Consider the following 56,440-nt stretch of genomic DNA (forward strand, 5'->3'; position numbering starts at 1 on the left):
GGTACGCCAGCAGATGGCCGACGTCCGCACCCGTCACCAGGCCTGGATCCGGGAGCACGGCACCGACCTGCCCGAGGTCGCCGACTGGACCTGGAACGCCTGAGCACCACCAACCCCGTAAGGAGTTCACCGCCATGACCGTACGTGTCGGCATCAACGGCTTCGGCCGCATCGGCCGTACCTACCTGCGCGCAGCCCTGGACCGTGCCGAGGCGGGCACGCAGGACGTCGAGGTGGTCGCGATCAACGACGTCACCTCCCCCGCCACCCTCGCCCATCTGCTGGAGTACGACTCGACGTTCGGGCACATCGGACGCGACGTCCTGCACGACGACAGCTCCATCACGGTGGACGGCCGGCGCATCGCCGTCAGCGCGGAGCGGGACCCGGCCGCCCTGTACTGGTCGGACTACGGAGCCGGGATCATCGTCGAGTCCACCGGCCGCTTCCGCGACCGGGACTCCGCAGCCCTGCACCTGAAGGCGGGCGCCCACACCGTGCTGCTGTCGGCGCCGGGGAAGGACGTCGACGCCACCATCGTGATGGGCGTCAACGACGCCTCCTACGACCGGCATCAGCACCGGATCGTCTCCGCCGCGTCCTGCACCACCAACTGTGTCGCCCCGATGGTGAAGGTCCTCGACGACGCCTTCGGTATCGAGCGCGGCGTGATGACCACGATCCACGGCTACACCAACGACCAGTCCCTGCTCGACGGCCCGCACAAGGACCTGCGGCGGGCTCGCTCGGCGGCCCTGAGCATCATCCCGACCAGCACGGGTGCCGCCCGCGCGGTGGGGCTGGTGGTGCCGGAGCTGGCCGGGGCGCTGGACGGGATCGCGGTGCGGGTACCGGTGGAGGACGGTTCGCTCACCGACCTGGCGGTGGTGCTCGGCCGGGAGGCGAGCGTGGACGAGATCAACGCCGTGTTCGAAGCGGCCGCCGAGGGACCGCTCAACGGCATCCTGCGGGTGTCCAAGGCCCCGATCGTCTCCCGGGACGTCATCGGCGACCCCTCCTCCTGCGTCTTCGACCCGGCCCTCACCCAGGCCAACGGCACCCTGGCCAAGGTCTTCGGCTGGTACGACAACGAGTGGGGCTACACCAACCGGCTCCTGGACCTCACGGCCCTGGTGGCGGACGACTGACCCGCGCGGCGGGGGAGGGGCCGGTCGGCTCAGGCGTGGGAGCCGACCGGCCCCGGTCCGCCCCGCCGCGACGGCTCCGCCGAGGACGTCGCCGGCGCAACGCGCAAGGACGGCCTGACCGTCGAGTCGCTGCCGGCCTCGTGACCGGGGCCCGAGCGGCTCCCGGGCGCCGGTGCCGTGGCGCACAGGTAGCAGGAGGACCGGGGGACGGTGCTCCATCGACACTGAACGGCCCTGGCACACGCCGTGTGCCAGGGCCGTTCGGCATGGGGTGCCAGGCGGGTCAGCTCGATGCCGCCTCGGCACCCAGGAACCCCGACTCGACCGCGGCCTCCGTGGCGCCCGTCGGCGCGAGGCGAGCCGGCCCTGGCTGTCCTGCCAGACCGTGACCTCGGCGCCGGCCTTGAGCCCCGTGCTCACAGGCGTCCGGTCCGTACGGGTCGAACCGTCGGGTGACGGAACAGGCCCGCAGCACCCCATGGACGGGCGGGCGGCGCGAGCTGTGGGTGCGCATCGATCCGTCCGCCGTCACGGGACGCCGGGGACCGGTCGTCCCCGGCCGCAGGCTTCCGCGCGTTCAGGACTGACGAGTGCAGGAGTGGTTCAAGCGGAACTCGGCCTCGAACATCCCTCCCGCCGCGCATGGTGCAACCGGCGTCCGGCGTGCGGTCCACGTCCAGGCTGCCGCAGAGGGGCCGTTGTCCCACGAAGAGGCGGGTGTCGGATCCCTTGAGGCCTCCGTCGCGGACCAGCAATGCGGCCGCGCCCGGCGCCGGGATACCGATGCCCACCAACTGGGCCTTCGCCCTCACACAACTCCGCGTCAGCGCCGACAGATAGGGAACCGCATGTCCCGGGCCTTGCCGCGGTCCGGGGACGGGTCTGTGGGTCGTCGGTCATGCGGTGGGGCCGTTCGGTCCTGGTAGCGGGCCGCGTCGGTGTCCGCGCCGGGCGCCGGCCCGGAGGCGGCCCGGTCGGCGCGTCGTCGCCGACCGGGTCTGTGCGCACCGCGGATTCAGGCCGTCCGGGAGCCCTCCCCCGCGCCGCCGGGGTCGGCTTCGCGGCGGGACCGCCGGGTTCCGCCGCGCCACGGCGGGGTCGCCTTCCGGTCGCCGTCGTCCCAGGAGTGGGCGGCCTTGTCGATCTGGCCGCGCAGCCGGTCCTGGAGCCGGTCGACGGCCTCGGTGCCCGTGGCCTCCTCGGCCTGGGCGGTCACCTGGCGACCGCCGACGTGCAGGTCGGCCGTGGCCAGCCACGGGTGGTCGGCGTGGCGGGCGCCCGCCCGCACGATGCGCACGACTCCCGTGACGGCCGGCAGTCCCGGCCTGCTCACGACGGCATCGATCTTCGTACGGGCGTAGGCCAGAGTCGCTTCGTCCACGGGGCCGTCGGAACGCAGCCGCACGGTGGGCGTCGCCTGGGCGTGGTCGCTGGTCATGGGTGTTCCTCCGTCGGACATCGGAATGCTGGGGGACTCGAACGCTCGGCGTGATTCAGGCCGCGGTGCCGGGGAGCCACAGGTCGGGGCCGAAGACCTCGTAGTGGATGCGCCGTGCGGGCACCCCCGCGGCGAGCAGCTGTCCGCGCAGCGCGCGCATGAAGGGGAGCGGACCGCACAGGAACACCGTTGATCCGTCAGGGAGGTGGATGCCGTCCAGGTTCATCAGACCGGTGCGGGCGCCGGGTTCCTCCGCTCCGGGGCGTTCGTACCAGAAGACGGCGCGGGCACCCGGAAGCCGTCCGACGAGGTCGTGTGCCTCGGCGCGCAGTGCGTGGTCGCCGGGGGAACGGTCGGCGTGCAGGACCAGCACCGGACGGGTCGAGGCGAGGGCGGCCAGGTGGGCCAGGATGCCGGTCATGGGCGTGCAGCCGATGCCTGCCGAGACCAGCACGAGCGGGCTCGTGGCGTCGGCCGGGCCGTCGAGGAAGATGTCCCCGAACGGCGCGGACAGCGTCAGCTCGTCCCCCTCGCGGACGCGGTCGTGGAGCAGGGCGGAGACCTCGCCGTCCGGGCCGGCGGCCTCGCCTGCCGGCCGCTTCACGGTGATCCGCCGCAGATCTCCGCCCGGGTCCGAGGGCAGGCTGTACTGGCGCAGTTGGCGGACCCCGTCGGCCATGCGCAGACGGACGCTCACGTACTGGCCCGCGCGGGCCCGCGGCGCCGGTCCGCCGTCCGCCGGGCGGAGCAGGAAGGACACCACGTCGGGGGTCTCGGTGCGACGCTCGACGACCGTCCAGGGACGCCAGATCTCGCCCGGCCGGACGCCCGCGTCCTGGTGGAGGCGGGCCTCCTGGGCGATCAGGGCGCCGGCCATCAGCCAGTAGACCTCGTCCCAGGCGGCCGCCACCTCCGGCGTGACCGCCTCGCCGAGAACCTCGGCCATCGCACCGAACAGGTACTTGTGCACGATCGTGTACTGGTCGTCCGTGACGCCGACCGCGGCGTGCTTGTGGGCGATCCGGGCCAGGACCGTGTCCGGGCGGGCGTCCGGGTCGTCGAGCAGCGCGGTCGCGAAGGCGGCGATCGATCCGGCCAGGGCCTGGCGCTGTGCGCCGCTGGCCTGGTTGCCGCGGTTGAACAGGCCGTCGAGCAGTTCCGGACGGTCGTGGAACATCGTGGCGTAGAAGCGGGTGGTGATCTCGTCGAGTGCTCCGGCCACGACGGGGAGGATGGCCCGGACGAGGGCGGCGGATTCTGCGGACAGCATGGAAGACCTCCCGCAAAGGGCGACTTGAAAGGGAAGAGGGAGCCGCATCGATGTGGGCGGCGATCTCTGTGCAGCAGGCGCCTGACCCTGTTTCGGCGTCGTACGAGGGCGGTGGTCGAAGAGGGGCCGAAGGGCCCGTCACCCGGGGAGGACCGGCCCCGCCGGGCTCTTCCCACCAGGGCGGGACGGCTCTGCGGTATCGGCCCGTCGGCCCCTGTCACGACGGCGCCCTGAACGGACGCCGGCGCGACGGCGGCGCCGATGCGCGCTACGGCCGTGCCGCCTGCTCATGGGCGGGACGGTCCTGCGTACGGCCGTAGTAGGCGAGGCGCATGAGCTCCTGCATGTCGTCGAGCATGGGCATCCGCGGGTTGGCGGGCGCGCACTGGTCCTCGTAGGCGTTGAGGGCCTGCTGGGGCAGGGCGTCGAGGAACGCGCGCTCGTCGACGCCGAGCGCCTGGAACGTCGGCTCGATGCCCACCGCGTCGCGGAGCCGCTCCACCGCCGAGGCCAGCGACTCGACGCCCTCGGCGGGCGTGGTGGCGGGCAGGCCGAGGGTGCGGGCGATGTCCTGGAAGCGTTCCGGAGCACGGTAGTTCTCGTACTTGGGCCAGCCGGTGAGCTTCGTGGGGACGGTGCCGTTGTGGCGGATGACGTGCGGCAGCAGAACGGCGTTGGTGCGGCCGTGCGCGATGTGGAAGGTGGCGCCGAGGGTGTGGGACATCGCGTGGACGATGCCGAGGAAGGCGTTGCCGAAGGCCATGCCCGCGATGGTGCCGGCGTTGTGCATCTTCTCCCGGGCCCTGGGCTGTGCCGCGCGGTCGTTCACCGCGGCCTCGATGTTGTCGAAGACCAGCCGGATCGCGTGCAGGGCCGGGCCGTCGGTGAAGTCGTTGGCGTAGACCGACACATACGCCTCGATGGCGTGGGTGAGGGCGTCGAAGCCGCTGTCGGCGGCCAGCGCCCGGGGCAGCCCGGTCGTGAGCAGCGGGTCGACGATGGCCACGCTGGGGGTGAGCGCGTAGTCGGCCAGCGGGTACTTCTTGCCGGTGGCGGGATCCGAGATGACGGCGAACGGGGTCACCTCGGCACCGGTGCCGGAGGTGGTGGGGATGCACACCAGGCGGGCCAGCCCGCCCAGTGTCGGGAAGCGGAAGGCGCGCTTGCGGATGTCGGAGAACTTGTGCCGCATGTCGGCGAAGTCGATGTCCCTGCCCTTGGCCTGCTGCTCGTACAGCAGCCACATCACCTTGGCCGCGTCCATGGGGGAGCCGCCGCCCAGCGCGATGATGGTGTCGGGGCGGAAATCGCCCATCAGCCGGGCGCCGCGCCGCACGGAGTCGATGCTGGGCTCGGGTTCGACGTTGTCGATGACCTGGATGGTGACCGGCTCCCGGCGCCGTCGCAGCACGCGCTCGACCCGGTCGACGAGGCCGAGGCGGGTCATCGTCGCGTCGGTGACGACGGTGACGCGGTGGACGTCCGGCATGGAGGTCAGGTAGCGGATGGACTGCGGCTCGAAGTAGATCTTCGGCGGGACCTTGAACCACTGGAGGTTGTTGTGGCGCACCGAGACGCGCTTGACGTTCAGGAGCTGGGCCGCGGAGACGTTGTTGGAGACCGAGGTGCTGCCCCAGGAGCCGCATCCCAGTGTCAGTGACGGGAGCAGGCTGTTGTAGATCCCGCCGATCGCGCCCTGCGACGAGGGTGAGTTGACGATGATCCGTACGGTCTTCATGCGTCGGCCGTACGCCTCGGCCAGGGCGCTGTCCTCGGTGTGGATGACGGCGCTGTGGCCCTGCCCGTGAAAGTCGACCATGTCGGCGGCGAGGTCGAAGCCCCGCTGCTCGGAGTCGGCGCGCAGGACTGCGAGGACCGGGCAGAGTTTCTCCCGGGTGAGCGGTTCCTGCGGGCCGACCTCAGCGGCCTCGACCAGGATGAGGGACGTGTCGGCCGGTACGGTGAACCCGGCCTGCTCGGCGATCCACGCCGGGCTCTGGCCGACGGCCGCGGAGTTGACCTTGGGCTCGCAGCCGGCCACCGTGGCCTTGTCGGCCGACCGGGAGGCCGGGAACAGGAACGCCTCCAGCTTCGCCTTCTCCTCGGCGGTCGCCACGTGGGCGTGCAGCGTACGGAATTCGGCCAGGGCGGCGTCGTAGATCTCCTCGTCCAGGATGACGGCCTGTTCGGAGGCGCAGATCATGCCGTTGTCGAACGACTTGGACAGCACCAGGTCGTTGACGGCCCGGCGCAGCTCGGCGCTCTTGTGCACGTACGCGGGGACGTTGCCGGCGCCCACGCCCAGGGCGGGCTTCCCGGCCGAGTAGGCGGCCTTGACCATGGCGTTGCCGCCGGTGGCGAGGATGAGCGAGACACCCGGGTGCCGCATCAGGGCGCCGGTCGCCTCGACGGAGGGGGTTTCGATCCACTGCACGCAGTGCTCGGGCGCACCCGCCGCGACCGCCGCGTCGCGCACGACACGGGCCGCCTGTGCGCTGCAGCGCTGGGCGGAGGGGTGGAAGGCGAACACGACGGGGTTGCGGGTCTTCAGCGCCATCAGCGCCTTGAAGATCGTGGTGGAGGTCGGGTTGGTGACCGGGGTGACCGCGCACACGACGCCGACGGGCTCGGCGACCTCGATCATGTCGTCGATGTCGTCGCGGGCGATGACCCCGACCGTCCTCATCGGGCCCATGCTGTGCGTGACGTGTTCACAGGCGAACATGTTCTTGGCGGCCTTGTCCTCGAAGACTCCGCGTCCGGTCTCGTCCACGGCGAGTCGCGCGAGCGCGGTGTGCTGGTCGAGGGCGGCGACCGAGGCCTTCCTCACGATGTGGTCGACCTGTTCCTGGTCGAGCTCCTCGTAGTCTGCGAGCGCCTTGAGTCCGTTCGCCACAAGCCGGTCCACCGCGATGGCGCTGTCGGACGGCGCCTCGGCGGGTTCGGTGGTCGCGCTGCGGTCGTCGTGGCGGGTCATGGTGGGCGAGCCTCCGTCGTCGAGAGACCGCCGCCGCGGTGGCGGCGGCGCGGGGTGAGAGCACGGGGTGAGAGCACGGGGTGGGAGCGGCACTGCGGGGGATCGGTACCGCTCCCACCAGCAGCGTCTCTCTTCAGCGGGGCCCGCCCCCAGGTCCCGCCGGTCCCTTCGGAGGGCTGACCGGTCCCGAATCGATGCGGACGTTCAGCCCGTTGACAACGCCGACCACTCCGTCCACCCGATACGTCAGCCGGATCGCGAGCGGGATGTCGTCCCGTTGGCTGACGGCCCCGGCCAGCGTGACCATGCCGTCCCGGACCGACACGGTCATCCTGTCGGCCTGCAGGCCCAGGGCACGGGTCACCACCTCGTCGGACACCTCCTGGCGGATCTCGTCGTCGGTGCGCAGGAAGACACGCAGCAGATCCCGGCGGGTGGCGATGCCGATCAGCCGGTCCTCCTCGTCGACGACCGGGAGGCGTTCGACGCCGTGACGTTCCATCACGCGCGCGGCGTCCGCGATCCGCTGTTCCGGATGCACGGTGACCGCGGGCGTCGTCATCAGTTCCTGTGCGGTGCCGGCCCCGGCGCGGGTGACCGCGGCCGCCCGACGGGCCCCGCGCCTCAGCGGAGGGATGCGGAGCCTTCCCGTCCGGCCGGATGCGGACCTGGTTGCCTGGTGCCGGATCAGGTCCGTCTCGGAGACCACGCCCACGACCTTGTCGTCGCCGTCCACGACGGGCAGTCCGCTGATCCGATGCCGGTCCAGCAACCGCACCAGATCCTTGAACGACGTGTCCCGGTGCGCCTCGACGACGTCGCCTGTCATCACCTCACCGACGATGCGGGCCATGGCACCCACTTCCTTCCTCATCCGGTGTCCAGGTCGGGTCGTCCACCGGATCTGCGTGCGGGGCGGGCCGTCGCCGGCCGGATCCGATACCTGGTTCAAGGCTCCCTCCCGCGCCTCGTGCCGAGCAGGGCCGAGGGTCCTGTGCGGAGGGTCCGACCCGCCCACGGCTCGGTGGGCGGGTCTCCGGGACCCGGGAGCAGAAGGTCCCGCTGCCGTCGGTGCGGGGCCGTTCCGCCACCGAGCCCGGCCCTTGTCACCTGCTGTCGCTCGTCCCCGTCCCGGGGAGCGCGGCCCGTCCTGCCTCCAGGCGGGCGACCGGGACGCGGAACGGTGAGCAGGAGACGTAGTCGAGGCCCGCCGCATGGAAGAAGTGGACCGAGTCCGGATCCCCGCCGTGTTCACCGCAGACGCCGATCTTCAGGTCAGGTCGCTGCGCGCGCCCCTCGTCGACGGCGATCCGCACCAGCCGACCCACGCCCGTGACGTCCAGCGTCTCGAACGGTGAGGCGGCGAAGATGCCCTTGTCGAGGTAGGCGGAGAAGAACGCGGCCTCGACGTCGTCGCGGGAGAAGCCCCAGGTGGTCTGGGTGAGGTCGTTGGTCCCGAAGGAGAAGAACTCCGCTTCCTCGGCGATCCGGCCGGCCGTGAGCGCGGCCCGGGGCAGCTCGATCATGGTGCCGACCGGGCAGTGCAGCGGGACGCCGGACTCCTCGGCGACCCCGGCAAGGACGCGTTCCACCTCTTCGCGTTCGATCCGCAGCTCCTCGACCGCGCCGACGAGCGGCACCATGATCTCTGCCTCGGGAGAGCCCCCTGCCCTCGTGCGCGCCACGACCGCCTCGGCGATCGCCCGCACCTGCATGGCGACCAGCCCCGGCACGACCAGGCCCAGGCGGACACCGCGCAGGCCGAGCATCGGGTTCTCCTCGTGCATGCGGTTGACGGCGTCGAGCAGCTCGGTGTCGTGCGGCTCGGGCACCGCGCCCCGCGCCTCGGCGGTGGCGATGCGCACGGCGAGGTCGGTCCGGTCGGGCAGGAACTCGTGCAGGGGCGGGTCGATGAGCCGGATGGTGACCGGCAGACCGTCCATCGCCTCCAGGATGCCGATGAAGTCCTGGCGCTGGAGCGGCAGCAGCGCGCCCAGAGCCGCCTCGCGCTCGGTCTCGTCGCGGGCCAGGATCATCGCCTCGACCAGCTTGCGGCGCTCGCCGAGGAACATGTGCTCGGTGCGGCACAACCCGACGCCCTGCGCGCCGAACCGCCGGGCCCGGGCGGCGTCCTCGGGCGTGTCGGCGTTCGCCCGCACCTCAAGACGGCGCACCCGGTCGGCCCGCTCCATGGCCAGGGCCACGGCGTCGACCAGTCCCGCCGACCGCTCACCGGTCTCGAAGTACCGCATCACCTCGGAGTCGACCAGCGGCGCGGCACCCAGGTACACGGCGCCCCCGGAGCCGTCGACGGAGACGACGGTGCCCTCCTCGACGACGGTGTCTCCCACGGTGAAGCGCCGCGCCGCTGTGTCCACGGAGAGCTCCTCGGCGCCGCACACGCACACCCTGCCCATGCCGCGGGCGACCACGGCGGCGTGGCTGGTCTTGCCGCCCCGGCTGGTCAGCACCGCCTGTGCGGCGATCATGCCGGGGAGGTCGTCGGGGGTGGTCTCCTGGCGTACGAGGACGACCTTCTCGCCCGCGGCGGCGCGGCGGACGGCTTCGGCCGAGTCGAACACGGCGGCGCCCACGGCCGCACCCGGCGAGGCCGGCAGACCGTGCGCCAGCGCCTCGCCGACGGCCGCGGTGTCGAACCGGGGGAACATCAGCCGGGCGAGGCCGTCCCCGCTCACGCGGGACAGACCCTCATCGGCGGTGATCAGGCCCTCGTCGACCAGCTCGGCGCCGATGGCGAACGCGGCTTCGGCGGTGCGCTTGCCCACCCGGGTCTGCAGCATCCACAGCCGGCCGCGCTCGATGGTGAACTCGATGTCGCACAGGTCGCGGTAGTGGGTCTCCAACGTCCGGAGGTGGCGGAGCAGTTGGGTGTACGAGGCCGGGTCCAGTTCCTCCAGACCGGCCAGCGGGACGGTGTTGCGGATGCCGGCGACGACGTCCTCGCCCTGCGCGTTCGCCAGATAGTCCCCGTAGAGGCCGGGCAGTCCCGTGGCCGGGTCGCGGGTGAAGGCGACGCCGCTGCCGGAGTCGGGGCCGAGGTTGCCGAAGACCATGGTCTGCACGTTGACCGCGGTGCCCAGGTCGTCGGCGATGTGCTCGCGGCGGCGGTAGACGCGGGCGCGTTCGCCCTGCCAGGACTCGAAGACGGCGAGGACGGCCCGGCGCAGCTGCTCGTCCGGGGACTGCGGGAAGTCCTCTCCGGTCTCCTTACGGATGATGTCCTTGTACGTCCCGACGAGCCCCGCCAGGTCCGCCGCGTCCAGGCCCAGGTCGTTCGCCGCGCCACGGTCCCGTTTGAGGTCGGCCATGGCGCGCTCGAAGAGAGCGCCGTCGACCCCCATGACGGTGCTACCGAACATCTGTACGAGGCGACGGTAGGAGTCCCAGGCGAAGCGTTCGTTCCCGGACACCTTCGCCAGGCCGAGGACGGACTCGTCGTCGAGTCCGATGTCGAGGATCGTCTCCATCATGCCGGGCATCGAGAACCGCGCCCCGGAGCGGACGGACAGCAGCAGCGGGTCGTCGGACCGGCCCAGCCGCCGTCCGGCCGCCCGCTCCAGGGTCGTCAGGTGCTCGGTGATCTCGCCCGCCAGGCCGTCCGGCTCGGCGCCGGTGGCGAGAAACGCCCGGCAGGCCTCGGTGGTGACGGTGAAACCCGGCGGGACGGGCAGCCCCAGCCGGGTCATCTCGGCCAGGTTGGCTCCCTTGCCGCCGAGCAGGTCGGCCTTGTCACGGCCGCCCTCTGTGAAGTCGTACACGTAACGGATCATGACGCCGGTCTCCTCCGTCGGTCTGAGGGCGGGGTACAGCTCCAGCGTCGGGCCGCCGGGATCGCGGGGGCAGGTGCTGTCGGTCCCCGCCATTGGGCCGACCGGCCCAGGTCGGAGCTGGAGAACTCGGCATGGTTCGTCACCGTGTCCTACTGCCGACGGTCACTGTGGTCGCCGTGGTTGTCGTGACAGTGGGAGGCCCTCCCGGTACCGACGGCCCCAGGGTCCGTGCGGCCCCGCGCGCAAGGGCCCCGTCGGACCTCCGCCCGACCCCCTCGGCTCATGCGCGCCGGCCTGAGCCGGAGTTGGCTGGAAGCAGGGAGAACGACACAGATCAGGGAGGGCGAGGACATTGGGTACCAGTCTCACACCGGAGTTCTGGGAGAGGTTCGCGGTGTTGCTCGTGCTGGCGTTGGGACTCACGTGCGTCCTCGCCGCGTTCTTCGACGACCTCGTTGTCCGGCTGCAGAGCCGTCGGGCGCACCGGAGGCCTCCGGCCCACCAGCCGATCCGGCACCGGGCGGTCCGGGAGGACCACCGCACGGCGGTGCACTCCTGACGCGCGCGGCAGACAAGGTTCCGAGTGGGCCGGGGACGTGGTCCCCGGCCCACTGCGGTCGATGCACCGACGACACGGCGACCATGCTGGGCGGTCACCTCGCGGTGATGCCGCACGTCTCCCTCGGCCCAGAGGGCCGATCGGGCCCCTGGGAGGGACCTCGGGCCCCTCCTGTCACGTGCGCGTGCCTCGGAGACTGAGCGTGCATCCCCCAAGGAGGTCCGCACATGTCCGCCATCACCGTCGGTCTCGACGGCTCGCCCGAAAGCCTCGCCGCCGCAGACTGGGCCGCTCGCGAAGCGGCACGACGCGATGTCCCCCTGTGCCTCGTACATGCCGATGAACCACCGCGCCCCATGTACGTCCCGTACGCGGGATTTCCGGCACTGGACGTGCTCGACGTGCAGCGCGCATGGGCCGCCGACCTGTTGCGCGAGGCTGAGACCCGGCTCGTCGAGCGCCACCCCGGGCTCCGGATCACGAGCCGGCAGGTCCAGGAGCAGGCCGTCCCCGCCCTGTTGACAGCCGCCGAGGACGGGGAACTGCTGGTCCTCGGGTCCCGGGGCCTCGGCACCGTGCCCGGATTCATCGTCGGCTCGGTCGCTCTCGCCCTCGTGGCGCGCGCCGAGCGGCCCGTCGTCCTCGTACGGGCCGGTGAGCGCGTCGAGGACGAGCATCTGCCGGACGCCGCGGGCGCCGGGTCGATCACCACCCCCTGCCGCGACATCGTCCTGGGCCTGGACGTCGAGAATCCGAACGACGCCGTCATCGAGTTCGCGTTCGAGACCGCCCGTCGTCGAGTGGCCCGTCTGCGGGTGGTCCACGGCTGGACGCAGGCGGCCTCCTACGGCTATGGCGCCGCCCTGGACGCGGGGCTGAACCTCGAACTGGCGGAGGAGATACGGCAGGGGCTGGGCGATGTCCTGCGGCCCTGGCAGGACAAGTTCCCTGGCGTGGAGGTCAGCGCACAGGCCGTGGTCGGCGGCGCCGGCCGCCACCTCGTACACGCGTCTCGGGACGCCGCGCTGGTCGTCGTGGGACGAAAACGGCGCCAGGCCCCGGTCGGCGGCCGCATCGGCCCCGTGACCCATGGGGTGCTGCAACACGCCGCCGCGCCGGTCGCGGTGGTGCCGCACGACTGACCGGGGCCGACGCCGTAACGGCGGCGGAGGCGAGGGCCGTCCGGGTCCAGCAGGGGCCCGGACGGCCCACGCATCGCTTGCCGACATCGCGGGACGCTGGAAGCGACCAGGAAGGAGAGGAGGCAGAGCATGAACGGCGTGATGGAGCGCCTGCCCGGTTTCCCGGCACTGCCCGAGCTGTTCGGCCGGGTCGAGGGAGGGATCCCCGGGACACATTCGCCTGCGGGACTCCACGGCATCCGCGTCGAGGAACACCTGAAGGACGGGATCTACGTCCTCCGCGCCGAACTCCCCGGCATCGACCCCCACAAGGACGTCGAGATCACGGTGGAGGAGAACGTGCTGACCCTGCGCGCCGAACGCAGCGAGGGGAAGACGGAGAAGCACCGCACCGAGTTCCGTTACGGCACCTTCGCCCGTTCGGTCCGCCTGCCCTCCGGTGCGAAGGGCGACGAGGCGACCGCGCAGTCCAAGGACGGTGTGCTGACCATCATGGTCCCGGTCCCTGAGGAGAAGGCGGGAACCAGGACCATCCCGGTGCGGCGCGGCTGAGACAGGGCACGCCGTAGTCGCACCAGGTGTGCGCGACCGGTCGCTCGCCGGCCGCGCACACCGTCGAAACGGGGTGCTGCCGCTCCCGTAGGACCACGTGCGTCGGGCGGGAGCATGGATTTGCTTGCCCTGTCCGGCAGGGGTCCTTGCCGGAGGGGATGGCCTGTGGCGCCGGAGCCCGGGCGCGCGCACGCTGGTTTCATCAGCACAGGAAGGGCAGCCGGTGGGATGACTCCGGCCATGGACGCGGCTCGTGACCGGTGCACCGCGGACGGCTCGTGCCTCTCGCCCGTGAGGTCTCCTTCGCGGCTGCCCGGCCGTCGTCGAGACACGCGGAGGCTGACATGACCACCCGGCATCCTGAGGCGAGGACCATGCACGGCAGCCCGCACCGGGTCGGTGACGTGATGACACGCGCCGTCGTGGCCGTGGGTCGAGAGACCCTGTTCAAGGACGTCGTCGAGCGCATGGAGCAGTTCAAGGTCAGCGCTCTGCCCGTACTGGAGGGCGACGGGCGGGTGATCGGGGTGGTCTCCGAGGCCGACCTGCTGCCCAAGGAGGAATTCCGGGACAGTGATCCGGACCGGTTCACCCAGCTGCGCCGGCTGCCCGACCTGGCCAAGGCCGGGGCGGTACGCGCCGAGGAGCTGATGAGCACACCGGCGGTCACCGTCCACAGCGACGCCGCGCTGGCCGAGGCGGCACGGATCATGGCTCTGCGGCACGTCAAGCGGCTCCCCGTGGTGAATGCCGAGGGCGCACTCGAAGGCGTGGTCAGCCGTGGCGACCTGCTGAAGGTCTTTCTGCGCCCGGACAACGATCTCGCCGACGAGATCCGCCGCGACGTCGTCGACGTCCTCTTCCCGGCCCCGATCGAGCCCGTGCATGTGGTGGTCACCGAGGGCGTCGTGACCCTGACCGGACGTGTCGGGGATGCCGCCCGGATTCCGCTGGCCGCACGTCTGGTCCGGGGCGTCGAAGGCGTGATCGGCGTCAACTGCCGGCTCACCGCCCCCGACGCCGCGTGAACCCCGATCCGGCGAGGGACTCGCAGGGAGCCGAGGTCAGGCGGGGGCCGCCCGCTGTGGGTTGGGCACGTCCGGACGGCGGTGCGGGCCCGACAGTTCGCAGCACACGTCCACCACGCCGGGCACGGCTCGCGCGAGGAGGACGGCGAGCGGGATCAGAGCGGTTTCCCGGACCTGTCCGGTAACGATCACGGCGCCGTCGCGCACCTTGACCCGCACCCCGTCGGAGTGTGTGCCGAAGAGCCGTACGACGACTTCGCGCCTGACTTCCTCGGCGATGTCCGCGTCGTCCCGCAGGAAGACCTTCAGCAGGTCCGACCGGCTGACGACGCCCTTCAGGGTTCCGTCGCGGCCGACGACCGGCAGCCGCTTGACCCTGGTGCGGGCCATGACGCGCGCCGCGTGGGCGAGAGTGCGGTGCGGTCCCACGGTCACGGCGGGCGTGGTCATGAGCTCGCCGGCGGTCACCGCTTCCGCCTTGCGGACCTCGGTGGGATCCCGTACCTGTCCGTAGTGGCCCGGGTCGCCTTCGCTGTACTCCTCCTTGGGGAGCAGATCCGCTTCGGAGACCACGCCCACGACACGTCCGCCGTCGTCCAGGACGGGGAGGGCGCTGATCCGCCACTCGCGCATCGTTTTCACGATGTCTTTGAAGGCCGCCCCGGTGCGCAAGGCGACGACCCGGTGGGTCATCACGTCGTCGACGACGACGGGGGTGCCGTTCATGGCGTCCTCCAGGAGCTGGGTGCCGTTCCGCGACATCTTCAGGCTGCGCCGCGAGCTGTCCCCGGGCATGGGCCGAGCGGCCCGTATCGGAGACCGTTCGGCCCGGACGGTTGGCCGACGCAGCCCGACCGGCCCAGGCCAGGCCCGCGAGGGCCGACACCTGTGGGACGGCCGTCAGCGCGACCTGTGCACTGCCGGCAACGGCCGCAGCCGTCATCTCGACACCGGCGGCATTGGGGAGGCTCACGGCTCACCGAAGGCGTACCACCGGTTCGCCCGTGGCGTGCCCTCCGCTGCGTGGCAGGTCAGCCGTGTGCGACAACCGCGACGGGGATCGCGATGTGGTGCAGAGCGGCATGGGTGACATGGCCGATGTGCGTACCGAACGATCCGGTACGAATACGTCGGCCGACCACCACCAGCGACGCGTCACGGGCGTCGTCGACGACGACCTGCGACGCGCTGCCGCACTGGCTCGCCTCGATCACCGCGACGTCCGGGAACTTCTGCCGCCAGGGACGTAGAGACTTGCTCAGGAGAGCGGCCTGTCCGCGCTCAAGTGAGTCGTGGAGTTCAGCCGTGCCGTGGCGAACGCGGGAGGCCGGCGGCTCGGGCCAGGCATGGACGACCCGCAGGGTGGCCTTCCGGCGTGCGGCCGCGTCGAAGGCGAACTCCAACAGGGTGTCGTCCGCGTGACCGATGTCGAGGCCGAGTACCACCGGCCGGAACGGCGCCTCGGCGGACGGCACGGCGGCCGGGGCCGTCCGGTGTTCGTCGGCGGCCTGCTCTGCCGCGCGAACCAGCACCACCGGGCGTTCGGCGCGCGCCACGACGGCCAGACTCACCGAGCCGACCACGAACCCGCCCAACCCACCGAGTCCCTGGGAGCCGAGCACCAGTAGCTCGGCGAAGCCCGCCGCCTCGTTCAGGACGTCGGCCACGGTCCCCGTCGGTTGCTCGGTGATCACCGTGATGCCCGGGTGACGAAGCCGGATGCCCTCTGCGGTCTCGTGCGCCAGTCGCTCGACCCACTGCTCATAGGCCTCGGGGTCGAACAACAGGGGTTGGGCGACAAACCGGGGTGCCGGCTCCCGGACACACACGATCTTCAGCGGCAGTGCCCGAAGCAGCGCCTCCCGCGCCGCCCACTCGGCTGCGGCCCGGCTCTCCGGCGACCCGTCGAGACCTACGGTGACGGTAGCGGACATGGTCTCCACCTCCCGAGGCAGGGCTGGGACAACCAGCGTGACGCCGAGACGGTGGCCGGGGTCAAGGGCCACAAGACCCCAGTGCGGCGCGAGCGGCCCATGCGGCACGGAAGCCGAACGGCCGGTGGGCCGGCCAGGCAGCCCTTGGCTCGTTCTGTCCCACCGGCGCACCCTGGAAAGAGCCGATACGTCCCCCGAGTCCGACGGAGTCACCATGTCCGGCACCCCACACCACGTCAGCGATGTCATGACCCGCACGGTCGCTGCCGTCGGCCGCCGCGCCCCCTTCAAAGAGATCGTGCGACTCATGCGGGACCGGCAGGTCAGCGCCCTGCCGGTGATCGAGGGTGCGGGCCGGGTGGTCGGCGTGGTGTCCGAGGCCGACCTGCTGGCCAACGAGGAACTCCGGGACGACCCCGACGCGGCCTACCTCCAGCTGCGTCAGCCGGTCGACGTGGCGAAGGCGGACGCCCTCACGGCGGGAGACCTCATGTCGCTCCCTGCCGTCACGGTCAGGCCCGACGACACCCTCTCCGAGGCCGCGGGCACCATGGCACGAGAAGGAGTCAAGAGGCTGCCCGTGGTGGACGAAGCCGGTCTGCTCACGGGGATCGTCAGCCGCGGCGATCTGCTCAAGGTCTTCCTGCGGGACGACGCGGAGATCGCCGACGAGGTGCGGCGCGAAATCGGGTCGTACCTTGCCCCGGCGTCGGCCGTCCGGGTGGAGGTGAGCGACGGTGTGGTTACGCTCGCGGGCCGCATCCATGACACGGCCCTGGTCCCCGTGGCAGCGCGTCTGGTCAGGACCGTCGAAGGGGTGGTGGACGTGGAGTTCGACATCCCGCGCGAGGGCACGGCACCGTAGTGGTGGCAATTCCGTCGGCATCCATGTCCAAGGACAAGGGCTGGCCCCATGTTCCCCTTCACTGCACGGGCTACCGGTGGTGCATGGTCTCCAGGGCCGCGGCCAGGACATGCGGATCGTGGTGGCCCTTGTGGACCGCCGGCGGCCGCGTGTCGAGGTGCAGCAGCCGGGACACGGCCGTCCAGGCCGTTCGTACCGAGTACTCGACGGTGAAGACGACGTCGTCGGGCACCTCTGCGAACTGCCCGATGAAAGCGAGGTTCACCGACCCCTCCGGGACCACCTGCGGCCGGTCGTCGCGGCGGCGGGCCAGGAACTGGCTGGTGATGTAGGGCATCACACAGGGGATGACGACGGAGGTCTCCAGGACGCGGGCGCTGGTGCGGTCGTCGAAGTGCAGGTGGTGCAGGACCTCTTCGAGGATCTCCCGGCCCGAGCACATGGTCATCGGCTTGGGCGTGCTGTTCCCGGCCCGGCCGGGGAAGAGTCCGTAGCCCCACCAGACCGAGACGCCCTCGGGCTGGTCGCGGTAGACGGGCTGGCGGTTGGCGACGATGGTGAGCAGCCAGTTGGATTCGGTGAAGGTCATCAGGCCGCCCCGGCCGGTCTCCCGGCCGCTGAACGCGGCGAGCGCGTCGAGGAAGGCGGGGTCCTTGGCGGTGACGGTGAACGACTCCCAGCGGGACTCCTTCACGTGCTTGTCGAAGACATCGGGGTTCCCGAGGTTCTGGTGTCCCCGGGCCAGCCGGTGCCAGAGCAGCCAGGCGTCCGAGCGGGAGGCGGGCGGAGGCGGGGGTGAGGTGTGGGTGCCCCGGCTGGAGGCGTCGGTCATGGAGCCGTTGGTGACCAGGACCAGGTCCTCGGGGGCCACGGCGATCCTGTCCTCGCGGCCCGCCCGGATCATCCTGAGGGCCTCCACGGTGACGTTGCCGATTCCGGGGGCGAAGTCGAGATCGGTGACCTTGCACCCGGGGTGGATGGTCACGCCCTGTCCGCGCAGCCAGTCGGCCAGGGGCCGCACGATGGAGTCGTACTGGTTGTAGCGGGTGCGGTGGATGCCGGACATGGAGGCGAACTCGGGGAAGAGGTGGACGAAGCGCCGCAGGTAGCGGCGGAACTCGATCGCGCTGTGCCAGGGCTGGAAGGCGAACGTGGTGCACCACATGAACCAGAAGTTCGTGGTGAAGAAGTGCTCGCCGAAGCAGTCGGTGATCCGTTTGTCGTCCAGGTGCCCTTCGGGGGCCGCCAGGCACCGGACCAGGTCCAGCCGGTCGCGCTCGGAGAACCCCATCGAGCGGGTGTCGACGATCTTTCCGTTCCCGTCGACCAGCCGGGCGATGTCGTCCCAGGCGAACTCCTCGTGCCCGGCCAGGATCTCCTCGGTCACCGACACCGAGGGGTCGTCCAACGAGGGGATGCCGGACAGCAGGTCGTACGTGCACCGGAACTCGGCCTCGAACATCCGGCCGCCGCGCATGGTGTAGCCGGCCTCCGCCGTGCCGCCCGCGTCCAGGCTGCCCCCGATGCCCAGCTGCTCCTCGAAGAGATGGATGTCCGCACCGTCGAACCCGCCGTCGCGGATGAGGAAAGCAGCCGCGGCCAGCGACGCGATCCCGCTGCCCACCAGATATGCCTTCGCCATGACACCACTCCTCGTCGCTTGCGTCCGTCGATGGGAACCAGCACCTCCCACGCTTCCCCGGCGGGGGCGACGCCGTCATGGGGCCGTTGGTCACCGGCCGGGTCCGGGCGGCCCTCCGGCGCGGTTGTCGATCCAGCGGTTGGTCGAGCGTCTCCGACCAGAGCGAGGACGACGACGCGCGGACGCGGCGTGGGTCCCGGTCAGGGCCGGTCGGCCCCCACCTCGCCCCGGACAGCCCATGGGACCCGGCCCCGCCACGCCTGATGCTCGCAGTGCCAACCGGTTTTGGAGGAGAGCGATGACGGACGACCTGCTTGTGCGACCCCCGGCCCACGCGCTGCTCGCGGACGGAACCACCGTGTGCATCCGGCCCGTGACGTCCGGCGATCACGGGCGGCTGGGGGACTTCTACGACGCGATGTCCCCGGAGAACCTCCGGATGAGGTTCTTCGGGGCGAGCCGGCGCTCCGCCGTCATGGCGGCCGACCGCGCCTGCGCCCCGGCCCGCCCGGGTTACCGGGCTCTGCTGGCCGAGGCACAGGGCCGGGTGCTGGGCCTGGCTGAGTACGAGACGGTCGGGGAGCAGCACACCGCGGAGATCTCCGTCGCGGTTGCCGACGGGGTGCACCACCGGGGGGTGGGGACCCTGCTCGTCGAGCACCTGGTCTCCGCCGCCCGCGCGGACGGCATCACCGTCTTCGAGGCCGACGCGCTGAGCGAGAACCGCGAGATACTGCGGCTCTTCGCCGACCTCGGCCTGCGGACCGCCCGTCACTTCGAGGGCCCCGAGATGCGCTGCACCATCCAACTGGACGAGGACGACTCCTACCTCTCGGCCGTGGAGGAGCGGGGCCGGGCGGCCGATGTGGCCAGCCTCCGGCCGCTGTTGTGCCCGGAGTCGGTGGCTGTTGTCGGCGCCGGCCGCAAGGCGGGCTCGGTGGGCCGGGCGATCCTGCATCATCTGCACTCCGGCGGCTACACCCGGCGCCTGTTCGCCGTGAACCCCGCCGCGGACTTGATCCTCGGTGTGCCGTCGTACCCCTCGGTGGCGGCCCTGCCCGTCACCCCGGACCTGGTCGTCGTCGCCGTACCCGCCGCCGCCGTCCCGGAGGCCGCCGAGAAGTGCGGCAGGGCGGGCGTACGCGCCCTCCTCGTCGTCACCGCGGGCCTTGACGCCGCGCAGGCACAGGCGCTGCTGGCCGCATGCCGTACCCACGGCATGCGGCTGGTCGGCCCCAACTGCCTCGGTATCTCCCACACGGACCCGGCGCTCCGCCTGGACGCCACCTTCGCCGCCGACCACCCCCGCCCAGGCACCGCGGGCGTCGCCGTGCAGTCCGGGGGCGTGGGCATCGCCCTGCTCGACGGGCTGTCCAGGCTCGGTATCGGCATCTCCTCGTTCGTCTCGCTCGGCGACAAGTTCGACGTCAGCGGCAACGACATGCTCCAGTGGTGGGAGAGCGACGGCCGTACCGAACTGGCCCTGCTGCACCTGGAGTCGTTCGGGAACCCACGGGCCTTCTCCCGTACCGCCCGGCGGGTGAGCCGCCGTATGCCGGTGCTCACCGTGGACGCCGGACGCACCGACGCGGGCCGGCGGGCGGCTGCCTCGCACACCGCGGCGGCCGCCACCCGGACCATGACCCGCGGTGCGCTGTTCACCCAGGCAGGCATCACCGCGACCCGCTCGGTCGGCGAACTCCTCGAAGCGGCGGCGTTGTTGCACTCCCAGCCGCTGCCGACAGGCGGTCGCGTCGTGATCGTGACCAATGCCGGCGGTGCCGGAGTACTCGCCGCCGATGCCTGCGCCGAGGCCGGGCTGAGCCTGCCGACGCCGGCCCCGCAGCTGATCGACGACCTGCTCGCCGTACTCCCCGAGGGCGCCGCCGTCGGGAACCCCGTCGACGCCACCGCCGCCGTGAGCGAGGCACAGCTCACGGACTGCGTCGACCGGCTCATGCGGTACGACGGCGTCGACGCGATCGTCGTCGCCCTGGTCCCGACCGCCGTCGCCACCGCCACCGGAGACGACCTGGTACGTGCCCTCACCTCGGCGCCCGGCCGGCGTGCGAAGCCGGTCCTCGCTGTCCGCCTGGAACAGGATCTGCCGGTCAGGCTGTTGCCCTCCGCCGACGACGGCACCGTCCCCGCCTACGCCGAACCGCAGGCGGCGGCAAGGGCGTTGGCCCACGCGGCCGATCGTGCGGCCTGGCTGGCCCGGCCTGCCGGAACCGTGCCGGAACTCGACGGCATCGACACCGACCGGGCCCACGCCATCGCCGACACCTACCTTGCCGCACACCCGGACGGCGGCTGGCTCGACCCGCGCGCCTGCGCCGACCTGCTCGCCTGCTATGGCATCCCGCAGATCCCGTGGGCCTGGGCCGAGACCGAGGAGGAGGCCGTTCACGCCGCCGAGTGGCTGCGCGGCGCCGACGGCCGGGTCGTCCTCAAGGCCCACTGGCCGGGACTCGTCCACAAGAGCGAGGAGCACGCGGTCCGTCTCGACCTGCGCGGCGAGGCTCAAGTGCGGGAGGCGTACCGGGACTTGGCGACCCGCTTCAGCGGCCCGATGACCGGCGTGGTCGTCCAGCCGCTCGCCGAGCGCGGCACCGAGCTCTTCGCCGGCGTGGTCCAGGACGAGGTCTTCGGCCCGCTGGTGCTGTTCGGGCTCGGCGGCACGGCCACCGAGGTGCTCGCCGACCACGCGGCCCGGCTCGCCCCGCTCACCGACCACGACGTGCACGACCTGATCACGTCCCCGCGCTGCGCGCCCCTGCTCCTCGGCACGCGCGGCAACGGGCCTGTCGACCTCGAAGCCCTGGAACAACTGCTGCTGCGGCTGTCCCGGATGGCCGCGGACCTGCCGCAGCTCGCCGAGGCCGACTTCAACCCGGTCCTCGCCGCGCCGGGCGGCACCACCGTGCTCGACGCCCGGGTACGACTGCTGCCGCGCCGCCCCCAGGACCCCTACCTGCGCCGACTCCGCTGAACCCGGGGAGGGAACCGATATGAGGCACAACAAGGTCGGCTCCGTGATGACCACGGACGTCGTCCATGCCGGGTACGGCACAGTGCACCAGACCGCCACCCCCGGACCCTATGGGGTGAAGCGTCGGGCACCACTCGGGCAACTGACGCGCAGCGCCAGGAAGCAGGCGGCCAAGGCGCAGGCCCACACGGCCGGCGAACTGATGTCGGACCCGCCGGTCACCGTGCACGCCGACGACACGATCGTCGAGGCCGCCCGGACCATGGCCGCACACCGGGTGGAGCGGCTCCCCGTCCTCGACGAGGAGGACCGGCTGGTCGGCATCGTCACCCGGAGCGACCTGCTCCAGGTGTTCCTGCGCCCCGACGACGAGATCCGCGACGAAGTGATCAAGGAGGTCCTGATCCGCGCCCTGTGGCTGCCGCCCCGCAGCGTCGACGTGGCCGTGGCGGAGGGCCTGGTCACGCTCACCGGCCACATGGAACACCGGACCGAGACAGAGATCGCCGTCTCCATGACCCGCCGGATCGACGGCGTGGTCGACGTCGTCGACAAGCTCACCTACCGCCTGGACGACTCCCGAATCCGCGAGGAGCAGGCACTGCACGGCGCGGCCGACGACTGGCTGCGCGGACTGTGAGAGGAGGATCATCCCCATGACTGGCACCGTGTTGGTCACCTATGGCACCAGGAACGGATCCACGGCGCACATCGCCGAGTCGATTGCCGACACCTTGCGTGAGAAAGGGCTGACCGTCGAGACGATGCGGGCCGTGTCCGTGCCCTTCGTGGACCGGTACGACGCGGTTGTGGTCGGCGGCGGGCTGTACGCCGGCCGCTGGCACAAGGACGCCCGGACGTTCGTCCGCCGGCACCGCAAGGATCTCGCCGAGCGGCCCGTGTGGTTCTTCAGCAGCGGTCCGCTCGACGCCTCCGCCTCCGAGCGGGACATCCCGCCCGTGCGCGCGGTGCGCCGCGCGATGCAGGACCTCCACGCCCGAGGCCACGCCACCTTCGGCGGCTGCCTCGAAGAGGACGCGGACGGCTGGCTGGCCCGGAGGATCCTGCACTCCGGAAAGGGCGGCGACTTCCGGGACTTCGAGGCCGTCGAGGCGTGGGCGGCCGGGATCGCCGGGGAGCTGGAACACTGACGGTGCTCGACAGGTCGGGCGCACGACAGCAGCAGCGGGCCTCTCCAGGACGTCCCGGAGAGGCCCGCTCACTTTCGACAGGTGACGCGAGGTGGGTTCGCAGGACCGCTGCCCATTGCCCAGAATGGTGCTGTACCCGACTCCGGATGTCTGGCGGGCTCCCGACGGGCACGACGTGGCAGTCGCTCGCCCCGTGGAGAGCGGGCGGGCCGAGGTGAAGATCATGGTCCGAACCGTCACCGTAGGACTCGACGGATCGCCCGAGAGCCGGGCCGCCGCCGTCGGCCATGTCGCCCATGCGGCTCTGCACCAAGTCGCCGCGCCCGTCGCTGTCGTCGCCCACCGCTGACCTCGTGTCGGCCGTGGTCTGGCGGGGGGCCTGGGTTTCGCCGGCGTACGCCTCGGGTGACCCCGTCGGACGCGATGCGGACGAGCGCGCCGAGCGGGGAGCGGCCGGGAAAGGGTGCGGTGCCGTACAGCCGGCTCACGCCGTGGACGGTCACCGGCGCCCTGCCGAGCTTCCGCAACGGGCGTGCCGTTCACGCGTTTCGCCATGGGGCAGCCGGTCTTGTGACCCCGGCGCGGTCCGACGGACGTCCACGCGCGGCCCCACATGTCCGGCCGCCGCTGCTCCAGTCGCCAGCGGGCGATCGCCACCGCCCCCGCGACCGCTCCGGCCAGCGCGGTGCCGGCCGCCGTCCCCAGGACACCGGCCTCGACCGCAGCCGCCGTGGGGCTGGGCGGCCGGCTGGTCAGCCGGCCCTGGCGGTCCTCCCAGACCGTGACCGTGGAGCCGGCCCGGGTGCGCGACCGGTCCTACAGCCGGTCCGCGAGTCCACGTGCCGTTGCGCACTCCCTGCGCGCGAGCACGATGGCGCCGAGGTCAGCTGCCCGTGTACAAGCTGACGGGTTCGGGGAAGACCGGGGCCCGGAACAGGACCGTTCGGCCCAAGCCCCGCGCGGACGGGTGGCGGAGTCTGAGGGTGTCGGACCCCGACAGCCGAGCCCTGGAGGTCGCCATGACCGGCACTCCGCACGTCGTGAGCGACGTGATGACCCACACCGTCCTCGCTCTGCACCACGGCGCGGCCTTCAAGGAGATCGTGACGGCCCTGCAGCAGTGGCAGGTGAGCGCGGCGCCTGTCCTGGACGACGACGGACGTGTGGTCGGCGTCGTCTCCGAAGCGGACCTGCTGCGCAAGGAGGAGACCTGCGACGGCGCTCCCGTCCGGTACGACGACAGCCTGCCGGACTCCCGCTCGGCCAAGGCAGGATCGGTCACCGTCGAGGAGCTGATGACCGTCCCGGCCGTCACCGTGCACCCCGAGGCCACGCTGCCCGAGGCGGCGCGGTCGATGGCGCGGCACGGAGTCAAACGGCTTCCGGTGGTCGACGCGAACGGCCTGCTGAAGGGCGTCGTCAGCCGCTCCGACCTGCTGAAGGTGTTCCTGCGGGAGGACGAGGACATCGCCGAGGAGATCCGGCACACGATCGTGCCGCACCTTTTCGCCGACTCGGCCGGACCGATACGTGTGGCGGTCAACGGCGGCGTCGTGACCCTCACCGGCCGCGTCACGGACACCACGCTGATCCCGGTGGCCGTCGGGTGGGTACGGAGCGTCGACGGGGTGATCGCTGTGGACTGCGCACTCACCGGCCCGCGTCACCGCCCCGACCTCGACCCCGATCTCCCCGGCGACGAGCGTGTCTCCCGGCCCGAGGGCGCAGGCGCCCGCATGTCCCGGATCCGGGAAGGAGGCGACGGACCATGGCACGGACCAGCCGAGCACACGTGACCACAAGACCGCTCTGGCGCTGGCGGCACAATCCGCTGCGCCGGCACAGCGACGTCGTCGAAGCCTGGATCGTGCTCGCCGTCTGGACGGTTACCCTCCTCGGCGGACTGCTCGCCGGATGGGCCGCGGGTCAGGCCGTGGACCAGACGTTCGCCGCACGGCGCGCGGCCGCTCATACGGTGTCCGCCGAACTGACCGAGAACGCGGCCGAGGGCTCACCGGTCGTCGCCGGCTACGACGTGGGGAAGGTGTGGGTCACGGTGCGCTGGACGGCCGCCGACGGCTCCACGCGCACCGGTCTTGCGAAGGCCGACCCCACCTCCACCACCGGCAGCCGGCTTCAGGTGTGGGTGAACCACGGTGAGCGGCTCGTCGGCCCGCCGCCGAGCCAGGCGGAGGCGACCTTCGAGACCGTCATGACCGCTGCCCTCGTGGCTCCGCTCGTCAGCACGGGCGTCTGGGGTGCCGGCTGGGTGATCCGTCGGCAGTTGATGCGACACCGCCTCGACGAGTGGGACGCGGAGTGGCGGCAGATCGGTCCCCAGTGGCGGAACTTCAGCGGGGGCAAGGGATGACCTCGGATACCGGACAGGAGAACCTGCGATACCGGGGTCCTGTCACGTAGGGCTCCGTTATCGCAGGTCACTCCGTGCGGACATCGGCACGAGGAGACAGTGGACGTCCACCACGCCTTCGACGGCACGGGCCAGCCGCTCGGCGACCGGGGCCAGGCCGGGACCGTCGATCCACCCGGTGAGGGTGACGACGCCTTCGGCGACCTCGACCTGAATGTGGTCGGCGGAGAGGGGGAAGAGGCGGTCGACGACCTCGTGACGGACCTCCTCGGCGAGTTCCCTGTCGTCGCGGAGGAAGACCTTCAGCAGGTCGGAACGGCTGACGATCCCTTCGAGCAGGCCCTCGTCGTCGATCACGGGGAGTCGCTTGACCCTGCGGTGCGCCATGATGCGCGCCGCCTGGGCGAGGGTGGCACCGGGATGCACGGTCAGGGCGGGCGAGCTCATCAGCTCCTGGGCGGTCGCCGCGCCGGCCTTCGCCAGATCGTCCGGATGCCGCAGCTGTGTGAACCGGTCCGGGTCGCTGTCCCGGAACTCCTCCTTGCGCAGCAGATCGGCCTCGGACACGACACCGATCACCCGGCCGTCATCCTCCACGACGGGCACGGCACTGACCTTCCGCTGCTCCATCAGGGTCACGACGTCCTTGAACGGGGCATCGCGGCCTACGGCGGCCACGGCGTGCGTCATGACCTCGCTCACGGTGTGCGGCTTGCCGTGCATGGTCTCCTCCTCGGATGGACGGGCGGGCCCGAGGGGTCCCTCTTCTCAGGGTGAGCGCCGCAATGTCCGAACGCCACAGGCCGCTCGGACCCCGGAACGGGACGTTCGGACCGGATTCGAGCCCCCTGTACGGAGGGCCGCCCGGTCCATGCGTCCGGAGCTCCGTCGGAGCTCAGGGACCACTTCTCCGCTCTGCCGGCGCCGGCGCCGGCGATGTCGACGATCCTCGCCGCATTGGTCACCACGGCATTCGACGTTCTGAACGACCGTCACGCCGGGACGGCCTTCCCGTACGCCGCAGCCGAGTGGCGACAGAAGGGCCGTTGTCCGGACAGGCCGGGACGAACGGCCCCTGGTTCCTGGGTTTGCGAAGCGAAAGATGGAGTCGTACCCATACCGCCGCACCCGGCGGTGGACGACGGTCTGAGGGACGGCTGACTCATGTACCCCAACGACGGATTCCGCGAACTCGATCGGTACGAGTGTCTGCGGCTGCTGGCGCGGGCGGCTGTCGGCCGGATCGTTCACACGCGCCACGCCCTGCCCGCGGTGCTTCCGGTCAACTTCTGTCTGGACCGGGACAGTGCGGTGCTGCTGCGTACCTCGGCCGTCTCGGAGCTGGTCCGTGCGATCGACGGCGCGGTGGTCGCCTTCGAGGCCGACGAGGTCGATGCGGAGGCCCACTCGGGCTGGAGCGTCGTCGTCACCGGGCGCGCCACGGTCGTCACCGACCCCGTCGAGCAGCAGCGCCTTGCCCTTACCGGGCCTCGCTCCTGGGTGGCTTCCCCGGAGGAGGCCTTCGTCCGTATCGAGCCGGAGCTGGTGACCGGACGCGAGCTGGTCGCCGGACGCACGATGTACGGCGTGGACCTGAGGGCCTCCGACTGAGTCGCTGTCCTCGGATCTGCCGGTCCTGCTCGCCGGATCGAGTCAGGTGTAAAGGCTTCCTTGACGTCGATGATATGTAAAGGCATCGTTTACACATGGTCGATTCCGCGATGCCCCTCACCGCCCTGAGCGGTCTGCTGGCCGAACGGGCCTCGGCCCTGGCCGAAGCCGTGGCGAGCCCGCTGACGCAGCCCGCCTACCTCGACCTCGTCCGGCGCTCCCAGGAGGTCGACGACCTGGCGGGCCAGGTGCTCAGGCTGTGCGTGCAGCAGTCCCGGGACGCCGGCCACACCTGGCAGGAGATCGGCGACCTGCTCGGAGTCACCCGCCAGGCCGCCTTCCAGCGGTTCGGCAAGCCGATCGATCCCCGAACGGGAGAACCCATGGACAAGACGGTACGCATGCTCGACGCCGCGGAACGCGCCCTCGCCATCGTCAAGGACGTCCTGGAAGGCCGCATGGACGAAGCCCGGCGAACCTTCAACGCCGAGGTCCTGGCGGCGTTCACCGACGAGGTGCGCGGGAACGGCCTTGCCACGGTCGCCGGACTGGTCGGCGCCTTCGAGGGCTTCGGCCGGACCGAGCCGTTCGTCCGGCGCATCGGCGATCACACGGTCGTCGACATCCCGCTGTGCTACGAGGCCGGCGAGATGAAGGCCCGGGTTGCCTTCGACGCTGACGAGAAGGTCGCAGGGCTGGTCATCATCCCGCCCGAGACCCCGTGAGGCCTACCGGAGAGCCACTGGCACCTGCCGGGTGAGCCGCCCCGGAAAGACCGCCCATGCTTGCCGACCCCCTCAGCACATCACCGACCACGCCCTGGATGGTGACAGCGCCGCTGATCGCGGTGTTCCCCGCCGTTCTCTGCATGATCGACGTCGCCCGACCCCCGAACACCCGGAGCCTGACGCCTCAGGTCCGGCTGGCCGTCCGCGCCTTCGCGAACGTCCTCGGATTTATTGCCTGTCTGAAGTTCGGCCGGGCCGAGAACGATAGCCGTCCCCGCCGCGACTTCATCCGGCGTGCGGCGGCTTCCCCCAGCCGCTCGGCCTCCTCCACGACCGGGCAGCCCGTATGGCCCCACGACAAGGGGCCGTACGGCGTGCCGGTGGGGTTCCAGCGGTCCCTGCCCCCGGCGTGCGCGCGGCACGAGCATCGTCCTCGGAGCCGTATCGGAACCCGCGAGCCGCCCGGCGGTGTCCGCGCTCTGGTCCCGGCGGCCCCTTCCGCTGCATGCGAGCAGCAAGGCACAGAAGGGAAAAGGGACATGACTCTCCATCACGTGACCGTGGGTGTGGACGGTTCACTGGTCTCCGTACGGGCCCTGGACCGGGCCGCCGACGAAGCCGTACGCCGTCACACCGAACTGCGCGTCGTCTATGCGGTGCCCGACGACGACGAGGCCGGGCCCATCCTGGCGTCGGCCGCCGCTCGCGTCGCCGTTCGCCACCCCGCCCTGCGAGTGGTGACCAAGGCCGTACAGGGAAGCGCGGTCAAGGTGCTGACCGATGAGAGCAGGTGCGCCGCCCTCACCGTCGTCGGCACGCGGGGGTTCGGCGGGGTCACCGGCGCCCTGTTCGGCTCGGTGAGCCTGCGGCTGGCCGCGCATGTGCAGGGTCCGCTGATGGTCGTACGCGAGGACCACCCGTGCGACACCGGCGCAGCTTCCCCCGGTGAGCGGCCGGCGGTGCTGCTCGGTCTGCGGGGCGACGCCGACGCCCGGGCAGCGGTGTACGCCTTCGAGGAGGCGGAGCGTCGTGGCGTGTGGCTGTGGGCCCTGCACGCACCCGACCACCGGTACGTCACGCCCGAACTGCCCTGGCTGGACTCCGCGTCGAGCCCCGGCCGGCAGCGTCTTGCCCAGCGGGACCGGGCGGAGGCGGCCGTGCCTCGCTTCAGCCTCTCCCGTCTGCAGGAGCGGTACCCCGGCGTGAGCGTCGACGCCCGTACCGTGCGCAGCGGACCTTCCCACGCGCTGCTGGAGGCGACCCGTGAGGCGGCGGTCGTGGTCATCGGCGCCCACCGTCGGACCGGACACCCCGGGCCGCACCTCGGCCCCGTCGCGCACACCCTGCTGCACCGCTCGCACTGCCCGGTCGTGCTGGTGCCCACGGGCCGGTGACCCGGACGCTCGCGGTCGCCAAGTGGCCCTGAGACACAGGACGTTCGGGCCGTCGACGGGGCCCTTGCAGCCCCTCCGGCGGGCGGGGCGCAGGCGGGACATTGGAAACGCGACAAGGGCTGTGACAGCCCCCGCGTGTCACTCCTCGGAGGGGATGAAGATCATGGCAGTGCACAACCACCCGCAACGTCACCTGGGATTCCGTCTGCCGTCCCGGAACCGGGCGGAAGCGGCTCCGCAGGCCGCGGACACCGCGACGGCGACCGTGACCGGTGCGCACGTGCTCGCCGGGCTGCGCCTGCTGACCGGGTTCGTCTTCCTGTGGGCGTTCCTCGACAAGACCTTCGGCTTCGGCTACGCCACCCCGTCCGGCAAGGGCTGGATCGACGGCGGTTCGCCCACCAAGGGTTTCCTGAGCTCGGTCGCGGCCGGGCCGCTGGAGTCCGCGTTCCACGACTGGGCCGGGGCCGGCTGGGCGGACTGGCTGTTCATGCTCGGCCTGCTGGGCATCGGCCTGGCGCTCGTCTCGGGCGTCGCGCTGCGGCTCACCGCGGTGGCGGGCACGGCGATGATGGCCCTGATGTGGATGGCGGAGTGGCCCCCGGCCAAGCACCTGTCGGACGGGTCACTGAGCATGTCCACCAACCCGTTCGCCGACTACCACCTCATCTACGCCGTCGTGCTGATCGCCCTCGCGGCAGCGGGCGCCGGCGCCACCTGGGGCCTGGGCAAGGTCTGGGCGCGGCTGCCCTTCGTCCACCGCAACCGCTGGCTGCTGTGACCGTCGGCCGCAACCGTGAGCGGCTCCGAAACCGGTGGCTGCTCTGACAGCCCGGAGCGCATCGCGCCAGGGGCGCCGCCGCTGAGGGGAACACCATCCCCAGCGGCGGCGCCCTTTCGGGTGCTGTCACATGTCGTCACCTGGCGCCACAACGGTTCTTCGGCACCGCAAAGGGACCTGTGGGCCTGCTGGAACCGCCGCACCGCGACCATTGGTTTCGCCGATCGGCCCGGAGACGCCCGAGGTGGTCCGGCACGCGGTTGCCCCGGCGGCCGTCGTCCCGCACGGCTGCCCCTCACGCCAGGCCGAGCCGCCACGGCCGGCCGTACATCTGCCACCGCCCGACTCAGGTGGCGGCCGGGGCCAGACGGATGCCGGTGATCAGATCCGGGTGGATGCGGACCGCGTAATCCATCGCACCGCCCACCCAGGGGTGCAGCAGTTCGCGGTAGCGGGCCAGTTCCCGGGCGTCGGTGACCAGCCGGGCGTACCCGGTGATCACGACGCTCCAGCCCAGATGCGTGACGGGGTCGATGGAGTCGGCCTCGTAGGCGACGACCACGCCCGGCGCGTCCGCCTGCCGGCTGCGGGAGGTCAGGGCGGCGCCCTCGTGGGTGCGGATGACGACGTCCCCACCGTCGAGGACATGGTTGACCGGTCGCACGGTCGGCAGGGCGTGCTGGGTGAAGACGACCCGCCCGATCGAGACGCTGCCCAGCAGCCTGAAGGCCTCCGTGGCGTCGAGCGTCACGCTCTGGCGGGGTCCCGGGGAGACCGGCTGCGCTTGGTCCAGGGCCATAGGCGGTATCCGTAGGTGTTCTGGTCACTCGGCCACGGTGGCCCGCGAGCCGATTCTGATGGACCACATCATTCGAACGGGGAGGCAGCCTCCGGCACTAGGGCCGTTCGGGCCGCTCCCGGGCCTGGTGGGTCCTTCACATCGCTGCGGCCGATATGTCTGCGACAGCATTCATCGTCACGGTGGGAGAGGCTCCGGGGGCCTGTGGCGCGAGCCGCTCCGGCCGAGCCCGCAGCCGGTCGGGTTCGGTGGGCCCCGACTCGCGAACGGCGCGCGACTGTGCGGGGCGTTCACCGCCGGTACCTCCCAGCGCCACCGTCACGACCGTGCGCGACGGCGTCCGGCGCCCCGTGAGGATGACGCCGCGAGGCGGACGCTGTTTTCTCAGCGGGCCCGGAACGTTACGGTGTCCTGTGACCGGACAGCCGACTGTCGGCCCGGCCTGCGCACGATCGGGAGGGTCACCGGTGGCACGCTCCGAGGAGCCCGGGGGGGCTCGAGTGCGGCTGCCCCAGCTCAGGCTGGACGAGCTCCTGGAGGAGTTGCAGGCGCGGCTCGACGCGGCCCGTAGCACGCGGGACCGGGTGCACAGCCTGCTGGAGGCGGTGCTGTCGGTCGGCCGGGAGCTCGACCTGGAGCAGGCGCTGTACAGCATCGTGGAGGCGGCGGCCGTGCTGGTCGACGCCGAGTACGCGGCCCTGGGCGTGATCGGCCCGGACGGCAAGCGGCTGTCCGCCTTTCACACGATCGGGGTCAGCGAGGACCGGATCGCCGCGATCGGCCCGTTCCCCGAAGGCCACGGCATCCTCGGGGAGCTCATCCGTCACCCCGAGCCGCTGCGGCTGACGAAGATCTCGCAGCACCCCGCCTCGCACGGCTTCCCCGCCCACCATCCGCCGATGAACACCTTCCTCGGCGTGCCCATCCGGGTACGCGACCAGGTTTTCGGCAACCTCTACCTGACCGAGAAGCGCGGCGGGCTGCAGTTCGACGAGGAAGACGAGTCGGTCCTGTCCACCCTGGCGGTGGCGGCCGGCGTCGCGATCGACAACGCACGCCTGTACGAGGAATCGCGGCTGCGGGAACGCTGGCTGCAGGCGAACGCCGAGATCACCCACAGGCTGATGTCCGGTGGCGACCGCACCGACGTCCTCGCCCTGATCGCGGAGCGGGCCGGTGAGATCACGGGGTCGGCCCTCGCCGTGGTCGCCCTGCCCGTGGAGGGTGCCGGGTCACTGGCCGTGGAGATCGCCGTCGGCCTCGACGCCGAGGCACACGAAGGGCTGGTTCTGTCCCTGGACCGGACCTTGATGGGCCTGGCATTCTCCGCTGCGGCTCCGGTCACCAGCGAGGAAGTCGGCCACGATGAGCGCATCTCCCTGGAGCCTCCGCGCTTCGGGGGACTGGGCCCTGCCGTGGCGGTGCCCATCGGCACGGGCGAGGCGGGTCCGCGAGGCGTGGTCCTGCTGGCGCGGGAAACCGGGCGACAGCCGTTCACGGGCACGGAGACCGAGACCCTGCAGGTCTTCGCCGCCCAGGCCGCCGTCGCGATGGAGCTGGCGGACCGACGCAGGGACGCCGAGGAGATCGCGGTGCTCCAGGACCGCGACCGCATCGCCCGGGACCTGCACGACCTGGCCATCCAGCGGTTGTTCGCCACCGGAATGACGCTGCAGAGCGCCGGCCGGTTCATCGAGCACGAGGAGGCCGCCGAGCGCGTCATGCGGGCGGTGGAGGACCTGGACGAGACGATCAAGATCATCAGGTCGACCATCTTCGGGCTTCGGGCACGTGACGGCGGAGCCGGGACGGGACTGAGGGCGCGTGTCGTACGGGCGATCGGCGAGGCCGCCCAGGTCCTCGGCTTCCCGCCCAGCGTGCGCATGGAAGGCCTGGTCGACACGGAGGTGCCGCGGGAGATCGCCGATCACGTGATCGCCGTGCTGTCCGAGGCCCTGACCAACATCGCCCGGCACGCGCGGGCCCAGCGGGCCGATGTGGCCCTGGAGGCGAACGGCCGTGACGTACGGCTGACGGTGACCGACGACGGCGTGGGCATCCCGGCCGAGGGCCGCCGCAGCGGGCTGCGCAACATGGCCGAGCGGGCCGAGCAGCTGGGCGGCTCGCTGGAGGTGAACCGCCCTGAGGGCGGCGGCACTTCGCTGGTGTGGCAGGTGCCCGTGGGGGAGCGGTAGCCGAACCGTCCACCATGACGCCGACGGCGAAGTGAGGCCGTACGGCGGTTCGTTGTGACCGCGTGGCCCATCGCCGTGCTCGATTCGCGGGACCACACTGGTAAGTGGGGACACCCAGGAGAGTTCACTTCCGGCCAGGGGCGGTCCGACCGGCCCCGGCCCCGGGCCGGTCGGCCTCTCCAGGCCGCCCGGCGGACGCACGAGGCTGATGCGCACGGACCGGGAGTAGGACATGCGGGAGGTGCCGGTCGTACGGATGCTTCCACCGCAGCCTCGGACTTCGCACTGCGCGCCGCACACGAGCGGTTCACGACCTCCCCGGCCATGCCGTCGGGGGTGCGGGATCTGGTGGCCGAGTCATGGCGCCGCAGCGCCCGGTGTGGCGTACCCGCCGACGGCAGCGTACTGCCGTCGCTGACCACACCCGCAGGGGACCTGCGTGCCTACCGGCACGCCCATCCGCTCGCCGTGGCTCTGCCGATGCTTCGTGAGGTGCTGGGCGCGGGTGCCACCGACGACGGGCAGGTCTTCGCCGTAGGGGACGCCGACGGCACCCTCCTGTGGGTCGAGGGGGACACCGCGGCCGGCGCGCGTGCCGAGCGCATGCACTTCGCCGAGGGCGCCGGCTGGTCCGAGCGGCAGGCCGGGACCAACGCCCCTGGTGCCGCACTGGCGTTGGGCCGGGCCGTGCAGATCGTGGCGGGCGAGCACTACCGCGCCGCCGTGCACGGCCGGTCCTGCGCCGCCGCCCCCCCCGTGCGCGATCCCAGGACCGGCCGGGTCCTCGGTGTGGCCGACCTGTCCGGCGGCCCGGCCATCGCCACACCGCCGGCTCTGGCGGCGGTACGCGCCGCGGCGCCGGCCGGTCGCCGCAAGCCGCGTCCGGACGGGTCTGCCCAGGCTCTCGCCCCTGGGGACAACCCCGGTGCGACGGACGCGCGACGACGCGTTGCGGACCTCGGTCGTGGCGGATCTCCTCCATCCCTGTCTTCCGGCGTGCTCGGCGGCCGGCGTACATCGCCGGGGCTGAACGGGCAGGTCACCGGCCGACCTGACCATTGCGGACCCGCGCATCGCGCAGCCGTGTGGCCTATTGCGGTTCCTTGGGCTCGACGGAGGCCCTGGACGGCCGGGCGGGCAGCGCGGCGAAGGCCAGCAGGGCTCCGCCGACGGCCACGCAGGCCCCGACCGTGAGGCCGAGGCCCATACCGCTGACGAACGCCGAGCGGGCGAGGTCCGCCAGCATCCGCCCCGACACGCCCCCCACCCGTTCGGCGAGCGCGAGCGCGCCCCCGAGCGAGCCGAGCACACTGTCCGAGACGTCGTGCGGCAGCTGGTAAGGCCTCAGCGGCGGGCCCATACGGTCCTGGTAGCGGGTGGTCAGCAGGCTGCCGATCACGGCCACTCCGACCGCCCCGCCCAACTGGACGGAGACACCGTTGGTGGCCGAGCCGACACCGGTGTCGCCCTGCGGCAGAGTGCCCATGAGGGCGTCGAGGGCGGCAGGCACCACGAGTCCGGCGCCGAGGCCGAGCAGCAGCAGACCGGCCAGCAGATCCTCGTACGTGGCGGACGACTCCGCGGTGGACAGCTGCCACAACCCGGTCGCCACGGCCAGCAGACCCGTGCCCACCACCGCCTTGGTGCCGGCCCACCGCACCAGGGCCGGGGACAGCGGGGCGACCAGCGCGAGCAGCCCGGCCACGGGCAGTACCCGTACACCGGTCTGCAGTGCGCTGTAGCCGAGACCGAACTGCAGGAACTGGGTCAGCACGAACAGGGCCCCGAAGAGTCCGAACATCGCGAGCGCCACCGACGAGGTGGCGACGGAGAACCGGCGGTCGCGGAAGAAGGCCAGGTTCAGCAGGGGGTGCGCGGTGCGCCGCTCCCAGACGGCGAAGACCACCAGCACCACCAGGCCGGTGCCGCCCGCGCCGAGTACGGCGCCGGAGGACCAGCCGCGCACCGGGGCCTCGATGATCGCCCAGAGCAGGAGGCCGAGCCCCACCATCGACAGGACCGAACCGGCCGGATCCGGCCGCAGCGCCGCCGGATTACGGGACTCCGGCACCAGGAAGGCGGCACAGGCGAGGCCGAGGGCGGCGACGGGGATGTTGACCCAGAACACCGATCCCCACCAGAAGTGCTCCAGCAGCAGTCCGCCCGCCACCGGGCCGATGGCGATGCCCAGTCCGCTGGTGGCTGCCCACAGGCCGATCGCGCGTTGCCGCTCGCCGGGATCACGGAACACGTCTGTGATGATCGAGAGCGTGGCGGGCATCATCATCGCCGCACCGACGCCCATGCCCGCCCGGGCGGCGATCAGCATGCCCACCGAGCCCGAGTAGGCCGCCCACGCCGAGGCGGCTCCGAACACGGCCAGCCCGGTGACGAAGACCCGGCGGCGCCCGAACCGGTCCGCGCTGCTGCCCGCGACCAGCATCAGCCCGGCGAAGGCCAGGGCGTAGGCGTCGACGATCCACTGCAACTGGGTTGTCGTCGCCCCGAGTTCCTTCACCAGGGTCGGGAGCGCGACGTTCAGGATGGTGTTGTCCAGTGTCACGATCAGCAGTGACACACAGAGCACCACAAGGGTGACCCACCGGTTCCGCATCTCCTGACCACGCGGTGCGGCGGCCGCTGACGGTATGTCATGGATGTTCGTCATAACCCCATGAAGCGTCGCGTGGGGCCGTCGGCGTGAGGTGCTGAACGTCCCGGAGCGGGACCGGCCGGGTGGGCCGTCCGGGCCTGAAGGCCCACCTCGGCGGACGCCCCGGCGGGAGTGTCTCAGGTCGCATCGACTGCGTCCGACGTGCCCAGGGACCGTATGCCGCAGATGCGCCGGGTGACCGGATCGGACCGGACCAGGAGGCGGGTGGTGCGGTACGGCCGGTTCTCGTCGTCCTCCCAGACCAGGGTGACCCGGCTCCAGCAGTGCCCCGTGCCGCTGTTGTCGTAGACCACCCGCCAAGAGGCCGGCACGCCCCGCGCCCGCAGCACACCGTCCCGGTCGTGGACCGCTTCCCAGCTGATCAGGCTGCGGCGGAAGTCGGCTGAGAGGTAGTGATGCCGCAGCGCGTCGGCGAGTTGTCCCCGGCCCCGGTCGCGCAGCGCGTCGGTGTAGGCACCGTAGAAGTCGGCGACATGGTCGACGGCGGACAGCGGCCTGCCCACACGCCCGAGGGCGCCGGAGGCGGTAGCGGCCGGCTCCGGCGACGGGAGAGGCGGCACCGTGGAACCCGGAGTGATGTGATGGACCGTCGAGGGCTCGGACATGGAACTCTCCTCCTTCCCGGAGAGGAACAGGAGCGCTCCTCGCTCTCAGGAGATCGCGGTCCGCGGGTGCCTGCGAGGGCCGAGTGGACTGCCCGAGTGGTCCGTTCGGTGCCTTGCGGGCGAGCGCGGCGCGGGAACGCCGGACCACGGCGCGCTCCCGGCGGAGCACGGGCGGGCCCTACTCCAGGGCCTGCGCCGCCGTACGCCGAGGGGAGGCCGGCCCTTCCGGTCCGTACCCCAGACGGATCACCATCTGCGCGTGCATCCGGCCGTCCTGCGGCCCTGCCAACTGCTCACGCAGCTCCGGCCATTCCAGTGCCTGGTGCAGCAGCGACGCCCGCACGCCGGCGGTCGTCGCCACCAGCAGGGCGTGCTGAAGCGCCTGACCGGCCCGCAGCCAGTCCGCCCGGCGGTCGTGCGAGGTGGAGAGCACGGCGATCGTGGGTCGTTGCTCGAAGGTGCGGGCGGCGAGCTCGGCCGGGTGGTGGTGCGCCCCGAAGTCCCGCATCGGAACCCGGTCCCGGTAGTCCTGCGGTCCTACGGCCGACGGCGGAACGCCGAGCGCCGTGCCGTCCGTTTCCCGGATCCATCGGCGGCTCTCCGCTCCCCGGTCGCGGTCGGCCGTGTTGCGCCGCTCCGCCTCCAGCGTCACCCGTAGCAGGCGGTCCGTCTCCTCGGGATCCGGGTAGCCGAGCAGAGCCCCCTCGGCGTGCACGGCCTCGGCGAGCTCGTGCAGCAGGGAGGTGGGCAGCGGCCGGTCGGAGAACGGGAAGCGACTGCTGTGCCTGCGCCACACGGCGTCGTACAGCCCCGCGGCCGGTGAGAGGCGGACGGGACCGCCGAGGCGGACGGCGGCCAGCAGGCCGGGCTCGTCGGGCCTGGGCAGCAGCCGGGGCACCGGTTCCCACCCGAAGTGCGCGACAGCCAGCCGCACGTTGAACAGCGCGCAGCCCACGGAGAGGTGCAGCGCGCGCCCGGAAGGGTCGATGTGCCGCAGACCGCGGTCAGCGGCCGCCCGGATCTGCAGGGCCGGCGGCTCCGGGTCCATCCGGAATCGCCAGGGCTGGGTGTTGTGGATCGAAGGGGCGGCCACAGCAGCCGAGACGATCTTCTCCAGGGTCGCCACGTCGAGCAGCGTGGTGGACATGGGGTCTCCTCCTCGCTCGGTGACCAGGGGCCGTCGGGCTTGGTCGGAAGCTCCGTCCACGGTTGCCCCGCCCGCCGGCGGTGGGGCAGGGGCCGGACGGCCCCGCGTCGCGCCGGAAGTCCCGGACGCGGCCGACCGCAGGGACGAAGGCGAACCGGTCGGCGGGCAGGCCTGTTCGCCCGCGGACCGAGCCCGCCCTACCGGAGACCCGGCCCGGATCGAAGGCCGACAGGTCCTCGATCGGTCCCGAACAGCCCATGGGGACGCGGCCGGTTCAGATGGACGCTCGAGGTGTCAACAGACCTGGGGAGACCCGGCGATGAGGCGCGGGCCGACGACCGCGCCGGACTTCGGAGGTACACCCACCGGAGCGTCGACCGCTTCCGGTCGAGCACCTGCCGGCCGGCGCCCGGGCCCTGACTTCGTGTCCGCGTCGGCTCCGTCGAGGAGGAAAGCCATGAAGCACAACAAGGTCGGCTCCGTGATGACCACGGAGGTCGTCCGCGCCGCGCAGGCGACGCCCTTCAAGGAAGTGGCCCGGCTGCTCGGCGAGCACCGCATCAGCGGCCTGCCGGTCGTGGACGAGGACGACAAGGTCGTCGGAGTCGTCTCGGAGACCGACCTGATGATCCGGCAGGCCGACAGCCCGGACCCCTACGAGCCGAAGAAGCACCACCGGCTCGCCGGCCTGACCCGCAGGGGCCGGACGCGGGCCGCCAAGGCGCGGGCCCGTACCGCGGGTCAGTTGATGACGGCTCCGCCCGTGACGGTCCACGCCGACGACACCATTGTCGTCGCCGCCCGCACCATGGCCCTGCACCACGTGGAGCGGCTGCCCGTCCTGGACGAGGAGTGGCGGCTCGTCGGCATCGTCACCCGCCGCGACCTGCTGCAGGTCTTCCTGCGACCCGACGCGGAGATCCACACACAGGTCGTCGAGGAGGTGCTGGAGCGCGCCCTGTGGCTGCAGCCGCGCAGCATCGACGTGTCCGTCACGGAGGGCGTGGTCACCCTGGCCGGCCGGATGGACCGCAAGACCGACACGGAGATCGCCGTCTCCATGACCCGTCAGATCGACGGCGTGGTCGCGGTCGTCGACAAGCTCACCTTCCGGCTGGACGACTCACACGTCCGGCTCGACGACCGGGCGATGCACGGGGTCGCCGACGAATGGCTGCGGAAGCTGTGACGCGCCGCCGTCGGCACGGAGTGTGTGGTCCCCGGCGCATCACGCGCCGGGGACCACACGCTCCGTGGGCCCGCGTCAGCGGTTCACCGTCAGCGGCACGGTGTCGACGGTCACCGGCCGGCCGTCCTTCGGTGGCACCAAGTACGCCGTGAGCAGGCCGGGACCGGACCGGGCGGCCCGGTAGGGGACGGTGACGTCGAAGGTGCCGCGGGTGCCGGTGCCGGACGTGGCCCGTACCAGGAGGTCGGCGGCCTTGTGCCCGGCCGCGTCGGTCACCTTCAGCCGGAACTCGGCCTCGAACGTGTTCGCGCTGCCCCACACGCGCAGCGGCGTGCGGACCGTGTCGCCGAGCAGCGGCGACTCGACCAGGACGGCCGGGGACACGTCCTCGAAGTCGGCGCGGCCGACCGGCCCGTTGAGCACGATCCGCTGCGGGCCGAAGTGCGTGACCGGCTTGCCCTCGATCTCGAACGCCACCTTGTGGACGGCCGGGAAGCGGGTCAGCGTGAACACGACCTGAGCCAGGCGGGCCCGCATCGACCCGCTGCCGCCGGTGTCGTCGTAGCGGCCGGACAGATCGACCGTCGCGACGTGGTTGCGGACGGCGACCGAACGCAGCTCGGTGCCTGGCGGGATCGCGGTGGTGCGGGACCGGCTGCCCTCGTAGCGGCTGGGGCCGGCCAGCAGGGCGCGCAGCGCCGCCGTGGCGGCTGCCGGGGCGGCGACCGTGCGCGGCGCAGGTGAGACCTTCGCGCCGTGCAGGAAGTACACCGCGGTACGGACCTTCTTGGCCGCAGACGTGCCGGAGCCGCCGGCCGAGGCCTTCGGTGCCGAGGCCTTCGGTGCCGCGGAGGTCGGGGCTGGGGAGGCGGAGGGCGCGGGGGCACCGGTCGTGCCGCCCCACGTCCCGCTGTCCACGAGGGACGACGTTCCGGAGGGCGTGCCGGGAGCGGTGGTCGTGCCGCAGGCGGCGAGCGTGAGCAGAGGGAGAGCCAGCGTCGCCGTGACCACGGTGGAGCGGTGGCGACGGGCGCGGCGGGCGTACGGTGTGTCGCTGAACATGGCAGCCTCCTCCGACACTTCCAGCGAACCGCCTGCCGGGGGCATCCCCCCAGTGCTGTTGGGCCCCCGACATGGGGCCGAACGGACGTACAGGCCAGGGCGGTTCGGCTCAGGAAGGACCACCGTGGGCCGGGCGATCGGCAGTTGTCCTGCTGGCCGCCGCCGCCCGCGGGGTCATGGCCGCCCTTCACACCCAGCCCCTCGAACTGCCCGCGCTGCGCGCCCAGTTGCGCCATCGCCTGACGGCCGGGAACCTTCCGCAGATGCCGCTGCGGCTCGGCCGCCCCGCACAGACATGGACCGCGCCGCGCCGCCCGCCCGCCGAGGTCCTGGTCCGCGACGGCAGCCTGGTCAGCTGGTGACGATGGCCACGGTGCGGCCCGTACGGACGGCCGGGACCCGGTGGTGGCGGCTGCGCCGCAACCCGCTCGACGGGTTCGTACTCGTGCCGGCCCGTCACCGCGCACACATGCCCGGCCGCCAGGAAGACGGGCTCCTCGCGGCCCGGTCGGGCCCGGCCGACCTGCCCCGCCGGGACTCACGACGGCATGACGGCGACCCGGCACCGGACGGCGTCCGGCAGCGCTCGTGCGGTACTGCCGTGCGCCGGCCGAGCACCACCGACACGGCGCTTGCAGAGACAAGGCCGAGCCGCCGGGAGACATGAACAGAACGTCTCCCAGGACGGAGTGGGTGGGAGGGGGCCGAACGGACCCGGCCGGAGCCCTGGCGGCCCCTGTCCGGTGGCGGGCCGCAGGAAGACGCTGGGACCGAGACCAGTCCGAACACAGGAGGTAACCGTCATGCTTGCACCCGTCGCCGTCGGGGTCGACGGATCCGCCGAGGGCCTGGCCGCCGCCGAGTGGGCCGCGCACGAGGCGGTCCGCCGTGACCGGCCGCTGTGCCTCGTGCACGCCTGGAACTGGCACCCACGCCAGGAGTCCGGTGAGCAGGCCAACGCCGCCCAGCGGTATCTGGGCCGACGCTCCCTGCGCCAGGCCGAGGAACGCGTCCGCCGCACCTGCCCCGATGTCCGCCTGAACGACGAGCAGGTCGAGGGACCCGCGGTCGCCGCCCTGCTGAAGGCCCCCGAACAGTCCGAGCTGCTGGTGCTGGGCTCGCGCGGGCTGAGCGGATTCACCGGTTTCGTGGTCGGCTCGGTGGCACTTGGCGTGGTGGCACGGGCAGAGCGCCCTGTCGTCCTCGTCCGGGCGGGGGAGCAGCCCGCCGACGAACACCTGCCCGCCGCCGACGGCAGCGCGTCCACCCGCACCGCATACCGGGATGTCGTCCTGGGCATCGACCTCGCCGACCCCTGCGACGAGGTGATCGAGTTCGCCTTCGAGGCGGCCCGGCTGCGCGGGGCCCGCCTGAGGGTCGTCCACGCCTGGCGGCAGCCCTCCCCGATCGGGCTCGGCCCCGGGGACCTCGGACTGGTCAGCGCCTCGGAGCGGGCCGACGAGTGGCTCGGCTTCCTGACCGCCGTCCTGCGGATGTGGCGCGACAAGTATCCCGGGGTCGAGGTCGTCGAGACCGTCACGGAGGGCCGGCCGCAGACCGTGCTGGTCCAGGCGGCGGCCGAGGCCGGCCTGCTCGTCGTCGGGCGCCGTATCACCGAACGCCCGGCAGGACCGCACACCGGCCCTGTCACCCACGCCGCCATCCACCATGTCGGCTGCCCCGTGGCCGTCGTGGCCCACGCCTGAGAGGTCTCCGCGGGTACGCCGACGCAGCGGGCCCAGGCACCGGCCTCACCCCGGTCACTCCTCCCGAAGCATCAGCGTGCACGTCTCCCCGGGGGCGATGGTCATGGCCCGGTCCGCCAGGACCACGCGGATCGGTGACCTCTCCGAGTCGGGTACGGCGATCTCCAGCCGCCCGTTGCGGCGTTGTACGCCGACACCCCAGTGACCGCGATAGCGCACCGTGAATCCGTACTCGGAGAGCGGGGGCAGCGGAACCGGGTCCAGCCACAGGGATTCCTCGCGGGTCTCCAGCCCCGTCAGGCCCCGCTGGACCAGGTCGAGGGTCCCGGCCATGGCCCCGAGATGGATGCCCTCACCGGTGGTACCGCCCTGGATGTCGGCGATGTCCGCCTCCAGGGCCTCGTGGACGTACTGCCACGCGTCGGCCCGTCTGGCCCTGGCGAGGACCAGGCCGTGGACGAGTTCGCTGAGGGTGGAGCCATGGCTGGTGCGCCGCAGGTAGTAATCCACGGTGCGGCGCCAGATGCCGTCGTCCAGCTCGTACCCGAGACGCCGGAACAGCGACCTCAGTTCGGCGGGTGAGAACAGGTAGCCGAGCATGAGGACATCCGCCTGCTTGGAGGCCTTGTAGCGGTTGACGGTGTCGCCCTCGGCCTCCAGGATCCGGTCCAGGCGCCGTATGGTGCCGTACCGCGCGCGGTAGGCGTCCCAGTCCAGCTCGGTGAGAGCGTCGTACCCCTCGAACTGGCTGATGAGGCCCTGGTGGAACGGCACCCGCAGCCGACGGGAGACCTCCTCCCACCTCGGCGGCTCCTCGGGGCCGAGCCCGATCTGCTCGAAGAGCTCGTCGCGGCGCCAGGTGGGCAGACGTTCCAGGAGCTCCAGAGCGCGGGTGAGCACCCAGGCCGTGGTGACGTTGGTGTACGCGTTGTCGTCCAGTCCCGGCCGCTCGGCGCCCGGGTAGCCGTCGTGGTACTCGTCGGGGCCGACGACGCCGAGGATCCGGTAGCGGTCGGTGCCGGGGTCGAGGACGGCGAGGTCCGCCCAGAACCGGGCGATCTGCAGCAGCATCTCCGCGCCCCTGGTGTGCAGGTACTGCGTGTCGCCGGTGGCCTCGAAGTACTGCCAGACGTTGTAGGCGATCGCCGACCCGACATGGTGCTGGAGCCGGGAGTGGTCCGGCAGCCAGTGGCCGGAACCCGGGTTGAGATGCCACTCCTGAGTCTCCTCACGGCCGTCGCTGCCGCTCTGCCACGGGTACATCGCCCCCGTCCGGCCGGCCTCGGCGGCGGCCCTGCAGGCACGGGGGAGGCGCCGGTAGCGGTAGTCCAGCAGCGCCCGGGAGACCTCCGGGAAGTGCAGGTCGAGATACGGCAGCACGAACAGCTCGTCCCAGAAGACATGACCGCGGTACGCCTCCCCGTGCAACCCCCGCGCGGGCACGCCCACGTCGAGATCCGCGGTGTGCGGTGACAGCGTCTGCAGCACGTGGAAGAGATGGAGCCGCAGGATCCGGCCCGCCTCGCCCGGTACCTGGATGTCCGCGCGCCGCCACAACCGCGCCCAGGCGGCGGTATGGGAGTCCAGGAGCGCGGAGAAGTCCGCCGCGGCGGACACCCGGTCGAGCGCCGCGTCCAGCGGATCGCTGATCGCGGTGTCCCGTGAGGTGTGCAGCGCGACGGTCTTGTCCACGGTGACGGGTCGGCCGGGAGCGATCGGGATCACCAGGCGGTGGACGGCGCGGTGGCGGGTCGGACGGAAAGCCGATGACACGGGGGGCTGGTCGGCGACGACCGTCGTCCGCGCCGCCAGGACGAGAACGACGCCCGACGCGCTGGTCCGGCAGCTCAGCCAGACGGTGCGGGGTTCACGAGTTCCTGTCCGGACTCCGGTCAGGTGACGGCGGTCGAGGGCGCGGTAGCGGTGCACGTTGCCGTTGATCACCTTGCTGTCGAGGCAGCTTTCGACCTCGATCTCTCCCGACCAGTCCTCCGCCGCGAAGACCGTCCGCAGCGCGGCCAGGTGCGGATCCTCCATGTGCACCAGGCGGGTCTGCTCGACACTGAGCACGCCTGTCTCGTGGTTGCGGTGGCGGAAGGAGCGGGTGAGCGTCGCGCGCCGCAGATCCAGGGTGTGGCTGTGCTCGAGGAGCGTGTGCGGGTGCGGGGAGAACCACGGGCCCCAGGCACCCCCCGCGCGGCGCCGGCGGAACCGGAGAAGCAGCCAGTTGGGCAGGTTGACCAGGTCCTCGTTCACCACCTGCCGGCCCGCCACGGTCGACTCCAGCCGGTTGTAGCACCCGGCCGCATAGGTTCCCGGGTAGTGGACCAGGCCCGCCCGGCACTCGGGCAGTGCGCCCCGCGTGGCGAAGTAGCCGTTGCCCAGCGTGCAGAGAGATTCACGCAACCGCTCGCCGGCGGGGTCGTAACCCGTCCACTTCCATGTCCACTGCGACATCCGCCACCTTTCCCTCCCCCCGGAGGCATTCTCCTGCCGGGACGGTCCAGGTCCCCAGGGCCGTGCGGCGGTTTCAGACCGGCTGCGGGACGACGGCGACCGGGCACTCGGAGTGGTGGAGCAGGACGTGCGCGACCCTGCCGAGCTGCAGGCCGAAGTGACCCTGCCGACGCCGGGCGCCGACCACGACGAGGTCGGCCTCGGCCGTCGTGTCCAGCAGGACGCGATGGGCGGGGCCCTCGACCGCGCGTCGACGGATTTCCACCCGGGGGTGCGCCCGCTCGGCCTCGCGCAGCGCGTCGTCGAGGGCGGCGGAGGCCTGCTGCTCGCGCAGCCGGGCGTCGTCGTCGGCGGCCGGCATGTGGTCCACGGGCTCGACGGTCGGGGTGCGCCACGCCCGTACGGCGGTCAGACCGCAGCCGCGTGCTTCGGCCTCACGCACGGCGAACCGAACGGCGCCGGTGCTGCCCTCGGGATCCCCTACCCCCACCACGATCCGGCCGCCGGCTCCCTGGCGGGCGTGTTCCGTGCCACGGACCACGACGACCGGGCACGCGGCACGAGCCGCGACGGCCAGGCTCACCGAACCCAGCAGCATCCCGGCGATCCGTCCGAGCCCACGGACGCCCGTTACCAGGGCGAAGGCATCGGACCCTGCTGCCAGCAGCGCGGACACGGGGTCGTCGGGCAACACCTCGGCCGACACCTTGACCTCGGGATCACGCAGCCCGGCGCGTTCGGCACAAGAGGCGACGATGTGCTGTGCCAGGACCTCCTCGGCCGGACGCCCGGCGCCGAACGAGGGGCGGACCTCCTCGTAGCGTTCCCACTGGGAGGCATGGACCAAGCGCAGCGCCAGCCCCTGGCGTGCTGCTTCGTCCACCGCCCAGTCGACCGCCAGCAGACTGGAGTCCGACCCGTCGACACCCACGACCAGGGGGAGTTCCATCGTCGTCACCGCCTTCGCCGTCCGGTTGCAGAGAGGCCCCGGTGATTGCGGACAGGCCCCTGTGAACACCGTCGCACCGTCTGCCGACCGCCGCGACACGCCGACCGGCTCCCGGCCGGGGCCCGGCACGCCGGGGCGGATCGCCCGGGGAACGGCTATTGACCGTCCGCGGTGATCCGACGGCCCGTGAGGCTCGTGGGCCGGATCGACACCCACATCTCGCGCTCGCCGCCCGGCCAGGGTGACGTGTGGGCACGCTGGGCGAGCCCGCGTATGGCGGCCAGGTCCGTCACAACGCAGGCCGGGCCGACGGCGAGGACGCTCCAGCCCTCGCTGAACGCCTCGTCCAGGCGGTCCACCTCGAACGCGACCTCGGTCTCCGCGGCCCTGGCGGCCACCGAGTCCGGCGCGGTCCGGAAGACGATGGCCTCGTCGACGACCTCGTAGTTGACCGGGACGACCACCGGGCGGTCGTCGGCCCCCGACACGGCGACGCGCCCCACACCGTGCGTGGAGAGCAGGGTGCGGCACTCCTCCGGGCCGAGTTCCTGGAACCGGGGGTGCAACAGCGCGTGTCCCTGGCCGGGCGGGCGACCGATGCCGCCGCCCAGGAGCGCGGTCACCGTGGTACCCAGCGCGTCGGCGAGCCTGATGAGAGTCCCCAGGCCCGGGTCCGCCGGGTGCTCCTCAAGATAGGCGAGATAGTCGGGCGACATCCTGGCGCGGCGGGCCGTCTCCACCCGGGTTATCCCTCGTCTACGGCGCTCGACGGCCACGCGTCGGCCGATGTCGCCGGGGTCCGCCGTCCCGGTGGGCACGGTGGCGGCGGACGTGGATTCCGGCCGCGTCTCTCGCACCAGCGCGGGATGCCCTCGCTCAAGGTGGCGGATGTGCGCGTCGGGACCTGGGAACACGAGCGTGACTTCATCCGTGTCCGACCAGCGCACGTCGTAGGGAGGCGTGCCGTCCTCGTGGTGGAGTCCGACGATCTCGCCGTCGCGGTGGGCTGCGCCGGTCGCCGGGCTCTCGACGACGAGTTGGTCGCCGAGGTGAGCATGCATGATCGCCACCCTCTCCTCAGAATGCCGTTGTATCCAACGTGCCACGTGTGCCGTGTCGCCGCATGGGACGGAAGCCGGGCATCAGGAACGTGGCGTGGGCCGCTTTCGGCGCTACCGCGGCTCAGGACCCGCCTCGTCACCCTGGCCGGCCTCAGACGGCCCATCCTGTCCTCCGGCCGCTGCCCGGCAGAGGTGTACCCATGCCTTCGATGTCGCATTCGGCGGGGTTGAGAAGCTGCTGGCCGAGGGCGTTCATGGCCCGGCCCGGCGCCAGTTCGTCGCCGATCTCGGGCACGTTCGTGTCCGCCGGGCACGCCGTTTCCCACGGGCCGTTCGGCTCTTGGCAGGCCCGGTCGGAGCGAAAGACCGGGACGGAAGGCGAGTCCACGGAATCGGGAGGCCACCGTGAACGAACACGAGAACTTCTCCGCGGAGGCCGAGGCCCGTCGGGACCGGCCTGCCCGCCCCCGGAGCCCCGGCGAGTCGCAACGGCAGGACATGCTGCTCCGCTGCTGTCTGGCCGCCGTGGCCACGGCCGCCGCCGGACACGCCGGCAGCGAGGCGCAGGCCCTGACGGGACCGGTGGGGGGCACCACCCGCTCCCGGCCTTCCACCGCCTTGCCACCGCCCTCGTCCGGGCGGGGGCTGGTGCGGGAGGCGATGGAGGTGCCCGCCGCCGCACTGCGCGAGGACCTGCCGTACCGCGACATCGCCCGGCTGCCGGCGCGCGACCAGGTCGGCGCACTCCCGGTGGTGGACGACGAGGACCTTGTCGTCGGCGTCGTCCCGGAATCCGATGTGCTCGCCAAGGTGGCCTTCGAGGCCTCCGGTCACCGGCCTGGACCCATGGGGCGGCTGCGCGAGCGACGGCTCTACGGCAAGGCGCGCGGGGAGACGGCCGCCGACCTCATGACGAGCCCCGCGATCACGGTGCTGCCGGGCGCGACCGTCGCCGAGGCGGCCTGGCTCCGGCGCTGTCCCGGCTGAAGAGGCTCCCGTCCCCGACCGCGACGGCCGCCTGGTCGGCGTCGTGCGCCGCGACGCCCTGCTGCGGGCCCTGATCAGGGACGACGCCGGAATTCGGTCGGAGGGCGAGAACCGGATCGAAGCGTGCCGCTCGCCGGGCGACCAGGACGCCGTGGAGGTGACCGTTCACGACGGGATCGTGGCGCTGACGGGGCGGATGACTCCGGCCGGCGCGGCCCGCCTCGTGGCGGAGGTGGAGGCCCTCGCCGACGTCGTCGAGGTGAAGAACCTCCTCACCGCTGCCTGACCTGGGGCTTCGGCCTGCCCGGGGCTGGCCGACAGCTCGGCCTCGGAGACCATACGCAAGACACGGCCAGGCCCCACACGCGGCCCCGCCCCGCGCCCCGACCGCGGGTTCGTCGAACTCGGCCCGGCGCGGGACCACACGACAGGCACAGAGCCGACCTGCGAGCGTGCGCGGGGAACGGTAGAAGTGGAGGAGGACAGGGGGCGGCAGGGACGGCCGGCAGCCGCGGCGCCGGTTCCCCACGGCTCCGGATTCCGTGTGCCGGATGGGCGATGATCCAAATGCGCGACGACACCGTTGGTAATGGCTCCGGAGCTCTCCCGGATCCGGCGGCCTCGGCCGTGGTCGATGCGCGGGGGATCGTCACGGGGTGGAGCCCAGGAGCCGAGCGACTGCTGGGCTACTCCTGCGAGGACGTCGTCGGACGTCCTGCGACCCGTCTCCTTGATGCGGACGCGCACATCGACGGGGGATTCACCGAGGCCCTCGACCGGCGAAGCGGTGCCGTCCTGCTCCGGCACCGGGACGGCCGGCGACTGGAGGCGTGGCTGCGCACGTATCCGTCGCTGGACGGCGAAGGCCATGCACAACGGCTCGTTGTGGCCACCGAGCCGGACGAAGCAGAGCAGGGCACTGCGACGACAGAGGAAGCCTTCGCCCAGGGGCACGTGCCCGTCATGGTGTACGACTCCGAATTGCGGGCCCTGCGAGCAAGTGCCGGCGCCGTTCGCGAACTGGCTCTCACCGAAGACCAACTGCGCGGTCGGCGGGTCACCGAGATCATGCCGCCCCACATCTGCCACTCGGTGGAGGACGGTATGCGCCATGTGTTCGAGACCGGGAAACCCGAGCAGTTCCACGTGCGGGGCAGGGCCCGGCCCGAGGCGCGCGAGAGAGTCTGGTCCATCACCGTGTCTCCGCTCAAGACTCCGGCGGGGCAGGTGCGACGTGTGCAACTCACCGCGCTCGACGTCACCGAACAACATCTGGCCCGGGAGCGACTCGCCCTGCTGAACGACGTCAGCACACAGGTGGGCAGCACTCTCGACGTGATGCAGACGGCCCAGGAGATGGCCGATGTCGCTGTGGGCCGGCTTGCCGACTTCGTCACCATCGACCTCCTCGACTCGCTGTTCCGGGGGGTCGAACCGAGCCCGTCCGCGACCGGCACCGTCGCCCTGCGCCGCGCCGGGCAGCAGTCCGTGCTCCCCGGTGTGCCCGAAGCGGTGATCCGGCCGGGAGACGTGGACTACTACCCGGAGTCCGCGCCGCCCGTGCGCTGTATGGCCACCGGCCGTTCCTCACGCCACCGGGCCCAGGACCGGGCGATCAGGGACTGGGGGGAGGCGGACCCCGAGCGGTCGAGGGTGGTCGGGACGTTCGGAGTCCACTCGATCATGGTCGTCCCGCTGCGTGCCCGCGGCATCACCCTGGGCGTAGCCGTTTTCACCCGCCACCAGCGCCAGGAGCCGTTTCAGGACGACGATCTGCTCCTGGCCCAGGAAATCGCAGCGCGGGCCGCCGTGGCCGTGGACAACGCCCGCCGCTACACCCTCGAACGCGGCACCGCACTGGCACTTCAGCGCAGTCTGCTCCCTCGGCGGTTCGCCACCCAGAACGCGGTCGAGGTCGCTCATCGCTATCGCCCGGCCCGTACCAGGGCAGGGCTGGGGGGCGACTGGTTCGATGTGATCCCCCTGTCGGGTGCGCGGGTCGCGCTGGTGGTGGGAGATGTGGTGGGCCACGGCCTGCGCGCCTCCGCCACCATGGGCCGGCTGCGGACCGCAGTGCGAACGCTGGCCGACGTCGATCTCCCCACCGACGAGCTGCTTGTCCACCTGGACGACCTCGTCGGCCACCTGGCGACCGAAGAGGATCCCACTCCGGACCCCGAGATCGAGTCCGGTCCCGACGTTCCCACCGAGCTCATCGCCACGTGCCTCTACGTGCTGTACGACCCGGTTGCACACCGCTGCACGGCCGCCACCGCGGGCCACCCGCCACCGGCCGTCGTCACGCCCGACGGTACGGCGTACTTCGTCGACGTACCCCCTGGACCTCCGCTGGGCGTGGGCGGGCTGCCCTTCGAAACGGTCGAGTGGGAGCTGCCTGAAGGGAGTCTCCTCGCGCTCTACACCGACGGCCTCGTCGAAGGACCCGAGCATGACCTCGACAACGGCCTCTCGCAGTTGCTCCGGCGCCTGGAGGAGTCCGCGCACTCGCCGGAAGCCGTCTGCGACGATCTGATCCGGGCCTTGCTCCCCCCACAACCGCAGGACGACGTCGCTCTCCTCGTCGCCCGCACCCGAATCCTGGACGCCGGTCAGGTGGCCACCTGGGACCTGCCCTCCGACCCGGCCGCGGTGGCCGGAGCCCGCGTGGAGGTCGAGGCCAGACTGGCGGCCTGGCGGCTGTCCGAGGTGGCCTTCACCGCAGAGCTGGTCATCAGCGAGCTCGTCACCAACGCGATCCGCTACGGGCAGCCCCCCATCCAATTGCGCCTCATCCGCGACGGTGCCCTCATCTGCGAGGTCTCCGACAGCAACAGCACCGCGCCGCACCTGCGGCGTGCCCGCACCTATGACGAGGGCGGCCGCGGCCTGCTGCTCGTCGCCCAGTTCGCCGATCGCTGGGGGACACGTCACCATGCCCAGGGGAAGACGATCTGGGCGGAGATCGGGTGCTGAGAAGCGTGGTCCGCAGAGGGATCGTCCAGCTTCAGCTGCGGCAGGAGCACGCGTAGTTCGTCGGGAGTCTCCACCGCACTCCTCCCCCTGCCCTCGGCGCACGGGTCCGACATCGACGGGGGCGCTTTCCGCGCTGTGCCTCCCCGGCGGGGTACGGCATGCCGAAGCGGCGGTCGGCCGGTCGGCCGACCGGGAGGGGCTCAGGTGTTGGGCGAGGGGCTCGGCCGAGTCCGCACATCCCACGCGGGCGGGGTGCCACAGCTTGAAGGGCGAAGGGCGTACCGGAGAGTTTGCCCGTGGAACGGTCCGGGGAGCGAATCGGCGTCGGCGTAGGCCGTGCGTCCCGGTACCGGCGAGGCACTGCCCGGCTGGACGACCCGGATGGGCCGAGCGTGCTGGGCCGCTCCTGTGGTGGTCGGGAGCATGAAATGCGCTTCTGGGCGGTCGGCGTTGGGCGTGTCGGGGGCCGAGTGTCCTCGACGAGAGCCGGTTGGCCCCCTCCGGGGACGACTGCCACCGTCGCACGCTGTAGGTGCCGCGGGCGTGGTCCCCGCCATGCGCAGGCCGGAAGGTGAGGCGAGGTTCATGGACGAGTCGCTGTCCCTCGGCCGGATCGCCGGTGTCCGGGTCGGTCTGCACTGGAGTGTCGTGGTCATCGTCGCGCTGATCACCGTGGCGCTGGCACGCGGCCGGTTCCCCGCCGCTCATCCCGGTCACTCCCCGGTCGCGTACTGGGGTCTCGCCGTACTGACCGCCGTCGTGTTCCTTTTCTCGTTGCTCGCGCACGAATTGGCACACGCCGTGGTCGCCCGGCGCAACGGTGTCGAGGTGGAGGGCATCACGCTGTGGATGCTGGGCGGCGCGGCCCGGCTGCGCGGCGAGGCTCCCTCGCCGGCCGCCGAGCTGCGGATCGCCGGTGTGGGCCCCCTCACCAGTCTGCTGGCCGGAGGTGTGCTCGCCGGGGCCGCCGTGGGACTGGACGCGTTGCGCGTGTCCGGGCTGGTGGTCGAGGCGGTCGCCTGGCTGGGCGCGATCAACATCCTGCTGGCCGTCTTCAACGCGCTTCCCGCCGCCCCGCTGGACGGCGGCCGGCTGCTGCGGGCGTACCTGTGGCACCGCACCGGTGACCGGCTGCGCGCCACCCGGGGCGCTTCGGCGGCGGGCCGGGCGCTGGGCTGGTTCATGGTGGTGACCGGGTTCGCGGACGTGCTGTTCGTCGGCAGCCTCTCAGGTCTGTGGCCCGCGCTGATCGGCTGGTTCCTCATCGCCGCCGCTACGGCGGAGTCCCGCCAGGCGCAGCTCCGGGGCGTCCTGGCAGGCGTTCCGGTGCGTCGCGTCATGACACCGTCCCCCGTCACCGTCCCCGCCACGGCGAACCTCTCCGACTTCCTTGGCGAGGGGCCCTTCGGCCGCTACCGTCATGCGGCCTTCCCGGTGCTGGCGGCGGACGGTTCGGTCACCGGCCTGCTCACCGTGCGCCGGGCGGAGGCCGTGCAGCCGCAGGCGCGTGCGCACACGACGGCCCGAGACGCGATGCTGCCCCTCGACGACGTGGTGACCGTCGCTCCGGACGAACCCGTGCTCGACCTGCTGCCCCGGCTGCAGGAGAGCCCCGTGCGCCGTGCCCTGGTCCTCGACCGGGGCCGGCTCGTCGGCATCCTCACCGTCGCCGACGTCACCCGTGCCCTGACCTGGCCGACCCCGCCCCAAGGGCGGGGCGCGTCCGGTTCTCTCCCGTAGCCGAAGTGCTCGGTTCTCTCCCGTGGCCGAAGGCTCAGTCGTGCGCGACCACGGCGACGGGCGCGGCCACATGATGCAGGACGGCGTGGGTGACGTGGCCGATGTGGGCACCGCGGGGGCTGGTGCGGATCCGGCGGCCCACGACGGCCAGGGAAGCGTCGCGGGCAGCGTTGACGAGGACCTGGGCCGCGCTGCCGCAGCGGCTTGCCGCGATCACGTCGATGCCCGGGAACTTCCGCTGCCAGGGACGCAGCGCGTCCGCCAGAGCGGTGGCCTGCCGGCGTTCGAGTGAGGCACGGAGCTCCAGCCCGTGGAAGCGGAGGAAGGTGCCGGGCGGCTCGGTCCAGCCGTGCACGACCCTCAGGGCCGCGCCCCGGCGCGCGGCGGCGTCGAAGGCGAAGTCCAGCAGTGCCGCGTCCGTTTCACCGGTGTCCAGACCGACGACCACGGGCCTGAACGGCACGGCGGCGGAGGAGCCACGGGCGGATGTCCTCCGGTGCTCGCCAGTCGGCTGTTCCTCGGCCCTGATCAGGACCACGGGCCGGGCCGTGTGGGCGATGACGTACAGGCTGACCGAGCCGACGAGAAACCCGTCGAGGCCGCCGAGGCCGCGTGAGCCCAGCACAAGCAGTTCCGCCCCGTCCGCGGCCTCGGCCAGTGCGCCGGCCGGGTCACCGGTGACCCGGTCGGTGGTCACCTCGACGCCGGGGTGGCACGTGCGCAGCCGCTTCGCCGCGTCCTCGGCGGGATCCCGGTGGGTCCGGTCGTGCCGGGTCTCCGGGTCGGACGACGGTGCCGGGTCCCGGGGCACCGGCTCGCGGACGTGGAGGATCTTCAGGGGCAGGGCGCGCAGCCTCGCCTCATGGGCCGCCCAGTCGGCAGCGGCGCGGCTCTCCGGCGAACCGTCGAAACCCACGGTGACGGTGCGGGGCATGGTGTCCGCCTTCCAGAGGGGGGCCGACCGCGGACCCGGAAATCCGGCGGGCCGCGGCCCGCGCGGCGCTCGTGCAGCGGGGAGCGGGGATCAGACCGCGGTGAGGAGGTTCTGCACCTCGACCACGTCGGCGATCGCCTCGGTCTCGGCCACCAGCCGGGCCTTGGTCGCCACCGGAAGCCGGCCCGACAGTTCCACGATGCCGTGGTGCACGGTCACCGTGACGGACGTCCGGTCGCCCGGGGCGCAGACGGCGCGGATTCGGTCCTCGACCTCGGCCTGGATCCCGGCGTCGTCCCTGATCAGGGTCTGCAGCAGCGCGTCTCGGCCCACGGCGCCGACCAGCCTGCCCTCGTGGTCGGTGACCGGGATCCGCTTCAGCCGGGACAGCGCGGCGAGCCAGGCGGCCTCCGCGACGGTGGCACCCGGCAGCACGGTGATCGCCGGACTGGTCATCAGGTCGGCGGCCGTCTCGCCCTGGGCCTTGTCGTGCAGCCGCCGTTCCCGCAGCCTGCCGACCGGTCCGGGACGGCGGCCGGAAGCCTCGAAGGCGACCTTCGCCAGCAGGTCCGACTCGGAGACGACGCCCACCACGCGGTCCTGTGCGTCCACGACCGGCAGGGCACCGATGTGCTCGCGTGCGAGCAGCCGGGCGATCTCCCGGTACGGCAGGTCGTCGTGCAGGCAGGCGGCGGGCACGTCCATCACGTCCCGGACCAACGGCATCCCGGAGCCGGTCGCGGGTTCGGGGGAGGTCTGCGCCGGGGGCGGCGACGGCCGGCCCGCCGGCTGCGCGTGTTCGGCCGCCACGGCGGCGACGGCGCCCAGGTAGCGCACCAGCATGTCCTGGCGGGTGCCCTCCCCAGGGCTCCAGGGCCGGGAAGGCAGGGACCGTCGTGCCTCGGCCCCGGTGGAGAAGTTCTCGTGCTGGTTCACGGTGGCCTCCGGAGTCGTTCGGGTTGCCTACCGTTCCAGTCTTGTGGTCCGCCGCCGGCCGTCCAGAGCCGAACGGCCCTGATGGGGCGGCGTGACGGCCCTATCCGGTGCGGGCGCGGGCGAGGACGGTGACACTGGAGGAGCAGCCGACCGGCAGGAGGCCGGGACATGAGTCTGCGGGACTTCCTGGAGCGGTTCCGTCCGACGGGGACACCGGGGGCGGCCGCCACCGGCGTGCCCCCCGACCGGGAGGCGGAACGTGCCGCGGAACTGGCCCCGGCGCTGGCCCGGCTGACGACCGTACAGCAGGAGGCCGCCCGGATCCGGGCCGCCGGGGAAGAGGCCGCCGGGACGATCCGGCGAGAGGCCGGGCGAGAGGCCGCGGGCATCGTGGCGGCCGCCCGGGAACAGGCTCCCGAGGCACGACGCCAGGCTGCCGAACCCTTCGTACGGGACGCGCTGCGGGCGGCCGATGCCGTTCGAGCCGCCGGGGACCGGGCCGCCGACGCGGTGCGGGAGCGTGGTCGGGCGGGGCTGCCCGCCCTGGTTGCGGACACGGTGTCGCAGGCGCTGCGGGCGGCCGGGACGGGCGCGGCACCATGAGCGCCGGGTGGGTGGCCGGAGCGGTCCGGGCGCGGGCGATGGCCGACCGGTATCCGGGTGCCGCCGGGGCGCGGGAGATCGCGGGGTGCTCGTCGCTCGATGAGGCGCTGCGGCGGCTGGCCGGGACGCCGTACGTCAAGTACGTGCGGGAGGCGGCCGGGCTGCCTGACGCCCAGCGCGCGGTGTCCGCGACGCTGTTGTGGCATCTGAGGGTGCTGGCGGGCTGGCTGCCGCGGGGTGGGGCCCTGGTGCTCGTTCCGCTGGTCTCGGGGTTCGAGGTCGCCAACGTGGTCGCCAGACTGGCCGCGCCGGGCGGCCGCGGCACGGGCGCGCCGGGGCCGCCGTACCGGCTCGGGGCGCTGGAGACGGTCTGGCGGCGCCTTGCCGAGGCCGGTACCCCGGCGGAGCTGCGTGCCGTGCTCGCCGCGTCCCCGTGGGGCGATCCGGGCGACGACACGCCGTGGGCGCTGATCACGGGCATGCGGATGGCCGCCGCGCGGCGCACCGCTCTCGGCGTGCCGCAGGCACGTGACTGGGCCGTCGCACGCGCGGCCCTGCTGACGGCGCGTGAACTGTTCGTGCACGGCCGCTCCCTTCCGGAGCCGGTACGACGGGACGCGGCCCGGCTGCTCGGGGGACGGGCGCCGACCGCCGCCTCGTACCAGGAGTTCCGCGAAGTTCTGCAGGCGCCGGCCCGGCGGCTCCTGGCCGACGTCGAGGAGCCGCAGGAGCTGTGGCGGGCGGAGGTCCGCTGGTGGCGGTCGGTGCACGACGACGGGACCGCCCTGTTGCGGGACTGCCGGCATGGGCCAGGCGTGGTCGTCGGCGCGGTCGCGGTGCTCTCCGTGGACGCCTGGCGGGTGCGGGCCGCCCTGGAGTCGGCGGCCCGGGGCGGGCGGCCGGGGGAGGCGTTCGATGCCCTGGCCTGAGGGGATGACACCGGTCCGGATGCGCCGTGTGGCGGTGGTCGTGCCGCGGGCGGCGCTGCGCGACGCGCTGGTGCGGATCGCCGAAGCGGGCTGTGTGGAGCTGGACCGCGTCGAGGAGACGGCCCCGGGGCCCGCTGCGCTGCGGCTGCGGCGGCTTCAGGGGCGCGGCGGCCCGGAGACCCCGGGCCGTGCCGCGCTGGCCGTCGCCGCACCCGACCTGGACCGGCTCGAAGACCGGCGGGAGACGAGCCTGCTGGCCGGGGAGGCCGAACTGGAGGAACGCGCGCGAGGCGCCGTGCGGCAGGGGGAGGTGTCGGCGCTCGCGGGGTGGTGTCCGGCGGCCGAGGTGCCCCGGGTGGCCGAGCGGCTCGCGGCGGCGGGCGGTGCGCTGCTGCCGCTGCCGTCTCCGCGCGGCGCCGATCCGCCGACGCTGCTGCGGCCCGCCGGGGAGGTCTCCTTCACGCCTCTTGTGACGACGTACGGCACACCGTCGTACGCGGACCTCGACCCGTCGTGGCCGGCGGGCCTGGCCTATCTCGTGATGTTCGGGATCATGTTCGGTGACGTCGGGCACGGGGCCCTGCTGGTCCTCGGCGCGCTGGCCCTGCGCTTCGGACGGTCCCGGCGGCTCGCCCGGCTGCACCGCCTGTGGCCGTTCCTCGCGGGCGCCGGGCTGGCCGCGATGCTGGCGGGCGCCGCCTACGGGGAGTTCTTCGGGCCGACCGGCGTGCTGCCGGTGTTGTGGCTGGCGCCGCTTCGGAGCCCGGCCCGGCTGCTGGCGGCGGCGGTGGTGTTCGGGGCCGGGCTGCTGGTCCTCGCGCATGTCGCGGGCGCGGTGAACCGGGTGCGGGAGGGCGGCTGGGCCAGGGGGCTGTACGCGGCGTCCGGTGTGGCCGGGCTGCTGTTCTACCTGGGGCTCGCGTCGGCGGCCGCTGGGCTGGTCCTCTACGTGACGCCGGTCGCCTCGGCCGGAGCCGCGCTCGCGTGCGCAGGGCTGGCGCTGGTGGCGCTGGGGCTGTTCCGGAACACGGCGGGCGGCGGCGCGGGGGTCGCGGAGACGGGGGTACGGCTCTTCGACGTCGTCGTACGTACCGGTACCAACACGCTGTCCTTCGCCCGGCTCGCGGCCTTCGGCCTCACCCACGCCGCGCTGGCGGACCTGGTGTGGCGCGGCACCACCGGCCTGGCGGCACGCGGTGCGGCCTGGTGGGCGGGCGCCGTCCTGCTGTTCGCCGTCGGCACGGCACTCTCCTTCGGCCTGGAGGCCCTGGTGGCCGGTGTGCAGGCCCTGCGACTGGAGTTCTACGAGATCTTCTCCCGGCTCTTCGAGGCGGAGGGCCGTCCGTTCCGTCCCTGGCACGTTCCTCCGGCGGAACCCGCCGACACGCTCCCAAGAAGGTGATCACATGCTCGCCTGGCTGATCGTGCTCCCGGTCCTGGTGGCGGTCCTCGGTGCCGTACGGCTGCTGCGGCGACGCCGGACCAGACACGCCTTCCGCTGGCTCCTGGCGACCAACCTGGTCCTGCTGGCGGGCGCGTGCGCCGTCCTGGCCACGGCGTTCACAGGTCCGGCGCAAGCCTCCTCGGCACAGGCCGCGGCCGGGGGCGGCGGTGCGGGCGGCTCCGCCCTGATCGGGGCGGCCGTCGCGGTGGCCGGTGCCTCGATCGGCGCCGCCGTCGCGGTCGCCTACACGGGGGCCGCCGCGCTCGCCGCGCTGAGCGAGCGCCCGGAGATGTTCGGCCGGGCCATGGTGATCGTGGGGCTGGCGGAGGGCATCGCGGTGTACGGGCTGGTGGTCGCGATCCTGCTGATCGGAAAGGCGTGACCATGGGGACGGTGGCTGCCATCGGGGCGCTGACGAGTGTGGGCGGGCTGGCCCTGGCCGGGGTCCAGGTGCTGGCCGCGGAGCATCCGGAGGAGGTCCGGCGCGCCTGGCGGGAACTCCCTGGCTCCGTCGCCCTGGTGATCCTGACCGCGACGGCCGCCGAGACGCTTGGGGCCGAGGTCACCGCGCCGGACCCGGCGCGGCCGCTGACGGTGGTGATGCCTCGATGACGGCACCTGCCGACGAGCTGGATCCGGTGCGCGCCGAACTGCTCCGGGCCGCCCGGGCCGAGGC

The 56,440-nt window shown here is 72.5% G+C and carries 49 protein-coding genes and 1 pseudogene (1 of these 50 cut by a window edge); 30 read left to right on the forward strand and 20 right to left on the reverse strand.

Annotated features, from left to right (window positions below):
- Positions 1-134 precede the first annotated feature (134 nt).
- The gene (gene gap / locus AB0472_RS19420) at positions 135-1,148 is read left to right on the forward strand and encodes a type I glyceraldehyde-3-phosphate dehydrogenase (RefSeq protein WP_366357691.1); all 1,014 of its coding nucleotides are present in this window, start codon (positions 135-137) and stop codon (positions 1,146-1,148) included.
- Positions 1,149-2,163: 1,015 nt separating this feature from the next.
- On the opposite strand, the gene AB0472_RS19425 is transcribed toward gap, so the two are convergent.
- The 5 genes from AB0472_RS19425 to ppdK form a co-directional block, all read right to left on the reverse strand.
- Positions 2,164-2,586 carry a hypothetical protein gene (locus tag AB0472_RS19425; RefSeq protein WP_366357692.1) on the reverse strand — a complete coding sequence of 141 codons (423 nt, stop codon included), beginning with the start codon at positions 2,584-2,586 and terminating at the stop codon, positions 2,164-2,166.
- A 55-nt stretch (positions 2,587-2,641) separates the two neighbouring features.
- A complete protein-coding gene (locus tag AB0472_RS19430) occupies positions 2,642-3,856 on the reverse strand; it encodes a globin domain-containing protein (RefSeq protein ID WP_366357693.1) in 1,215 nt (404 codons plus the stop codon).
- A 268-nt stretch (positions 3,857-4,124) separates the two neighbouring features.
- Positions 4,125-6,833 carry a bifunctional acetaldehyde-CoA/alcohol dehydrogenase gene (gene adhE / locus AB0472_RS19435; protein ID WP_366357694.1) on the reverse strand — a complete coding sequence of 903 codons (2,709 nt, stop codon included), beginning with the start codon at positions 6,831-6,833 and terminating at the stop codon, positions 4,125-4,127.
- Positions 6,834-6,966: 133 nt separating this feature from the next.
- The gene (locus tag AB0472_RS19440; RefSeq protein WP_366357695.1) at positions 6,967-7,686 is read right to left on the reverse strand and encodes a CBS domain-containing protein; all 720 of its coding nucleotides are present in this window, start codon (positions 7,684-7,686) and stop codon (positions 6,967-6,969) included.
- 253 nt (positions 7,687-7,939) lie between these two features.
- On the reverse strand, positions 7,940-10,624 hold the full coding sequence (gene ppdK, locus AB0472_RS19445; protein ID WP_366357696.1) for a pyruvate, phosphate dikinase: 2,685 nt from the start codon (positions 10,622-10,624) through the stop codon (positions 7,940-7,942).
- Positions 10,625-10,976: 352 nt separating this feature from the next.
- Between ppdK and AB0472_RS19450 the strand changes: the two genes are divergently transcribed.
- The 4 genes from AB0472_RS19450 (at position 10,977) to AB0472_RS19465 (ending at position 13,905) form a co-directional block, all read left to right on the forward strand.
- On the forward strand, positions 10,977-11,183 hold the full coding sequence (locus AB0472_RS19450) for a hypothetical protein (protein ID WP_351500358.1): 207 nt from the start codon (positions 10,977-10,979) through the stop codon (positions 11,181-11,183).
- Positions 11,184-11,410: 227 nt separating this feature from the next.
- On the forward strand, positions 11,411-12,325 hold the full coding sequence (locus tag AB0472_RS19455; RefSeq protein ID WP_366357697.1) for a universal stress protein: 915 nt from the start codon (positions 11,411-11,413) through the stop codon (positions 12,323-12,325).
- Between the two features lie 129 nt (positions 12,326-12,454).
- Entirely contained in the window at positions 12,455-12,877 is a 423-nt protein-coding gene (locus tag AB0472_RS19460; protein ID WP_366357698.1) for an Hsp20/alpha crystallin family protein, read from the forward strand.
- A gap of 374 nt (positions 12,878-13,251) precedes the next feature.
- Entirely contained in the window at positions 13,252-13,905 is a 654-nt protein-coding gene (locus tag AB0472_RS19465) for a CBS domain-containing protein (RefSeq protein ID WP_366357894.1), read from the forward strand.
- Between the two features lie 36 nt (positions 13,906-13,941).
- On the opposite strand, the gene AB0472_RS19470 is transcribed toward AB0472_RS19465, so the two are convergent.
- Together AB0472_RS19470 and AB0472_RS19475 are read right to left on the reverse strand one after the other, a co-directional pair.
- Positions 13,942-14,631, reverse strand: coding sequence for a CBS domain-containing protein (locus tag AB0472_RS19470; RefSeq protein ID WP_366357895.1), 690 nt, complete (start codon positions 14,629-14,631; stop codon positions 13,942-13,944).
- A gap of 305 nt (positions 14,632-14,936) precedes the next feature.
- Positions 14,937-15,839, reverse strand: coding sequence for a universal stress protein (locus AB0472_RS19475; RefSeq protein WP_366357699.1), 903 nt, complete (start codon positions 15,837-15,839; stop codon positions 14,937-14,939).
- 214 nt (positions 15,840-16,053) lie between these two features.
- On the opposite strand from AB0472_RS19475, the gene AB0472_RS19480 reads away from it, so the two are divergent.
- Positions 16,054-16,704 (forward strand): CBS domain-containing protein, encoded by a 651-nt coding sequence (locus AB0472_RS19480; protein ID WP_366357700.1) that lies wholly within the window; start codon positions 16,054-16,056, stop codon positions 16,702-16,704.
- 70 nt (positions 16,705-16,774) lie between these two features.
- Here AB0472_RS19480 and AB0472_RS19485 read toward each other — a convergent pair whose 3' ends face one another.
- A complete protein-coding gene (locus tag AB0472_RS19485; RefSeq protein ID WP_366357701.1) occupies positions 16,775-18,346 on the reverse strand; it encodes an oleate hydratase in 1,572 nt (523 codons plus the stop codon).
- 298 nt (positions 18,347-18,644) lie between these two features.
- On the opposite strand from AB0472_RS19485, the gene AB0472_RS19490 reads away from it, so the two are divergent.
- From AB0472_RS19490 to AB0472_RS19515, 6 genes are all read left to right on the forward strand, one after another.
- Positions 18,645-21,338: a GNAT family N-acetyltransferase gene (locus AB0472_RS19490; protein ID WP_366357702.1), complete on the forward strand. Its 2,694-nt coding sequence runs from the start codon at positions 18,645-18,647 to the stop codon at positions 21,336-21,338.
- A 19-nt stretch (positions 21,339-21,357) separates the two neighbouring features.
- The gene (locus AB0472_RS19495) at positions 21,358-21,978 is read left to right on the forward strand and encodes a CBS domain-containing protein (RefSeq protein WP_366357703.1); all 621 of its coding nucleotides are present in this window, start codon (positions 21,358-21,360) and stop codon (positions 21,976-21,978) included.
- A 16-nt stretch (positions 21,979-21,994) separates the two neighbouring features.
- On the forward strand, positions 21,995-22,489 hold the full coding sequence (locus tag AB0472_RS19500) for a flavodoxin domain-containing protein (protein WP_366357704.1): 495 nt from the start codon (positions 21,995-21,997) through the stop codon (positions 22,487-22,489).
- Between the two features lie 175 nt (positions 22,490-22,664).
- Entirely contained in the window at positions 22,665-22,838 is a 174-nt protein-coding gene (locus AB0472_RS19505) for a hypothetical protein (RefSeq protein ID WP_366357705.1), read from the forward strand.
- 670 nt (positions 22,839-23,508) lie between these two features.
- On the forward strand, positions 23,509-24,285 hold the full coding sequence (locus AB0472_RS19510) for a CBS domain-containing protein (protein ID WP_366357896.1): 777 nt from the start codon (positions 23,509-23,511) through the stop codon (positions 24,283-24,285).
- A complete protein-coding gene (locus AB0472_RS19515) occupies positions 24,258-24,860 on the forward strand; it encodes a hypothetical protein (protein ID WP_366357706.1) in 603 nt (200 codons plus the stop codon). Before AB0472_RS19510 ends, AB0472_RS19515 begins: the two co-directional genes overlap by 28 nt.
- 57 nt (positions 24,861-24,917) lie before the next feature.
- Here the strand turns inward: AB0472_RS19515 and AB0472_RS19520 are convergent, their stop codons facing one another.
- Positions 24,918-25,583 (reverse strand): CBS domain-containing protein, encoded by a 666-nt coding sequence (locus AB0472_RS19520; RefSeq protein WP_366357707.1) that lies wholly within the window; start codon positions 25,581-25,583, stop codon positions 24,918-24,920.
- Between the two features lie 441 nt (positions 25,584-26,024).
- Between AB0472_RS19520 and AB0472_RS19525 the strand changes: the two genes are divergently transcribed.
- The 4 genes from AB0472_RS19525 (at position 26,025) to AB0472_RS19540 (ending at position 29,374) form a co-directional block, all read left to right on the forward strand.
- Positions 26,025-26,471, forward strand: a complete 447-nt coding sequence (locus AB0472_RS19525; RefSeq protein WP_366357708.1) for a pyridoxamine 5'-phosphate oxidase family protein — start codon at positions 26,025-26,027, stop codon at positions 26,469-26,471.
- 95 nt (positions 26,472-26,566) lie between these two features.
- Positions 26,567-27,196, forward strand: coding sequence for a DUF3887 domain-containing protein (locus tag AB0472_RS19530; RefSeq protein ID WP_366357709.1), 630 nt, complete (start codon positions 26,567-26,569; stop codon positions 27,194-27,196).
- A gap of 542 nt (positions 27,197-27,738) precedes the next feature.
- A complete protein-coding gene (locus AB0472_RS19535; protein ID WP_366357710.1) occupies positions 27,739-28,593 on the forward strand; it encodes a universal stress protein in 855 nt (284 codons plus the stop codon).
- A gap of 163 nt (positions 28,594-28,756) precedes the next feature.
- Positions 28,757-29,374, forward strand: a complete 618-nt coding sequence (locus AB0472_RS19540) for a hypothetical protein (RefSeq protein ID WP_366357711.1) — start codon at positions 28,757-28,759, stop codon at positions 29,372-29,374.
- A 346-nt stretch (positions 29,375-29,720) separates the two neighbouring features.
- Here the strand turns inward: AB0472_RS19540 and AB0472_RS19545 are convergent, their stop codons facing one another.
- Complete coding sequence (locus AB0472_RS19545) at positions 29,721-30,173, reverse strand: pyridoxamine 5'-phosphate oxidase family protein (RefSeq protein ID WP_366357712.1); 453 nt, start codon at positions 30,171-30,173, stop codon at positions 29,721-29,723.
- 467 nt (positions 30,174-30,640) lie between these two features.
- Here AB0472_RS19545 and AB0472_RS19550 point away from each other — a divergent pair, with 467 nt between their 5' ends.
- Positions 30,641-32,368 (forward strand): GAF domain-containing protein, encoded by a 1,728-nt coding sequence (locus AB0472_RS19550; protein ID WP_366357713.1) that lies wholly within the window; start codon positions 30,641-30,643, stop codon positions 32,366-32,368.
- A 1,090-nt stretch (positions 32,369-33,458) separates the two neighbouring features.
- Here AB0472_RS19550 and AB0472_RS19555 read toward each other — a convergent pair.
- From AB0472_RS19555 to AB0472_RS19565, 3 genes are all read right to left on the reverse strand, one after another.
- Positions 33,459-35,036 (reverse strand): MFS transporter, encoded by a 1,578-nt coding sequence (locus AB0472_RS19555; protein ID WP_366357714.1) that lies wholly within the window; start codon positions 35,034-35,036, stop codon positions 33,459-33,461.
- A gap of 122 nt (positions 35,037-35,158) precedes the next feature.
- Complete coding sequence (locus AB0472_RS19560) at positions 35,159-35,647, reverse strand: hypothetical protein (RefSeq protein ID WP_366357715.1); 489 nt, start codon at positions 35,645-35,647, stop codon at positions 35,159-35,161.
- Positions 35,648-35,825: 178 nt separating this feature from the next.
- On the reverse strand, positions 35,826-36,794 hold the full coding sequence (locus AB0472_RS19565; RefSeq protein ID WP_366357716.1) for a nitroreductase family protein: 969 nt from the start codon (positions 36,792-36,794) through the stop codon (positions 35,826-35,828).
- Between the two features lie 457 nt (positions 36,795-37,251).
- Here AB0472_RS19565 and AB0472_RS19570 point away from each other — a divergent pair, with 457 nt between their 5' ends.
- Entirely contained in the window at positions 37,252-37,983 is a 732-nt protein-coding gene (locus AB0472_RS19570) for a CBS domain-containing protein (protein ID WP_366357717.1), read from the forward strand.
- A gap of 75 nt (positions 37,984-38,058) precedes the next feature.
- Here the strand turns inward: AB0472_RS19570 and AB0472_RS19575 are convergent, their stop codons facing one another.
- Positions 38,059-39,045 (reverse strand): GerMN domain-containing protein, encoded by a 987-nt coding sequence (locus AB0472_RS19575; protein WP_366357718.1) that lies wholly within the window; start codon positions 39,043-39,045, stop codon positions 38,059-38,061.
- A gap of 176 nt (positions 39,046-39,221) precedes the next feature.
- On the opposite strand from AB0472_RS19575, the gene AB0472_RS19580 reads away from it, so the two are divergent.
- Positions 39,222-39,407 carry a hypothetical protein gene (locus AB0472_RS19580; RefSeq protein ID WP_366357719.1) on the forward strand — a complete coding sequence of 62 codons (186 nt, stop codon included), beginning with the start codon at positions 39,222-39,224 and terminating at the stop codon, positions 39,405-39,407.
- A gap of 441 nt (positions 39,408-39,848) precedes the next feature.
- Positions 39,849-40,751 (forward strand): universal stress protein, encoded by a 903-nt coding sequence (locus AB0472_RS19585; RefSeq protein WP_366357720.1) that lies wholly within the window; start codon positions 39,849-39,851, stop codon positions 40,749-40,751.
- A 54-nt stretch (positions 40,752-40,805) separates the two neighbouring features.
- Here the strand turns inward: AB0472_RS19585 and AB0472_RS19590 are convergent, their stop codons facing one another.
- The 4 genes and pseudogenes from AB0472_RS19590 to AB0472_RS19605 form a co-directional block, all read right to left on the reverse strand.
- Positions 40,806-43,208, reverse strand: coding sequence for a glycosyl hydrolase family 65 protein (locus tag AB0472_RS19590; protein ID WP_366357721.1), 2,403 nt, complete (start codon positions 43,206-43,208; stop codon positions 40,806-40,808).
- A 73-nt stretch (positions 43,209-43,281) separates the two neighbouring features.
- On the reverse strand, positions 43,282-44,157 hold the full coding sequence (locus AB0472_RS19595; RefSeq protein ID WP_366357722.1) for a universal stress protein: 876 nt from the start codon (positions 44,155-44,157) through the stop codon (positions 43,282-43,284).
- 155 nt (positions 44,158-44,312) lie between these two features.
- Positions 44,313-45,218, reverse strand: coding sequence for a DUF1918 domain-containing protein (locus AB0472_RS19600; RefSeq protein WP_366357723.1), 906 nt, complete (start codon positions 45,216-45,218; stop codon positions 44,313-44,315).
- Positions 45,219-45,369: 151 nt separating this feature from the next.
- Positions 45,370-45,531, reverse strand: a pseudogene (locus AB0472_RS19605) (dsRBD fold-containing protein); the annotation flags it as partial.
- Positions 45,532-45,623: 92 nt separating this feature from the next.
- On the opposite strand from AB0472_RS19605, the gene AB0472_RS19610 reads away from it, so the two are divergent.
- The 4 genes from AB0472_RS19610 (at position 45,624) to AB0472_RS19625 (ending at position 50,918) form a co-directional block, all read left to right on the forward strand.
- Positions 45,624-46,205, forward strand: coding sequence for a CBS domain-containing protein (locus tag AB0472_RS19610; RefSeq protein ID WP_366357724.1), 582 nt, complete (start codon positions 45,624-45,626; stop codon positions 46,203-46,205).
- A gap of 43 nt (positions 46,206-46,248) precedes the next feature.
- A complete protein-coding gene (locus AB0472_RS19615) occupies positions 46,249-46,491 on the forward strand; it encodes a hypothetical protein (protein ID WP_366357725.1) in 243 nt (80 codons plus the stop codon).
- A 281-nt stretch (positions 46,492-46,772) separates the two neighbouring features.
- Positions 46,773-49,178, forward strand: coding sequence for a SpoIIE family protein phosphatase (locus AB0472_RS19620; RefSeq protein WP_366357726.1), 2,406 nt, complete (start codon positions 46,773-46,775; stop codon positions 49,176-49,178).
- A gap of 585 nt (positions 49,179-49,763) precedes the next feature.
- On the forward strand, positions 49,764-50,918 hold the full coding sequence (locus AB0472_RS19625) for a site-2 protease family protein (RefSeq protein ID WP_366357727.1): 1,155 nt from the start codon (positions 49,764-49,766) through the stop codon (positions 50,916-50,918).
- 34 nt (positions 50,919-50,952) lie between these two features.
- Here the strand turns inward: AB0472_RS19625 and AB0472_RS19630 are convergent, their stop codons facing one another.
- Both AB0472_RS19630 and AB0472_RS19635 read right to left on the reverse strand, forming a co-directional pair.
- On the reverse strand, positions 50,953-51,852 hold the full coding sequence (locus AB0472_RS19630; RefSeq protein ID WP_366357728.1) for a universal stress protein: 900 nt from the start codon (positions 51,850-51,852) through the stop codon (positions 50,953-50,955).
- Between the two features lie 90 nt (positions 51,853-51,942).
- Positions 51,943-52,788 (reverse strand): CBS domain-containing protein, encoded by an 846-nt coding sequence (locus tag AB0472_RS19635; protein ID WP_366357729.1) that lies wholly within the window; start codon positions 52,786-52,788, stop codon positions 51,943-51,945.
- Between the two features lie 168 nt (positions 52,789-52,956).
- Here AB0472_RS19635 and AB0472_RS19640 point away from each other — a divergent pair, with 168 nt between their 5' ends.
- The 6 genes in view from AB0472_RS19640 to AB0472_RS19665 are tightly spaced (at most 4 nt apart) and all read left to right on the forward strand, a layout consistent with a single transcriptional unit that may run on beyond the window.
- Entirely contained in the window at positions 52,957-53,391 is a 435-nt protein-coding gene (locus AB0472_RS19640; RefSeq protein WP_366357730.1) for a hypothetical protein, read from the forward strand.
- Entirely contained in the window at positions 53,388-54,320 is a 933-nt protein-coding gene (locus AB0472_RS19645; RefSeq protein WP_366357731.1) for a hypothetical protein, read from the forward strand. Before AB0472_RS19640 ends, AB0472_RS19645 begins: the two co-directional genes overlap by 4 nt.
- The gene (locus AB0472_RS19650; RefSeq protein ID WP_366357732.1) at positions 54,307-55,722 is read left to right on the forward strand and encodes a V-type ATPase 116kDa subunit family protein; all 1,416 of its coding nucleotides are present in this window, start codon (positions 54,307-54,309) and stop codon (positions 55,720-55,722) included. Before AB0472_RS19645 ends, AB0472_RS19650 begins: the two co-directional genes overlap by 14 nt.
- A gap of 4 nt (positions 55,723-55,726) precedes the next feature.
- Positions 55,727-56,146, forward strand: coding sequence for an ATP synthase subunit C (locus AB0472_RS19655; protein WP_366357733.1), 420 nt, complete (start codon positions 55,727-55,729; stop codon positions 56,144-56,146).
- A 2-nt stretch (positions 56,147-56,148) separates the two neighbouring features.
- Entirely contained in the window at positions 56,149-56,376 is a 228-nt protein-coding gene (locus AB0472_RS19660) for a V-type ATP synthase subunit F (RefSeq protein ID WP_366357734.1), read from the forward strand.
- A protein-coding gene (locus AB0472_RS19665) for a hypothetical protein (protein ID WP_366357735.1) crosses the window boundary here: on the forward strand, positions 56,373-56,440 show its start. The gene runs 442 nt beyond the window's last position; the window shows 68 of its 510 coding nt (coding positions 1-68); its start codon is at positions 56,373-56,375; its stop codon lies off the right edge, out of view. The genes AB0472_RS19660 and AB0472_RS19665 overlap by 4 nt, the downstream gene beginning before the upstream one ends.

Origin of the sequence: Streptomyces sp. NPDC086777 (assembly GCF_040702065.1) — a bacterium.
Lineage (GTDB): Bacteria > Actinomycetota > Actinomycetes > Streptomycetales > Streptomycetaceae > Streptomyces.

Excerpts from the sequence above, each read along its gene's own strand:
- gap (WP_366357691.1), top strand. The coding sequence starts at position 135 with ATGACCGTACGTGTCGGCATCAACGGCTTCGGCCGCATCGGCCGTACC.
- AB0472_RS19425 (WP_366357692.1), bottom strand. The coding sequence starts at position 2,586 with ATGACCAGCGACCACGCCCAGGCGACGCCCACCGTGCGGCTGCGTTCC.
- AB0472_RS19430 (WP_366357693.1), bottom strand. The coding sequence starts at position 3,856 with ATGCTGTCCGCAGAATCCGCCGCCCTCGTCCGGGCCATCCTCCCCGTC.
- adhE (WP_366357694.1), bottom strand. The coding sequence starts at position 6,833 with ATGACCCGCCACGACGACCGCAGCGCGACCACCGAACCCGCCGAGGCG.
- AB0472_RS19440 (WP_366357695.1), bottom strand. The coding sequence starts at position 7,686 with ATGGCCCGCATCGTCGGTGAGGTGATGACAGGCGACGTCGTCGAGGCG.
- ppdK (WP_366357696.1), bottom strand. The coding sequence starts at position 10,624 with ATGATCCGTTACGTGTACGACTTCACAGAGGGCGGCCGTGACAAGGCC.
- AB0472_RS19455 (WP_366357697.1), top strand. The coding sequence starts at position 11,411 with ATGTCCGCCATCACCGTCGGTCTCGACGGCTCGCCCGAAAGCCTCGCC.
- AB0472_RS19460 (WP_366357698.1), top strand. The coding sequence starts at position 12,455 with ATGAACGGCGTGATGGAGCGCCTGCCCGGTTTCCCGGCACTGCCCGAG.
- AB0472_RS19465 (WP_366357894.1), top strand. The coding sequence starts at position 13,252 with ATGCACGGCAGCCCGCACCGGGTCGGTGACGTGATGACACGCGCCGTC.
- AB0472_RS19470 (WP_366357895.1), bottom strand. The coding sequence starts at position 14,631 with ATGAACGGCACCCCCGTCGTCGTCGACGACGTGATGACCCACCGGGTC.
- AB0472_RS19475 (WP_366357699.1), bottom strand. The coding sequence starts at position 15,839 with ATGTCCGCTACCGTCACCGTAGGTCTCGACGGGTCGCCGGAGAGCCGG.
- AB0472_RS19480 (WP_366357700.1), top strand. The coding sequence starts at position 16,054 with ATGTCCGGCACCCCACACCACGTCAGCGATGTCATGACCCGCACGGTC.
- AB0472_RS19485 (WP_366357701.1), bottom strand. The coding sequence starts at position 18,346 with ATGGCGAAGGCATATCTGGTGGGCAGCGGGATCGCGTCGCTGGCCGCG.
- AB0472_RS19490 (WP_366357702.1), top strand. The coding sequence starts at position 18,645 with ATGACGGACGACCTGCTTGTGCGACCCCCGGCCCACGCGCTGCTCGCG.
- AB0472_RS19495 (WP_366357703.1), top strand. The coding sequence starts at position 21,358 with ATGAGGCACAACAAGGTCGGCTCCGTGATGACCACGGACGTCGTCCAT.
- AB0472_RS19500 (WP_366357704.1), top strand. The coding sequence starts at position 21,995 with ATGACTGGCACCGTGTTGGTCACCTATGGCACCAGGAACGGATCCACG.
- AB0472_RS19510 (WP_366357896.1), top strand. The coding sequence starts at position 23,509 with ATGACCGGCACTCCGCACGTCGTGAGCGACGTGATGACCCACACCGTC.
- AB0472_RS19515 (WP_366357706.1), top strand. The coding sequence starts at position 24,258 with ATGGCACGGACCAGCCGAGCACACGTGACCACAAGACCGCTCTGGCGC.
- AB0472_RS19520 (WP_366357707.1), bottom strand. The coding sequence starts at position 25,583 with ATGCACGGCAAGCCGCACACCGTGAGCGAGGTCATGACGCACGCCGTG.
- AB0472_RS19525 (WP_366357708.1), top strand. The coding sequence starts at position 26,025 with ATGTACCCCAACGACGGATTCCGCGAACTCGATCGGTACGAGTGTCTG.
- AB0472_RS19530 (WP_366357709.1), top strand. The coding sequence starts at position 26,567 with ATGGTCGATTCCGCGATGCCCCTCACCGCCCTGAGCGGTCTGCTGGCC.
- AB0472_RS19535 (WP_366357710.1), top strand. The coding sequence starts at position 27,739 with ATGACTCTCCATCACGTGACCGTGGGTGTGGACGGTTCACTGGTCTCC.
- AB0472_RS19540 (WP_366357711.1), top strand. The coding sequence starts at position 28,757 with ATGGCAGTGCACAACCACCCGCAACGTCACCTGGGATTCCGTCTGCCG.
- AB0472_RS19545 (WP_366357712.1), bottom strand. The coding sequence starts at position 30,173 with ATGGCCCTGGACCAAGCGCAGCCGGTCTCCCCGGGACCCCGCCAGAGC.
- AB0472_RS19555 (WP_366357714.1), bottom strand. The coding sequence starts at position 35,036 with ATGACGAACATCCATGACATACCGTCAGCGGCCGCCGCACCGCGTGGT.
- AB0472_RS19560 (WP_366357715.1), bottom strand. The coding sequence starts at position 35,647 with ATGTCCGAGCCCTCGACGGTCCATCACATCACTCCGGGTTCCACGGTG.
- AB0472_RS19565 (WP_366357716.1), bottom strand. The coding sequence starts at position 36,794 with ATGTCCACCACGCTGCTCGACGTGGCGACCCTGGAGAAGATCGTCTCG.
- AB0472_RS19570 (WP_366357717.1), top strand. The coding sequence starts at position 37,252 with ATGAAGCACAACAAGGTCGGCTCCGTGATGACCACGGAGGTCGTCCGC.
- AB0472_RS19575 (WP_366357718.1), bottom strand. The coding sequence starts at position 39,045 with ATGTTCAGCGACACACCGTACGCCCGCCGCGCCCGTCGCCACCGCTCC.
- AB0472_RS19580 (WP_366357719.1), top strand. The coding sequence starts at position 39,222 with ATGGCCGCCCTTCACACCCAGCCCCTCGAACTGCCCGCGCTGCGCGCC.
- AB0472_RS19585 (WP_366357720.1), top strand. The coding sequence starts at position 39,849 with ATGCTTGCACCCGTCGCCGTCGGGGTCGACGGATCCGCCGAGGGCCTG.
- AB0472_RS19590 (WP_366357721.1), bottom strand. The coding sequence starts at position 43,208 with ATGTCGCAGTGGACATGGAAGTGGACGGGTTACGACCCCGCCGGCGAG.
- AB0472_RS19595 (WP_366357722.1), bottom strand. The coding sequence starts at position 44,157 with ATGGAACTCCCCCTGGTCGTGGGTGTCGACGGGTCGGACTCCAGTCTG.
- AB0472_RS19600 (WP_366357723.1), bottom strand. The coding sequence starts at position 45,218 with ATGCATGCTCACCTCGGCGACCAACTCGTCGTCGAGAGCCCGGCGACC.
- AB0472_RS19620 (WP_366357726.1), top strand. The coding sequence starts at position 46,773 with ATGCGCGACGACACCGTTGGTAATGGCTCCGGAGCTCTCCCGGATCCG.
- AB0472_RS19625 (WP_366357727.1), top strand. The coding sequence starts at position 49,764 with ATGGACGAGTCGCTGTCCCTCGGCCGGATCGCCGGTGTCCGGGTCGGT.
- AB0472_RS19630 (WP_366357728.1), bottom strand. The coding sequence starts at position 51,852 with ATGCCCCGCACCGTCACCGTGGGTTTCGACGGTTCGCCGGAGAGCCGC.
- AB0472_RS19640 (WP_366357730.1), top strand. The coding sequence starts at position 52,957 with ATGAGTCTGCGGGACTTCCTGGAGCGGTTCCGTCCGACGGGGACACCG.
- AB0472_RS19645 (WP_366357731.1), top strand. The coding sequence starts at position 53,388 with ATGAGCGCCGGGTGGGTGGCCGGAGCGGTCCGGGCGCGGGCGATGGCC.
- AB0472_RS19650 (WP_366357732.1), top strand. The coding sequence starts at position 54,307 with ATGCCCTGGCCTGAGGGGATGACACCGGTCCGGATGCGCCGTGTGGCG.
- AB0472_RS19655 (WP_366357733.1), top strand. The coding sequence starts at position 55,727 with ATGCTCGCCTGGCTGATCGTGCTCCCGGTCCTGGTGGCGGTCCTCGGT.
- AB0472_RS19660 (WP_366357734.1), top strand. The coding sequence starts at position 56,149 with ATGGGGACGGTGGCTGCCATCGGGGCGCTGACGAGTGTGGGCGGGCTG.